Consider the following 56,431-nt stretch of genomic DNA (forward strand, 5'->3'; position numbering starts at 1 on the left):
GAGGCAATTGTGTAGAGGGTCCGAAAATGCCGGGTCGCGCCGATGCAAAGCGTTACGGCGTTGGTGCCCTGTGCCTGCAGGCGACCCATGAGCGGGCCAATTTCGGCACCGCGCCCCTCTGCCACGATATTGAGCATGTCATCGACTGCAGCTTCGGTGGATTGCGGCGCGATCGCCTGAATGTCTTCGAGCGTCAGCTGCGTGCTGTCCTCGTATTTGTAGAGTGCAAGTTTCTCAACCATGCGGGAGAAATCACCGGGTCCAATATCATTCGCGATATCGACCAGCGCAGACATACTGTCCACAGGGACGTCACGGATCCGGGCTTCGGTCAGGATACGTTCGATTTCGCTGCGTGATGGCGGATCATCATAGATCCCCGTGGCATAGGCGTTCCGGTGACTTTCAAAAGCCTTGCGCAGCTTGGACGTTGCCTTCAATTGTCCGGCCGTCACCACAATCTGCGCGTCGCCCGGCTGCCAGGCCTCAAGCGCTGCGATAATAGCTGGTGCTGCGGTGTCATTGGCTTCTTCGACAAATACCGCGCGGATGCCGGGAAAGAACCCTACTGCCTTGACCGCATCCATCAACAGGGCTGCGTCCTTGCGCAGATCCGCAGCGGACATCCGCGTCAGACGCATCTCTTCTTCTGCGGTTGGTCCCAGGAGTGCCGCCAGCATCTGCTGTCGCTTCAACGACACCCGCATGGCGTCGGGGCCGTAGATCAACAGGCCTGTCTTCGCCTGATCCGGTTTGGCGAAATATCCGTCCGCCTCGCGCGGGCTCAGTTTCATTTGGAAGCAGCCGGGGTCTGGCCCCCGCCGGTCTGGCCGAGATCAGCCGTGCTCAGCAGATCAGTCGTGATCTGATCCGCGAGGATCATCATGAGCCGCCGGTGAGCATCACGTTCACCGGCAAGAGTTTCAACAGTGGTTCCGGTTGCGGAATAGCCGGTGAAATTCTCGACGTCACCACTGGCGACGATGGTGCCATCTGACTGCCGGGTCAGCACATAGGCTGCCTGCCCGACGATGGAATAGCGGGTGATTTCATTGTCGGCAGTGATCGCCTGACCTTCGCTTCGGGTGCGCAGTTTCAGGTCCAGCGCATAATCTGCACCAGACCCGCGTCCCAACCGGCTTTCGAGGTTCTGGACCAGGAAATAGGCGTCGGTATCATCCGTAGCGCCCAGCGTTTCCGGGGCTTGCACCCTTACCGCGCCATAAAGCACGGATCCGCTGCCACCGGGCGCGTAAACCGGAGTGAAACCGCAGGCCGCCACCAACAAAGAAGCGGCCAATGCGATGAGGTATTTTGGCCTACGCCACGACATTCACAATCCGACCCGGCACGACAATCACCTTCTTAGGAGCGGCGCCATTCAGCGCCTTTTGCACAGCTTCATGCGCGAGTGCGATTTTTTCAACCTCATCCTTGCCGAGGTCCTTGGCAACGGTGATTTCACCGCGGCGTTTGCCGTTGACCTGAATCGGCAGGGTGACGCTGTCTTCCACCAGCATCGATTCATCCGCAACTGGCCAAGGGGCAGTTGCGCACAGGCCTTTGCCCCCCTGATGGTTCCAGATGTCCTCAGCCAGATGCGGCGTCATCGGAGACATCAGCTGGGCCAGTGTCATGATCGCCTGTTTCTGCGCGGCAGCCCCGGCCTTGGATTTGGCAAGGGTGTTGGTGAAGCTGTAGAGCTTCGCAATCGCCGCATTGAAACCAAAGGTTTCAATGCTGAGGGTAACATCGCGGATTGCCTTATGCATATCGCGCAGCAGCTCATCGTCGCCCTCACCGCCAGCGCTCGGGTCCATCTCGCCGATGCGATCGCAGAGATTCCAGACGCGGTTCAGGTGCTTATGCGCGGCTTCTGCGCCAGAGGCCGTCCATTCCACATCTCGTTCAGGCGGTGAGTCGGAGAGCACAAACCAGCGTGCCGTATCCGCCCCATAAGACGAGATGATGTGCAGCGGATCGACGACGTTGTTTTTGGATTTCGACATCTTGGCCGAGGGGATGACCTTGACCGTTTCGCCGGTTTCCTTGACCACAACCGCACCGTCGCGCTCCTCGACCTCTTCCGGGTAGTGGTAGATCGGGCGGTCATTCTCAGTGCGGCGTTCCGCGTTTTCATAGATTGCATGTGTCACCATGCCTTGAGTGAACAGCGCGTCAAAGGGTTCCTTGGCCTTCTCGGGCAGGTGACCGCAGATCTGCATGGCACGGGCAAAGAAGCGCGAATAAAGCAGATGCAGAATCGCGTGCTCGACGCCGCCGATATACTGATCGACGTTCATCCAGTAGTTGGCATCCTCCATCCGAGTCGGTGTTTCGGCGTCGGGCGCGGTGAAACGGGCGAAATACCACGACGAATCAACGAAGGTATCCATTGTGTCGGTTTCGCGCTGCGCAGGCTTGCCACAGGCAGGGCAGGCACAGTTGCGCCAGCTGGGATGACGATCCAGCGGGTTGCCGGGGATCGAGAAGTCAATCGCCTTGCCGTCTTCGTCATAGGGCAGCGCGATGGGCAGGTTTTCCTTCTTCTCCGGTACCACGCCGCAGTCCGGGCAATGCACCACGGGAATCGGGCAACCCCAGTAGCGCTGGCGCGACAGACCCCAGTCGCGCAGGCGGAATTTGGTGACACCTGCACCCCAGCCTTCGCGTTCGGCCTTGTCGACGGCTGCATTTACGGCCTCTTCACCAGTTTGCTCATCCGCACCGGCGAAGCCTTTGACATAGCGAACCTTCTCGGCCTTGGTCGGGACATAGGCCTCGGTCAAGGGGCTGTCATCTTCAGGGTTCTGGAACACCGGAATGATGGGCAGGCTGTATTTGGTCGCGAATTCGAAATCGCGCTGGTCATGTGCAGGGCAGGCAAAGATCGCGCCGGTGCCGTAGTCCATCAGAATGAAGTTCGCGATCCAGACCGGCAGCTCCCAGTTCGGATCCAGCGGATGCTTCACGCGGATACCGGTGTCATAGCCCAGCTTCTCGGCGGTCTCGATGGCCTCTTCGGTCGTGCCCCCCTTGCGGCATTCGGCGACAAAGGCGGCGACTTCTTCCGAGTCGGCTTCCAGCGCCTTGGCAATCGGGTGATCGGGAGAGATGCCCACGAAAGATGCGCCGTTCAGCGTATCGGGGCGGGTTGTGTAAACCTCGATCGGATCGCCGCCATCGCTGCGGGTAAAGCTGAACTGAAGGCCGCGGGATTTTCCGATCCAGTTCTCCTGCATCAGACGCACCTTGGCGGGCCAGTTCTCCAAAGTGTCCAGCGCGGTCAGCAGCTCATCCGAATAATCGGAGATCTTGAAGAACCACTGCGTCAGCTCGCGGCGCTCGACCAAGGCGCCGGAGCGCCAGCCTCGGCCGCCTTCGACCTGCTCGTTCGCCAATACGGTCATGTCGACCGGATCCCAGTTCACCACGGCATTTTTGCGGTAGACCAAACCTTTTTCGAGGAAATCGAGGAACAGAGCCTGCTGCTGGCCATAGTAGGATTCGTCGCAAGTGGCGAACATCCGCGACCAATCCAGCGAAAGGCCCAGCGGTTTCATCTGTTCGACCATCGTGTCGATATTCGCGTAGGTCCAGTCCTTGGGGTGACCGCCGCTGGCCATCGCGGCGTTTTCAGCGGGCATACCAAAGGCATCAAACCCCATCGGGTGCAGTACGTTATGGCCGGTCGACAGTTTGTAGCGCGCGATCACATCGCCCATGGTGTAATTGCGCACGTGCCCCATGTGCAGTTTGCCCGATGGATAGGGGAACATCTCCAAGACGTAATACTTCGGTTTGTCAGCGGAGCGTTTCGCCTGAAAGATCCCGGCTTTTTCCCATGCGTCCTGCCAACGCGCTTCGATTTCCGGGGCAACATAACGGGGCATCAGAGCTGTCCTTCGTAGATAAAAACGCCAGGTTTGGGGCCTGGCGCTTGTGATAGTGATGTTTGCCCGCCTGTTCCAGAGGGCTGAAGAGGGGGATGCGCCGGGTTAAAGCTTGCGGTCGGCGATGCGCAGCTGGCGGGCCCGAGAGAGAATCGCATCCTCGATCGCGCGTGCTGTACTGGCGCTGACCGGGCCGTTGCGGGTCTGAAGCGACACGTTCAGCGAGCGGGCATCCAGTGCGGGATCCTTGATATGAACCGTTGCGCGATAGGCGCGCCCGCCACCCGGGGGAGTACCGTAACCTGTGACGATCACACCGGTGTAGGGTTCGACGGTTTGCAGCGGCAGGAAGTCCAGCACATCCAGCGTTGCGGTCCAGAGGTAACGGTTTACCTGAACAATCTGTTCGGCCTTCGTGGGTTTGAAGGCATCCCAGATTGTCGTGCCTTCTATGTTCTCCGGGTTCCGCGGGTTGCCGCCAATGACGTTTTCATTATAGGCCGACGGGCCGCCGCGGTTCTTGCCGCCGAATGCGCCACAGCTGGCGGTGACAGCCAGAAGCGAGATGAGTCCAAGTTTCGTGAGCCAGCGCATGATGGGCAAGATCCGTTGCTATTCCGGTTGCGGACTAGTCCTAGCCAAGCGATAGGGCGGCAACAAGCCTATTCTTTAATAGACTCTCTCTGTGCGAAGCCGTTGATGCCGCTCGGGTTAAGATACTGTGACATGGTTGCATCAACTTCGGGCCGAAAGGATTTGCCGCCTGCGCCCAAGCTTGCGTAACGACCCCAAAAAGAGCGAAACGGAGGGCGTACTCAGACTTGTGCCACTCAGCGCCTGTTTGAGCTTGGACATTTAAACCCGAGGGAAAAACATGAAAAAGATTCTCTTCGCTTCGACTGCGCTGGTCGCCACCGCTGGTGTTGCAGCAGCAGACGTTTCGTTCGGTGGCTACGGCCGCTTTGGTATCGGCTACGTTGAAGATCGTACCGTTGGTGGCACTTCCGACACCGTGATCGTCAGCCGTTTCCGCATGAACATCGATGGCTCCGCTGAAACCGACGCAGGCGTGAAGTTCTCCGCTCGCGTTCGTATGCAGGCTGACGAAGATGCAGCTTCCGGCGAAGCAAACGCAGCTGGCCTGAACGGCGCGCGTTTCTCGGTTGAGTACGGCGGTCTGCGTGTTGACGTAGGTAACGTTGCTGGCGCAATCGACAACCTGCCCAACTACTACGGCAACGAGCCGGGCCTGGAAAACTTCGTTGGTCAGTACTCCGGCGTTAACTACGACTTCGTTGGTTACTCCTCCGGTGGCGCAGGCGTGAACGGCGTTTACGCTCGTTACGCAGTTGGTGACTTCGCTGTTGCTGCGTCCTACGACCAGGCGGCAAACGGTGGCGACGGCGACCGTTTCGACATCCACGCTGCTTACACCTTCGGCAACATCACTGCCGCTCTGGCATACGGTGAAACCGACAACGGCGCAGCAGACGACGACGACATCGTTGTTCTGTCGCTGGGCGGCACCTGGGGCGCATTCTCCGGCACCCTGCTGGTTGGTGATGAATCCATCGCGGGCAACGTTGCTCAGTCCGACACCTTCTACGGTATCTCTGCTGCTTACGACGTAAGCTCCGCAACTACCCTGACCTTCGCTTACGGCGACGGTTCCGGCGACGGCGACACCCGCAACGTTGGTCTGGGCGTGATCCACGACCTGGGCGGCGGTGTCTCCCTGCGCGGTGGTATCGGCGAGAGCAAAGTGGGCAGCGCCGACGGCCAGATGCGTGCCGACTTCGGTGCTCAGTTCAGCTTCTAAGCTGACCTGAACCACTACGGTTCTTGGGGCGGGCTCTTACGAGCTCGCCCTTTTCTTTTGTGCAGAAACCGTGTTTGTCTGCGGCAACATCTGACCATAGTGAGACTGCCCCATGTCGCTTCAGGAGATCCAATCCCGCATTCATACCGCCGAAGAAAAAGCTGGCCGCCCTCGAGGGTCGGTGCAGCTGATCGCGGTATCCAAGGTTCAACCCAACGACAGGGTCGCGGCGGTTCTGGAAGAGGGGCATCGCTGTTTTGGCGAGAATCGTGTGCAGGAAGCCGCCGGAAAATGGCCGGACTTCTCGACGCGCTACTCGGAACTGGATCTGCACCTGATTGGCCCGCTGCAGACCAACAAGGCGCGGCAGGCGATGGATCTGTTTCAGAACATTCATACTGTTGACCGCGCGAAACTGGCCAAGACCATCGCGCGGCTGGCGCAGGAACTGGGCCATTGTCCAAAGCTGTTCGTACAGGTCAACACCGGCGAGGAGCCGCAGAAAGCCGGGATCCCTCCGGGTGAGGCAGATGCCTTCATCCGCGAATGTCAGGATATGGATCTGCCCCTCGAAGGTCTGATGTGTATTCCGCCCGCAGCTGAGGAACCGAGCCTGCATTTTGCTCTTCTCCGCAAGATCGCAGAGAGGAATGGCCTAACGGGCCTGTCGATGGGCATGAGTGGTGATTTTGAAACTGCTGTTGCGTTAGGCGCGACCCATGTGCGTGTTGGATCGGCCATCTTCGGTGCGCGCGCTTACGAGCTCTGATAGCCTGCGCGGCAACGTCTCAGCGCGCCAGCGGTGGCACCACAAGGCGTGTACCGGGCAGAACAAGTTTGGCCAGCCAGTGTAAATCCTGACGCGAAAAAGCGATGCAGCCCTCGGTCGGGAAGCCGGGGCGCCGCCACTGATGCAGGAAGATTGCCGACCCACGGCCGGGCTCGGCAACCGGCCAGTTCCAATCCGTGACCAGGACCAGATCATACAACGGGTCAGCACGTCTGAGGGCTTCATGGCTGTCGGAGTATGGCGCGCGGACGTGTTGGTTGTAATCCTCGGCGTCGGAAGCGTCGGACCACAGGTCGCCGGGCCCGATCGGCTCAGCCCAATCGGTTGGTGGTGCCATTCGGTCCGGTCGATAGAGCATACCGACGACAAGATGGCAGCCGATTGGCGTTGCACCATCGCCCTCGACCTTGTTCGGACTCAGCCCACCGCGCCCGATTGAACAGGGCAGGGTGCGTCCAGCAAAGCGCAGGCCCCTTGGGGTGAGCAGCATATCGGTTGACCGCAGGTCACGCGGGACGGCTGATATCATAGCATGTGGCCGGATTTGGCGGCTTTTGTTGCGAGATATTCGCGGTTGAATGCGGTCTCCCCGACCTTCAGCGGTACCCGTTCGGTGACTGTGATACCGGTTTTTTCCATCATGGAAATCTTGTTGGGGTTGTTGGTCAGCAGTCTCACCGAAGAAAAGCCCAGCTCCTTCAGGATTGCGGAGCCTAGGCGGAAATCTCTCTCATCATCTTCGAACCCAAGGCGATGATTGGCCTCAACCGTGTCAAACCCCTGATCTTGCAGGGAATATGCGCGCATTTTATTAGCAAGGCCAATGCCGCGCCCCTCTTGGTTGAGGTAGAGCAGTACGCCCTGTCCTTCGGCGCCCATCTGGTTCAGCGCTCCATGCAGCTGGGGGCCGCAATCGCATTTGAGCGAGCCAAGAACATCGCCTGTGAAACACGCGGAATGCAGTCGGGCAAGGACTGGAAGGCTACGGTCAGGTTTGCCGATTTCGATGGCATAATGTTCTTCCGCGCCATCTTCCGGGCGAAAGATGTGCAGCCGCCCGGCTTCGGCTGCAGCGATTGGAAGACGAGCTGCGGCGACGGGATGAAGCGGCGAACTTTCGACCATCAGCGGTGCAACTGCGGCGAGCGGCAGGGTTGTCAGCCCATGGCTCTGGGCGAATTGTGCGGGATGTTGCAGGGGGCAAACCACCGCGGCAGGCAACAGGCGGGCCGATTTGGCCAAGGCAATGGCCAACCGGTGCAGCTCTGCATTGCCTTCGCGACCGCTTTGCAGCGGGCCCTTCATCGGTGTGCTCAGGTCGTCAGCGGGGTCGGCAACGGCCTGAAGCCAAGACAGATCCGCTGAATTTGGAACGCTGATGCGGGCAACATCGCCATCATAGGCACGGGCCTTCAGAGTACTCGCCCGCCGGGCTGTCACGGCCAATGTCAGCGGGCCAAGCGTGCGCAGGCTCGCCAGTCGGGTGCTCTCCAATGGTTCGACCGCGACGGCCAATACCGCCTGATCGGGCGTGGTCAGGACGACCGGCAATCCCATACGCAGGTCCACCCGCGCGCGGGCCAGTAGGTCGATCATCGTGGGCATCAGACTCATGCGGAAATCCTGTGGGTCATTGACGTCTTGGGGCGCGGCACCGCTGCGGTGAACAGTATTTAAGTAGTCATAAACTGTGGGAAAGTGAAACAATTCCCGCCCCATGGACACGTCGGCGTGAAACTCTTGCAGCATAACTTGTGATCGGGCGGCGGACTGCGCATCTGTTGTGCACGGCACAGGAGGACAAGGTTATGGCCCAACTGAAGAAAATTCTGCTTGTAGACGATGATGAAGATCTGCGCGAAGCCCTGAGCGAGCAGCTGGTTATGACCGAAGACTTCGACGTGTTCGAAGCCGAGAACGGTCAGACAGCTATGGAGCGCGCAAAAGAGGCGCTTTATGACCTGATCATCCTGGATGTTGGCCTCCCCGATACCGATGGCCGCGAACTCTGCCGCCTGATGCGCAAACAAGGTGTGAAAGCACCGATTCTGATGCTGACCGGGCATGACAGCGATGCGGATACGATCCTCGGGCTGGATGCCGGGGCGAATGACTATGTTACCAAACCGTTCAAGTTCCCGGTCCTGCTGGCCCGGATCCGCGCGCAGCTGCGCCAGCATGAACAATCCGAAGATGCCGTATTTGCACTTGGTCCTTATACGTTCAAACCGGCGATGAAACTGCTTCTGACCGAGGACGATCGCAAGATCCGCCTTACCGAGAAGGAAACCAACATCCTGAAATTCCTGTACCGCTCTAACGAGGGGGTTGTGCAACGCGATGTGCTGCTGCACGAGGTCTGGGGCTACAATGCCGGGGTTACAACCCATACGCTGGAAACCCATATCTACCGACTTCGCCAAAAAATTGAACCAGATCCGTCAAATGCACGTATACTAGTCACAGAGTCAGGTGGCTACAAACTGGCCATCTGACACCTCAGCGCCACAGAATCGCCCGGTCTGGGAGGTACGGTGGTCATTGAGACAAGTGCGACGGCACTGACGAGAGATCCCGTGCATGTCCGGGTAATGACATGTTCCTCCCTGTTGGACTGCCGGGCCTAGTGCCCGGCTTTTTTTCGTTCATAGCAGCGCGAATGATGAAGATACGGCGATGATTTCGCCGTTTTCCCGATGCCATTTGTGCACTGGTATCACCGCGCCAGAGCGGGCAGTATCCGGCCAACAGCACAGACATTTGAGAAAGAGGCGCGCGATGTCGTTTACCCTAGCCACCTGGAATATCAATTCGGTTCGCCTGCGGGAGCCGATTGTCTGCAAGCTGTTGGCAGAGGAGGGGCCGGATGTACTCTGCCTGCAGGAGTGTAAGAGCCCGGTCGACAAGATTCCCTTGGAGCAATTTGCCGATCTGGGCTACGGCCATATGATCGCCCGCGGCCAGAAGGGTTACAACGGCGTCGCAATTCTCTCCCGGCTGCCGATCGAGGATGTCGGTGACAAGGATTTTGCCGGTCTTGGCCATGCCCGCCACATCGCGGGCCGTCTCGAAAATGGCGTTACCATCCATAACTTTTATGTCCCCGCTGGCGGCGATGTGCCTGACCGCGAGGTCAATGAGAAATTCGGCCAGAAGCTCGACTATCTTACTGATATGCGGGATTGGTTTCACTCTGAGCGGCCGGAGAAATCCATCCTTGTCGGAGACCTCAATATCGCGCCGCGCGAAGATGACGTCTGGGATCACAAGAAGCTGCTGAAAGTGGTGAGCCACACTCCGATTGAGGTCGAACATTTCGCCGATGTCATGGAGGCGGGTGGCTGGTCGGATGTCACCCGCAATGATATCCCGGATGGGCGGCTCTACAGCTGGTGGAGCTACCGTGCCAAGGATTGGGATGCGGCGGACAAGGGGCGCCGACTGGACCATGTCTGGGCCAGCTCCGACATCAAAAACTCCTCCCATTCCAGTCGGGTAATGCGGGATGCGCGTGGATGGGAGAAACCAAGTGACCATGCGCCTGTCTTCGCGACATTTGACCTCTGACCGCCGATGATCGGTGGCGCTGGTCCGGGACAGGTTGCCGGCGCCACGGAATAGTGATTTTCACGCCGCTCGTGATTAGCTACACTGCCGCCAAAATACGCCCAGTGATTTACAAGAGGCAGAGGCAATGAGCAGAATCATAGGCGCCATGATCCTATTGCTGATCGTGGCATCCTGCGGAGGTGGCGGTGGCTCACCGCCGCGCAATCTCGACAATGCGTGCAGCATCATCAAGCAACGGCCCGAGTATCTGAAGGCGTTCCGCGCCACAGAGAAGCGCTGGGGTGTTCCCATGCATGTGCAGATGGCCATCATCCATCAGGAAAGCCGTTTCCGGTCCGACGCGCGCACACCGCACCGCTTTGCGCTAGGGGTGATCCCGATGGGGCGGCAGTCCAGCGCTTATGGCTACAGTCAGGCGCTCGATGGCACTTGGGACGATTATCGCAAATCTGCCGGCCGCCGCGGCGCCAAGCGCAACCGGATCAAGGACGCCACCGATTTCATGGGCTGGTATATGAACCAGACGCGGGACCGCAACGGTGTGTCGCTCTATGATGCGCGCAACCAGTACCTAGCCTACCATGATGGCCATACCGGTTTCGCCCGCGGAACCTACCGATCCAAACCATGGCTGCTGCGGGTTGCTGCCAAGGTACAGGCGCGGGCTGAGATGTATCAGACACAGCTTGCCACCTGTCGCCGCGCACGCTGACTGTTGCGATCATTACGACAAGAGCCCCCCGTCCGATTGTTCGGGCGGGGCGTCTCATGTCTGACGTCGCCACTCATTAGCGTGACGGGGCTGAACTGGTGTTGAACAGTTTGGAGGACAGCTTGACCCCGGTTTGCAGCCCGCCAAGGATCACCGTGGTCTTGCCGCCGGAACCATCGTGGATCACCCATTTCCGCAGCTCAACCGGGTTGTCGGTGAACATCATTTCGATACTGCCATATTCCGGGTTTTTAGGATCCTGCGCGCGGATAATCGTGGAGGTGCCATCGAAGCCGTGACCCACCACCATATTGGCGCGGCCCAGGTTCACATTGCGGGCCAGGATCAGCGAAAGTGGCGTCCGGTTGAGTGGATAGGTCTCGGGCGGCTGGTTTGACTTCGGATCCTGAATCAGAACAGCGCCCGCGCCTGCAACCACAACCCCCTTGTTGGGTGGATCATATTCGAACCGCATCCGTCCGGGCCGGTGCATATAAAGCTTGCCGGTAGAGAGGCTACCATCGTCATTAATCTGGCTGAACGGGGCTGTCGCAGTAGAGATCCCGTTCAGATATTGCGAAACGTCGTTCAGGCTCAGTTTCTCGGCTGCCCATGCAGCCGGGGCACAGAGCGTCAGCGCTAGGGCGTAGGCAAGTTGTTTCATGGTTTCTAAATAGGGAGACATTGGCAAATGTGAAGAGGCGGGACCAATTGGCCCCGCCGTGAAACGACTACTGCTCGGGAACCAGAATTTCCCTTTTTCCGACGTGGTTTGCAGGAGAGACGAGCCCTTCTTCCTCCATCTGCTCAACAAGACGTGCTGCCTTGTTGTAGCCGATGGCCAGTTTTCGCTGGATATAGGAAGTCGAGCATTTGCGATCCTTGATGACGATCTGTACCGCCGTATCGTATAGCGCGTCCTCGGTATCGGTATTGCCACCGGTAGAGAGACCCAGCACCGCATCAATATTGTCGGCCTTATCGTCATCCGGGCCGTCAAGCACATTGCCGATATATTCGGGCGGTCCGAATTGCTTGAGGTGGTTGACCACCTCTTCGACTTCTTCATCTGACACAAACGGGCCGTGGCAGCGGGTTATCTTCGCGCCGCCCGCCATATAGAGCATGTCGCCCATACCCAGCAGCTGCTCGGCGCCCATTTCGCCGAGAATGGTCCGGCTGTCGACCTTGGAGGTCACCTGGAACGAAATCCGCGTAGGGAAATTCGCCTTGATCGTACCGGTGATCACGTCGACCGAGGGCCGTTGCGTGGCCATGATCAGGTGAATGCCCGATGCCCGGGCCATCTGCGCCAGACGCTGGATGCAGGCCTCGATCTCCTTGCCCGCAACCATCATCAGGTCGGCCATCTCATCGACGATGACCACAATATAGGGCAACGCCTCGGGCGCGAATTCTTCGGTTTCAAAGACCGGTTCGCCCGTGTCGTCGTCAAATCCGGTTTGCACGGTGCGGCTGAACATCTCGCCTTTGTTAAGCGCTTCTTTCACCCGGCCATTGTAGCCCGCAATATTCCGCACGCCCATTTTCGACATCTTGCGATAGCGATCTTCCATTTCGCCGACTACCCATTTCAGGGCGACGACGGCCTTTTTCGGATCTGTCACCACAGGCGAGAGAAGATGCGGAATGCCATCATATACGGAGAGTTCCAGCATCTTAGGGTCGATCATGATCAGACGGCATTCTTCGGGCGTCAGCTTGTACAGCAGCGACAGGATCATGGTGTTGATCGCCACCGATTTACCCGAGCCGGTGGTCCCTGCGATCAGTAGGTGAGGCATTTTCGCAAGATTGGCGACCATGCTGTCACCGCCAATATCCTTGCCAAGCGCCAGTGGCAGCGCATGGGTGCCATCGCCAAAATCGCGTGACGCAAGAATTTCGCGAAGGACAACTTTTTCACGCTTGTCGTTGGGCAGTTCGATACCGATCACGGTGCGACCCGGCACGGTAGAGACCCGCGCGGATAGTGCGGACATGGAGCGTGCGATGTCATCGGCCAGACCGATCACGCGGCTGGCCTTGAGACCCGGTGCCGGCTCCAGTTCATACATGGTGACAACAGGACCGGGGCGCACCGAGACGATGTCACCCTTGACGCCATAGTCATCCAATACCGATTCCAGCATTCGCGCGTTTTCTTCCAGCGCCTCGTCACTCAGGTGGTGGCGTTCGATCTGTGCCGGGCTGGTCAGCAGCGAGAGCGGCGGCAATTCGAAATCACTGCTGGCATCTTCAAAGGCCAAGGGAGGCTGTGCTTCGGCCTTTGCGCGGGCCGATGGCTGCGGCGGCTTGCGGACTGGCTGCTCCACGACAGCCCGACGTGGCTCTGCCACCGGAAGTGTCACAGGGGGCGTTACGGGCGGGGCGACCGTCGCCGCTGCCGCATGAGATGCGGCGGCGCTTTCTGCGGTACGGCGCAGAACCTGCGCACCGCTGGCGTCTGGGGTCGGAGCGCTTGGCAGCCCTTCGGAGGCGACATGGTCGACGAACCCAGCGGACGCCGGATGCTCATATGCAGCACTATCGTACCCCTGGTGCGGCTCAGCATCGGGGGAATATCCGACCTCTGGTGCGGGTGGAACAGGCGGTACCGTTCTCATCGCCGCCTCAATAGCGTCCATCGACGCACCGGTCAGCGGTGGTTCGGGCGGCAGACCTTCGACGTTGTGATTAGGGTTAAAAATCAGGGGTTCCGGTCGACGTCCACGGCCCTTGGTCAGCGGGAAATCCACTTCGGGTGCCACATCAGCAGCGCGGCGCACGCGTACGGCACTGGCAATTTTTTCGGCGATCCGCTCATCGCCGGGAAGGGTGTCCAGATCCGCTGCCCTGCTCGCCTCACTCAGGACGGGTTCAACAAGTTCCGGTTCGGGCATCACTGGTTCGGCCCGGCGGATGAGGTTCGGCACACGGGCAAACAGGCCAGTCTTTTCCTTGACCGGTTCGGGCTCATCTTCGTGGCGCATGTCAAATGCCGGTTCTACCCGGCCATAAGGGGCGGCTGCCGGCCCAAGCACCGGAGCACCAAGCGGCGGCGCTGCTGTGGGTCCGTCGTCGAACTCCAACGGCTCGAACATCTGCGGGTCGGTTTCGGTGCTGTCGACGACATCTGCCATCGCGACCGCTGCTGCTGTACGTTCGGCGCGGCGGCTTCGATAGTTGAGCGCTGCCTGCATGCCGCTTGCTGCGCCCCGGCCAAGGACACCGGCGATCGCACCGTAGATCAGAATGAGACCCACCAATACGAACCGCAGACCACGGGTGACTTCAGCGCGGGTAAAGCCGAGGACAGTGGCGCCCAGGCCCAACATTCCAAGCGCGGTGAGGAGTGAGAGGAATTTGACCAGAAAGATCAGCCCAACTGGCAGCAGGGCCAACAGCATCCCCAGAAAGGTATATCCGATCATACCGCCGAGACCGAAGGTATGCGCCGATTTCCAGGCGTCGGATGGGACCAGCGTTTCCAGATGCAAGGAGACCAGCAGCAGCCAGGGCAGCGACAATAGCAGCGGCCACAGGAACCGGTCTTCGCCGCGATGCAAGATGCAGCGTCCACCCCAGACGGTCAGGAAGAGCGCGATCGCCCAGCTGGCCTTGCCAAAGAGCGTGATCAGAATGAAGGCCAGCGATGCCCCGGTGCGACCCAGCATATTCTGCACCGGGGCGTCAGTCGACACCATCCAGTTCGGATCATCTGCCGAATAGCTGCCGATCATCAGGGCAACCATCAGGCCGAGGCCAATCAGCAGTGCGCCAATCAGTTCCTTGCCACGCTTCTCGATGGCCGCCTGCATGTTACTGTCCAGCAATGGATCGCGGCTGCGCGTCTGAAATGCCATGCCTACCTCGTTTCATCTTGTCCGTCGGGGCGTCCCGCTTCTTATGCGCGGGTTTGGGCCCCATGACTTTTTTATTTTGGCGCCGCTCGTTGAAAGGGGCGCATCGAATGGGTCATCAGTAGAGGCAGTTGCGCAATTTGCGCAGGGCTACCTCGGTCTGATCTGCGGGGGCGACCAGTGCCACCCGAATATAACCGGCGCCCGGGTTCTTGGTGCCGTTGCCCTGGGCCAGATAAGATCCGGGCAGCACCCGTACGCCGGTGTCCAGCCACAGTTTCAGTGCCGCCGCCTCTCCGTCCTCGACCGGTAGCCAGAGGAAAAATCCTGCCTCAGGTGCCATGTAACCGTCCAGCCCGTCAAAAACCTGATCCGCAATCCGGTATTTTGCCTGATAAAGCGCGCGGTTCTCCACGACATGCGCTTCATCCGCCCAAACTCGGGCTGCAGCGGCCTGTAGCGGTGCGGGCAGCGGGGCGCCGGAATAGGCGCGCAGCTGATGCACCCGCTTTAGCGTTTCCGGTCCGCCGACGATGAGGCCCGAGCGGAGACCAGCAAGATTGGAGCGCTTCGAGAGCGAATTGAACAGCACCACCCGTTCTGGGTCCGCACCCATTTCTTGTGCGACGCTCAGGGCACCGACCGGTGCGCTATCCCGGTAGATTTCAGAATAGCATTCATCGGCAAAGATGCGGAAATCATACTGCTCGGCCAGTTGGATAAGCCGGGTCCAGTAGTCCCGGCTGGCTACGGCACCCTGCGGATTGGCGGGCGAACAGATATAGGCGACAGCAGTGCGGTTTAGCACCTCGGGCGGCAGGCTGCTATAATCGGGCAGATGACCCGTCGCAGCCGTCGCGGGTACAAAAACCGGCTCTGCTGCAACCGAGATCGAGGCAACCATATAGACCTGATAGAAGGGGTTCGGGATCAGCACGACTGGTTTCTGGCCGTTTTTCTGTTCCGGGCAGAGCGCCATCGCTGCATTGTAGAGCCCTTCTCGGGTGCCGTTCAGCGCCATGACCTGTGTCATTGGGTCGACGCTGACATCATAGCGGCGCTTGATCCAGTCGCTGATGGCGCCGCGCAGCTCGGTGCTACCCTCGTTGGGAGGGTAGCTCTGAAAGCCGGCGGCTTTTTCGACGATCACATCCGTCACCCAGGCCGGGAAATCATGTTTGGGTTCGCCAATGGTCATATGCACCACATCGCCGCCCGGCGTGTGATGGTCCAACAGGGCCCGCAGTCGCGGGAACGCGTATGGCGGCAGGTTTGAAAACCGCTCCGGAAAATTCATGTGTTTGGCCTCAGGTCCGGGATCGTTAATGCCCCGTTCACAAACAAACTACAGAGCGGATCCCTCTGCGTCCAGCCGCGCGAAGGTGGGCTTGGCAAAATGTGGCTTTCACGCCAATGCCCGCTCCACAGCTGCGCCGACGCGCAAGAGGGCCTCTTCGCAGTCAGGTTGCCCCAGGATCTGCAAGCCACATGAGGGGACGCCAGTGGGCAGTGACAGGCCACACAGTCCCATCAGATTGCCAATCCGGGTGTTGCGCAAGGCCATCAGATTTGAATGGATGTAGTAGTCGTGATCGTTCTGAAGCCGTTCGACATCAGGTGGCAGGATCGGAGAGGTCGGGCAGAGCACGCCGTCAAACCCTGCGGTGGCCAGATCCCAGTCCATTCGATACTGCTCCAGCTTGGCCCAGGCGGCGACATAGTCCGGACCGCTGAAACCGGCCCCGGAGCGGAACCGCTCCAGAATCTCGGGAAACATCAGATGTGGTGCTGCCTCGATCACATCTTTCCACAGGCCGTAGGCCTCCGCTGTAAAGAGGATCGCACTGAGCGACATGGCCTCCTTCAGCACAGGAACCTCCAGCGGGACAATATCTGCTCCGGCTGCGCGTAGTTTATCCAGGGCGTCGCTGTGGGCCTCGGCAATCTCAGGGGCCAGATCCTCCTGCGCCACGGTCCGCAGGTCGGCAAAGCGGCGTCCCTCCAAGGTGGTTCCGCGCAGATCGGGGCCATGGGTGCCCTCCAGCATACCTAGATAAAGCGCGGCGTCCTCGACCGATCGTGCCAGAGGGCCGACGGTATCAAACCTGAGGCAAAGCGGGACAACCCCTTCCAGGCTGATCCGGCCGGAGGTCGTCTTTAGTCCGACAAGATCATTCCAGGCCGAGGGAATTCGTACAGATCCCCCCGTATCAGAGCCTATTCCACAGGCCGCCAGACCAAAGGCGACGGAAGCTGCCGCACCGGAGGACGATCCGCCAGGGGCTGCCTGATCGTCATGGATGCAAGGCGGTGTTGCCTTCACCGGATTGAGACCGAGCCCGGAGAAGGCCAGCTCGCTCATATGTGTTTTGCCGAGGCAGACAGCGCCCATTGATGTTGCCGTCTGCAGAACCAGCGCATCGCGTTCGGGGACCCGCTCGGCCAGCAGATTGGACCCGGCTTCGGTTGTGATATCAGCGCTGTCAAAAAGATCCTTCCAGCTGATCGGAACCCCGTCGAGCAGCGACAACCGCTGTCCCTGCGCCGCGCGCAGCTTTGCCGCCTCGGCCTCGGCAAGGGCGCGGTCATGGGTGACGATGGTGTAGATCCGGTCGCGCTTGGGATGGGCGTCAATGGCCTCCAAATAGGTTCTGGTCAAGGCAACCGGGCAGATTTCACCTGCCTCAATGCCACGGCCCAGATTCGCTGCGGTCTGCGTCAGCCATTCTTGCATGTGCGCCTCTCCAAATTGCTCGGGATGAGGCGACGGTAGCGGCACCGCGCCCCATGGACAATCCCAATCGCAGGCGCATATTGCGGGGCATGAAAAACACAACCGACATCCTGATTGTGGGCGGTGGCCTGAATGGTCCGGCCCTGGCATTGGCGCTGGCCCAGACAGGCCACACAGTGACGCTGATCGACGCGCTGCCGCGGGATCTGCGCGACGATGACGGCTTTGATGGGCGCAGCTATGCGCTGGCGCTCGCATCACAGCGGTTGCTGGAGCAGATTGGCGTCTGGTCGCAGGTCGCGGACAAGGCCCAGCCGATGCTGGACATCAAGGTCACCGATGGTCGCGCGGGTCAGGGACCATCGCCGTTCTTCATGCATTTCGATCATGCCGAGATCGAAGATGGTCCTATGGGATACATGATTGAGGATCGCTATCTGCGTCGTGCCCTGCGCCGCGCGATGGAGGCGGATTCGGCAATCACGCTGGTGGATGAGCAAACAGTCGTCGCGCAACATGTCGACGCCACTGGTGTGACCCTTACGCTGGGCTCTGGTGACGCGCTGCGTGGGGGAATGATCGTCGGGGCGGATGGTCGGCGCAGTGGCACCGCAGCACGCGCAGGTATCAAACGAACCGGCTGGGATTATGGTCAGACGGCGCTGGTTTGCGCCATTCAACACGAGGCGCCGCATAACGGCGTCGCCCATCAATTTTTCATGCCCGCTGGCCCATTGGCGATTCTGCCGTTGCCGGGCAATCGGTCTTCCATCGTTTGGAGTGAACGGAGCCGGGTTGCTGAAGCGATCCAGGCCCTGGACAAGGCGGACTACCTTGCGGTGCTGCGCCCCCGATTTGGCGATTTTCTGGGCGAGATCAGCTTGGCCGGTGACCGTTTCACCTACCCTTTGAACCTGACCCTCGCCAATGCGTTTGTGGCTGACCGGCTGGCGCTGGTTGGCGATGCCGCCCATGGGGTCCACCCGATTGCAGGGCAGGGGCTGAATGCAGGGCTTCGCGATGTCGGCGCATTGGCGGAGGTGCTGACGGAGGCAAAGCGCCGGGGCGAAGATATTGCCTCTCCGCTTGTGTTTGCGCGTTATCAACAGTGGCGTCGCTTCGATACCGCCAGTCTGGCGGCAGCTACCGATGCGTTCAACCGACTGTTTTCCAACGACAACCCGCTACTGCGCTTGGGGCGCGACGTTGGGATGGGCGTGGTTGGCGCCTTTCCGGGGCTGCGCCGCACCTTTATTCGTGAGGCAGCCGGGCTGACCGGGGATCTGCCGAGATTGCTTCAAGGGCTGCCGATCTGAAGCTGGCCATGGTGCGGGTGCAAATCAAATTGGCCGGACAAAACTTGCCCGGCCACATCAAGATTTCAGCTTCGATCGCATTGCGGCAGGTGTCGGCCTAGTCCAGAACGCGCGCCTCGCCCTCAAGCATGACAGGAATGCCATTGCGGATCGGAAAGGCCAGATTGGCCGCGCGCGATATCAGCTCCTGCGCTGAGGCATCGTATTCAAGGACCGTCTGCGTGCGCGGGCAGACCAGTGCCTCAAGCATCCGGCGGTCAAAGGGCGCCTCACTGGCTCCGGTGGAAGACGGTTCAATGCTCATTGCAGAATTTCCTCATGCGAGCCGCCGCGAAGGGCGAATTCGATCAATGTGACCAGGGTCTCGCGCCTTGTGGCAAGGCAGGGCGCTTCGAGCAAGGCCTGTTTGTCTTCGGGATCGAAATCGAGCATCATCGACAAGGAGTTGATCAGTAGCTCGTCCTCGGCGTCCTTCAGGGCATCCCAATCTGTCGAAAGGTTGCGCGATTCAAAGAAACGTTCGAGCAGCTCTAGAAAGCGGGCGCGGTTGAAATCGTCGTCCGCCTCAACCCGGCCCAGATCGCGATGAAACCCGTCCCAGTCGACATCGCACCGCCGATATGGCGTGAACCCATTGATCTCGGTCTTGATCCGAAACCGTGAGACGCCGGACAAGGTAATCAGATAGCGGCCATCTTCGGTTTCCGAAAACTGCGTCACCCGTCCGGCGCAGCCGATGCTGTGCAGGCTACTGTCGCCGGTTTTCGACGGGAACGGCTGTATCATGCCGATCATCCGGTGTGGCGTCTTGAGCGCATCCTCCAGCATTTGCAGGTAGCGCGGTTCGAATATGTGCAACGGCAATCGCGCCCGGGGCAAGAGCAACGCCCCGGGCAGCGGAAACACCGGCAGAGTGTCGGGCAGATCAGCAACCTGTATCATGCTAGGGACTGTAGCGCTGGCGCCGCCCTAGGCAAATATGATGGAGCTGAGTTTGCGCCGACCATTGAGGACAATCGGATCGTTTGGCTTCAGAGCGTCGAAAATTGTGAACAACTGTGCTTTGGCCGCGCCGTCGTTCCACTCTTGGTCCTTGCGGAACAATGTCAGGAGTTCATCCACTGCGGCTTGGGTGTCGCCAGCTGCGTGCAGGGCCTGTGCCAGATCAAACCGGGCCTGATGGTCCTCGGGGTAGGCGTCCACGGTTGCGCGCAGTTCCGTCACGGGACCTGCATTCTCGGCCTGACGAGCCAGGGCGATCTGGGCATGAGCGGCCTCGATTTCTGCGGCATCGGAGATATCGGCAGGTGCGCCATTGAGCACCGCCTCCGCCTGGTCGAGATCTCCCATGGCGACATGGGCGCGTGCCAGCCCCCCGTAGGCGGCGGCGCTGTGATCATCTTCGCCAAGCACGGCGGCGAAGGTCTGCGCCGCATCCGCGAAATCACCATCGGCCAGCATCTGCTCGGCCGCTTCGACAGCTTCGCCCAGCCCGCCGTCCGCGCTGCCACCGGCTGCTTCGATTGCACGTTTGATGAATGCGTCGATTTCAGACGGCGCTACCGCGCCCTGAAACATGTCAATGGGCCGCCCCTGAACAAAGGCGACAACCGTCGGGATTGACTGCAAAGGAAGTCCTTGCTGCGAGAGGGCCTGAACCAGACGTTGGTTCTGATCCACGTCGATCTTCGCCATGGTGACGGCGCCTTTTGCCTTGGTCACGGCAGCTTCCAGCGCGGGTCCAAGTGTTTTGCAGGGGCCGCACCAAGGAGCCCAGAAATCGACGATCACCGGCGCGTGCATCGACGCATCGACAATGTCCTGCATGAATGTTGCCTCGGTCACGTCTTTGACCAGATCACCTGCGGGGGCCATATCTCCCGCGCCGCCAAGAATATCGATCATGCGCTTGCTCTCCATTTCCAACTTGCCCCCTATATGAAAGCTGGCTGACCAGAAACCAAGGGTTCATCTGCGCAAAGCCCTGCACCCGAGCGCTATCTCGGCTGTTTGCTGAGGGCTCAGAAGGCGCAGGTATACGGCGACAGCATTGTTCTATCGTGAATGACACAGTGTTTCCGGCGAAACCGGGCCGTGGATTCGACATTTTCCCTTGTCGCAGAGTATCATGAGGCGATAGGAACAGCATTCATGCTTAGAACGCGCGCAAAATATAATCTGGGACAGGTTGTCCGCCACCGCAAACATCCCTTTCGCGGAGTTGTGTTCGACGTCGATCCAGAGTTTGCCAATACCGAGGAATGGTACGAGGCCATTCCCGAAGACAGCCGCCCGGTGAAGGACCAGCCGTATTACCATCTGCTGGCGGAAAACGATCAGACCTACTACGTGGCCTATGTGTCGGAACAGAACCTGATCGCCGACTATTCCGGCGAACCTGTGGGGCACCCCGATATTCCAGAGATGTTCGGCAGTTTTGACGAAGGCAGCTATGAGCTGCATTATCAACTGAACTGATATAAGCGGCAGGCCTCTGGACCTCAGCCTTATAAACTCCGCACTGGCGCGGCCAAAGTGCGAAGATCCATTTCTCTCAATCGCCGTCTTGTCGTGCGGTTTAATACCCCAGAGCGCAGCCATCTTTCCGAGGGTCGCTGGCACCTTCCAGCACACCTGAGCGATGAATCTGGATCGCTTGTGCTCCGCCAATTGCGGTCTCCGGTATCGTGATGTTGTGGCCCATATCCGCGAGCTCTTGCCTCACCACATCGCTGTAGCCGCGTTCGACCTTCAGGGTGGCGCCATCGGCAAAGGCGCGGGGCAAATCGATCGCCGCCTGGGGATCCATGCGAAAATCCGTCATGTTAGAGACGAATCGCGCGTGACCATTGGGCTGATAGGCACCACCCATCACGCCAAAGGGCATGGTGACCGCGCCTTCCTTGCACAGCATTCCCGGAATGATAGTGTGCATTGGCCGCTTGCCGCCTGCCAGCATGTTGGGGTGGCCCTCTTCCAAGGTGAAACCTGCGCCGCGGTTTTGCAACAGAATGCCAAACTTGTCGGAGGCGATCCCCGATCCGAAACCGTGGAAGATCGAATAGATCAGCGAAACGGCCATGCGGTCCTTGTCGACGACGGTGATATAGATCGTGTCTTTATGCACTGCCTCACTGATCGGAGCAGGTGCAGCCATCGCGCGCTTCGGATTGATCAACTCGGCCAGGCGCACCGCCGTTTCCGGCGCCAGCATATGGTCCAAACGGACCGTGTGATCTGGATCCGCAATGAACCGGTTGCGCGCATCATAGGCGAGCTTTGCGGCTTCGGCTTCGATGTGAATACGTTCTGCGCCAACTGGGTTCATGCCTGCCATATCGAAATGCTTCAGGATATTCAGCATCAGAATAGCGGTGGCCCCCTGACCATTTGGCGGGTGTTCGACCAGCTCGATATCCTTGTAGCTGCCGACAACTGGTATGGTGACGTCAGCCTGTGTAGCGGCAAAATCCTTGCTGCTTTGCAACCCGCCGCGGGCTTGCAACGCAGCAATCATATCTTCGGCGACCTCGCCCGTATAAAACGCATCACGCCCGTCTTTGGCGACGCGCCGCAATACCTCGGCTTGACCTGGAGCGCGAAATATCTGCCCGATCCGCGGTGGCTCACCATCAAAAAGATACTGGTCGCGGGCGCTGCCCTGAAGCGTGTCGGCATCGTTCTGCCAGTCAAAGGCCACTCGCGGAGCCACCGGAACCCCAACTTCGGCATAGTGGATAGCAGGGGCAAGTATGGCATCCAGCCCCAACCGCCCTTCGGTATCGGAGAGTTTGCAGAAGGCATCGATTGCACCGGGTATGGTCACTGCATGTGCGCTGGTTAGGGGAACCGCGCTCAACCCATCCGCCCGCAGCCCGTCCGCGTTGGCGGCCGCGGCGGCACGCCCCGATCCGTTCAGGGCCATAACCGGCGAGCCGGGGCGGGAGTAAAGAACAAAACAATCGCCACCAATCCCGGTCATTTGCGGTTCACAGATGCCAAGCAGCACCGCGCCAGCGATTGCGGCATCCATCGCGTTGCCGCCGCGTTTCAGAATGTCTATGGCCGCGCCCGCCGCCAGCGGATGAGATGTGGCGCAAAGACCATTTTCGGCAAAGACCGCCGACCGTCCGGGGAAGTGAAAATCGCGCATGGTGCCTCCTGTAACTGGAAGGCAGCTTAGGTCGCACGGACGCAAAGGCAACGATAAAGGAGGATGAATGAGTCGCCGCTGTCGCTACGGCGCAATGCGGAATGGCGCCGTTCCGGCGCAGATCATCTGCACTGGCGCCGCCTGTAGCCCGATGAACCGAGCGATAAAGAGGAGAGAGGAGGTCTGGTGTTCGCCGCCGGGTGGCCAATGTGCCGTCCGCATGGTGGCGCTGGATGCCGGAACTCGGGCGCTAGACGTCACGCGCTATTGGCGTTGCGCATCTGAATTTCGAAACACAGGGAAAGGTTGTTGCCGCTGTCATCCCGCTTGTATTGCACATCTGAGGTGAGTTCGCGGATCAGCAGCCAGCCAAAGCCGCCTTCTGGCAGCTGGTCGGTCTCAACAGTCAAGTCATGCGCGGTCGCGATCGGCAATTCGCCATCCTTGAACGGAGCGCCGCCATCGCCAATCGAGATCCACAGCTGGTCAGGGTGCAGATTGCACCGTATGCGGACATCCCCGATGTCCATGCCGGCATAGGCATGTTCGACAACGTTGTTCACCGCCTCAGTCAAGGCGATCTGCACCTCATCCGCCCGGGCTTCCGGGATGCCCATTTTGCGCAGCCGCGCCACAACATCCTGTACACCGGATCTGGCATCCAGTTCCGTTGCCGTGAACGTGCAGGAAAAGGTTTCTACCATAGTCTTTTCGCTCCGCGTTACAAACACGCGTGGGGTCAAGAATCGATGCGGGTGGCAGTCGTTGCGTCGCTCAGTGACGCATACAAATCAAAAACAGTATCCATTCGCGTCAGTCGAAACACCTTGTCGACCATCGGCGTCAGCCCGGCGAGATCCAGTTTTCGGCCCTGTCCGAGCTGCTTCATAGCAGCTACAATAGCACCAAGACCGCTGGAATCGATGAATTTTACTTCGGACAGATCAAGAATGACGCGATCAGGGCCATTTTCGGTGGTCGCGCGCATGTCTTCTTTGAATTGGATGGCCATCGCTGCATCAATGCGTTCGGCATTGACGGTCACGATCTGTGTACCATCTGCTGTTGTGCTCGTCAGGCTCATGAGTGTCCCCGCGTCAATATGTGTTGACGATCAAACTAGACGTCAATCCTTACGATTTTGTATGCACTATTTCGAGATTAGGAGGAATATTAGATGAAAAATGTAGTGATCGCAGGCGCGGCCCGAACCCCGATGGGAGGTTTTCAGGGCATGTACGACGGCGTCGCGGCCGCCGACCTCGGCGGCGCTGCAATCCGCGCAGCTCTTGAGGGGGCAGGCGCCAGCACTGTGGATGAGGTCCTGATGGGCTGCGTCCTTCCGGCGGGCCAGGGCCAGGCGCCCGCGCGACAGGCCGGGTTTGCGGCTGGCCTCGGAGAAGAGGTGCCTGCAACGACGCTGAACAAGATGTGTGGCTCCGGGATGAAGGCCGCGATGATTGCTTATAATCAGATCGCGCTTGGGCAGACCGATACCATGGTTGCGGGCGGTATGGAGAGCATGACCAATGCGCCTTATCTTCTGCCGAAGATGCGCAATGGCGCGCGGATCGGGCACGGGCAGGTGGTTGATCATATGTTTCTCGACGGCCTCGAGGACGCCTATGACAAGGGCCGCCTGATGGGGAGCTTTGCCGAGGATTGCGCTGAGACCTATCAATTCACCCGTGAAGCGCAGGACGAATACGCGCTGACATCGCTATCCAATGCGCTGGCCGCACAGGAAAGCGGTGCGTTTGACGGTGAAATCGCAGCTGTCACCGTAAAAACTCGAAAAGGCGAGGTCGTGACGGATGCCGATGAGCAGCCGAAATCGGCGCGCCCCGACAAGATCCCGACGCTCAAACCGGCCTTCCGCAAGGATGGCACCGTAACGGCAGCAAATGCCTCCTCGATCTCCGATGGCGCGGCGGCCTTGGTTCTGGCCTCGCAGGAGGCTGCCGAGGCGCAAGGCTTGACCATACGCGCCCGGATCATGGGGCATGCAAGCCACGCACAGGCGCCGGGTCTGTTCACAACTGCTCCAGTCCCAGCAGCGAAGAAGCTGATGGAGAAGATCGGCTGGACCACCGATGATGTCGACCTGTGGGAGGTGAATGAAGCCTTCGCAGTTGTGCCAATGGCCTTCATGCGTGAAATGGGGCTGCCGCGCGACAAGGTGAACGTGAACGGCGGTGCCTGCGCGTTGGGGCATCCGATTGGGGCCTCTGGTGCGCGGATTATTGTGACCTTGCTCAACGCGCTGGAAAAACGCGGTCTCAAACGGGGGATCGCTGCCATCTGTATCGGCGGCGGCGAGGGAACGGCAATCGCGATCGAGCGGGTGTGAATGTCACCTTTACCAAAATACTCTCGGGGGTGAATTGACCTGGAGGTCAAGAGGGGGCAGACAGCCCCCTCTGCTACACTTGAGGAGGGCTGCTCTTGCAGGTCGAGTACGAAACACTTGCCAAGACTATCGCTGCACTGACTGAGGGCGAGACTGACGAAGTTGCGCTGATGGCAACCGTGACCTGTGAGGTCCACCACAGCGATGATCGGTTCAACTGGACTGGGTTTTATCGGGTAGTGGCGCCGCAATTGCTGAAGATTGGCCCCTATCAGGGTGGGCATGGATGTTTGCAGATCCCGTTTTCACGCGGCGTCTGCGGAGCAGCGGCGCGCAGCGGTGAGGTGCAGCTGGTCGCTGATGTTGACGCCTTTCCGGGCCATATCGCCTGTGCGTCATCGACACGGTCCGAGCTGGTGCTGCCGGTCTGGAACCACGACGGAGCGCTGATCGGCGTGTTTGATATCGACAGCGATCAGCCGGATGCCTTCACGCAAGAAGACGCAGAGCAGCTGACGCTCATATTGAAGCAGGTCTTCAGCCGCGCCGATTGATTCGGTGATCAAGGGGCGTTGCCCCTCGGCCTGACGGCCTCACCCCAAAGTATTTATGGAAAGATGACGAAGCCGGGCGCCTTTATGGCCCCGGTTTTTGTTTGTCAGGGCCGTTCATGAAAAAAGGCTTTGAAATTTCACGAAGCCAGTGCATCGTGAAAAAATGACCCGCTTTTTCATGGAGTCCCTGTGACAGATCAATCACCATATCACGCAACACTCGGTGCGGATCTGCGCGCCTTGCGTAAGGCGCGTGGCGTGACGCTTGCCGATCTTGCGGGGCGTCTTTGTCGGTCTGTTGGCTGGTTGAGCCAGGTCGAGCGGGATATGTCGGAACCGTCGATTTCTGATCTTAGAGCGATTGCCAGCTCGTTGGATGTGCCGATGTCGATGTTGTTTGCCCATTCGGCGGCGCCGGTTCCAGAACAGGGATACATTGTCCGCGCAGGCGCGCGCCGTCCGATGGGGTCCGGCGACGAAGGTCTGATCGAAGAGCTGCTGTCGCCCGATCTGACCGATGACTTCGAGATGGTGCACTCCACCTTTCGTCCGCATTCGCGGATGCAAACCCCCGCCGACCGCCCGACGCAGGAGGTTGGCTACATGATTTCAGGCCGGTTGGACCTGCTGATCGGGGGGCGCAGTTTCACCGTGGGGCCCGGCGACAGTTTCCGGATCAAGGAAGAGCCGTACCAATGGGCCAACCCCTATGACACGCCGGCCGTCGCGGTCTGGGTTATTGCTCCGCCGGTGTACTGATGAGTATTGATGCCTGGATCATATTTGCGTTGTTCTGGGCTGTCTTCGTGACCACACCCGGGCCGAATGCGGTGAATTGTATCTCCAACGGAATGGCCTTGGGGTTTGGGCGTGCAATGGTCGGTGTTCTGGCGATCCTGACGCAAGCGACGTTGTTCCTATTGCTGTCGGCCCTGGGGGTGACGACTCTGATCGCAGCCTCGCCCACCGGATTTCTGGTGGCCAAGCTGATTGGCGCCGGGTTTCTGATTTATCTGGGTTGGCGTGGTTGGCGCAACGCGACACGCCCGGTTCCGGCCACTGTCCGGCCCGCCCGTCACATCTACCTGCACGCCTTGGCGGTGGCCGTGATCAATCCGAAGAGCGTGGCGGGTTATCTCGCCGCGTTCTCGCAGTTCATCCAGCCGGACGTGCCGGTCTGGGACCAGATGCTGGTGATCGTGCCCACTGCCTTGGGCCTGACCACTCTGAGTTACACCGGTTTCACCCTGCTGGGTGCCAGCCTGGGAAAAGCTGCAATGAAAGCCGTCTTCAGCGTCTGGATCCGTCGCCTGCTGGCAATTTGTTTCATTGTTTACGGCGTTCTGCTCGGCGCGAGCAGCGCTCCCAACCTGGAGGTTGCAAGATGATCAAGGGGTCCTGTCTTTGCGGGGGTATTCATTATGAGACATCCGCCCAACCGCAGGGCGCCTCGATGTGTCACTGCGGCCAATGCCGTCGGCAATCCGGGGGTCTATGGTCGTCGGCTCGCGTGCCGGAGGCAGAGCTGATGATCTCCGGCGAGGTGAGCTGGTACGCGGCCAGTCCGGTGGCGAAACGGGGTTTCTGCGCCCGTTGCGGATCGTTTCTGTTCTGGAAAGCTGAAGATGGGGACGCGATCTGTTTTTCGCTTGGCTCGGTCGAGGCACCTACCGGTGTCTCCCTGGAGAAGCATATCTTTGTTGCGGACAAGGGCGACTACTACGACATCGCGGACGGCGTGCCGCAAGAGGACTGACATCAGGGAGCAATCATGTCCGATTTTCCATCCAAGGCCCGTGTGGTCATCATCGGCGGCGGCGTCGTCGGCTGTTCGGCACTCTATCACCTGGCCAAGAAGGGCTGGACCGACTGCGTGCTCCTGGAGAAGAACGAACTGACAGCCGGTTCGACATGGCATGCGGCGGGCAATGTTCCGACATTCTCGACCTCTTGGGCGATCATGAACATGCAGCGCTACTCGACCGAGCTGTATGCCCGCCTCGGTGAAGAGGTCGACTATCCGATGAATTACCACCAGACCGGCTCGATCCGTCTTGCCCATACCAAGGAGCGAATGCAGGAGTTTGAACGCGCCTGCTCCATGGGCCGCTATCAGGGCATCGGGATGGAGATATGGACGCCTGAGCAGGCCAAGGAGCGTTATCCGTTCCTGGAGACCCACGACCTGAAAGGTGTGCTGTGGGATCCGTCAGACGGCGACATCGACCCGGCGCAGGTGACGCAGGCGCTGGCCAAGGGCGCCCGCGACATGGGCGCGAGGATCATCCGCTTCTGCCCGGCAACCGGTGTCAGCCAGAAGGAAGACAAGACCTGGATCGTGCATACCGGGAAGGGCGATATTGCCTGTGATTATGTGGTGAACGCCGCCGGTTATTATGCCCAGCGTGTCGGAGAGTGGTTCAGGCCCTATGGCGGGCGCACCGTGCCGATGATGGTGATGAGCCACCAGTATCTGCTGACCGAGCAGATCCCCGAGATCGAAGAGCACACCAAGAAGACCGGCAAGAAGCTGCCGCTGATCCGCGATGTGGATGTGTCCTACTACCTGCGTCAGGAGAAGAACGGCTACAACCTTGGCCCCTACGAGCCGAATTGCAAAGGCCATTGGATGTCTGAGGACGACCGGATGCCGGACGATTTTTCGTTCCAGCTGTGGTCGGACGATCTGGACCGGATCGAGGATATTGTCACCGACGCGATGGAGCGGGTGCCGCTGATGGCGTCCACCGGCGTCTCCAGCGTGATCAATGGCCCGATTCCCTATGCCCCCGACGGTCTGCCGCTGCTGGGCCCGATGCCGGGCGTGGACAACGCGTTCGAGGCTTGCGTCTTTACCTTTGGCATCGCCCAGGGCGGCGGTGCCGGCAAGGTGCTGGCGGAGTGGATCGCCGACGGCCAGACCGAGTGGGACATGTGGTCCTGCGATCCGCGCCGCTACACCGACTACACCGACCAGGATTACTGCGACAAGAAAGGCATGGAAGTCTACGGCAACGAATACGCCATGCACTTTCCGCATCACGAATGGCCGGCAGCGCGCGACAAGAAAGTCAGCCAGGTGCATTGCCGCATCAAGGAGCTCGGCGGCCAGATGGGCGCCTACAACGGCTGGGAGCGCGCCAACTGGTTTGCAAAGGATGGTGACGACACCTCCGAGGAGGCCACCCATACCTGGGGCCGCTCCGGCCCGTGGCAGCAGCGGATCAAGGAAGAATGCGAAGCGGTCCGCGACGATGTTGGCGTGCTGGACCTGCCGGGTTTCTCCCGTTTCAACCTGGACGGTGAGGGCGCAGCCGAGTTTCTGCGCGGGATGATCACCGGGGGTCTGCCCAAGGCGGGCCGGATGAACCTGGTCTACTTCGCAGATAACCGCGGCCGTATCCTGACGGAGATGTCCTGCATCCGTCATGGCGAGGACCACTTCACCCTGATCACCGCGGGCTCGGCCCAGTGGCACGACTTCGAGATCCTGAAGAAGGCGCTGCCCGAGGGCCTGACCCTGACCGACCGCACCACCGAATTTGCAACCATGATCGTCACCGGCCCGAAATCGCGGGAGCTGCTGGCGGGCATCTCGGATGCCGATCTGTCGCTGGGCTGGCTGACCCATCAGGAAGCCACGGTCGCGGGCAAGCCCGCCTTCCTGGCGCGGGTGTCCTTTGCTGGCGAACTGGGCTGGGAGGTCCATTGCGCCAACGCGCATCAACCGGAGATTTACGAGGCCCTGCTGGCGGGCGGCGCCAAGCCGTTTGGCATGTACGCGCTGAACGCCCTGCGCATCGAAAAGGGCTACCGCACCTGGAAGGGTGACCTGTCCACCGACTACTCGCTGCTTGAAGGCGGGCTGGAGCGGTTCGTCAAGCTGGACAAACCGCAGGATTTCCCGGGCAAGGCCGCGATCCAGGCCGAAAAGCAGCGCGGGGTGAAGAAATCCTTTGTCACCCTGATTGTCGATGCCGGGGAGGCGGACGCGCCCTATATGTCCTGCATCTGGAAGGATGACGAGATCGTGGGCGAAACCACCTCTGGCGACTGGGGCTACCGTGTGAACGCCTCCATCGCGCTGGGCATGGTGCGACCTGAGTTGGCGATGCCCGGAACCGAACTGGAGATCGAAATCTACGGTGAGAAATACCGTGCGGTGGTTCAAAAAGACGAACCACTGTGGGATCCGGGCAATGACCGGCTCCGGGCCTGACCCTCGCGCGACCTCCGGGGGCCCCGCCCCTGGGGAACGTCGGTGGCAGGTTGATATCCTGCTGAGCGAAGGTTTCGTCTTGACGGAATTTTCCGCCGTGGTGGAGCCGTTGCGCCTGGCCAATCGGGTGTTGGCGCAGCCACCGTTCTCCTGGACCCTTCGCTCCGCAGCGGGTGGTCAGATCGGCTGCCGGGCGGGTGCCTTTGTCGAGACGGAGCCTTTTGCAAGCCGCGCCGAGGCGGATTGTGTTTTTGTTCTTGGCAACACGGATCCCGATTGCCCTGCGCTGTCGATGGGGCCGCTGATCAGCAAATACCGCGCGCGCGGAGCCAAAGTCTATCTGCTGGCTGAGGCGGCAAGCCGGTACATCCGCGACAGCGGAAAGCAGGGGGGGCTCCACACGACACATTGGGAAAACGCCACTTTGATGCGCGAACGTATTGGATTGTTTGACGCCAACTTCGCGCTTGCAAGCGAGGATGGTCAGGTTGTGACCTGTGCCGGAATGGGGTCGACGGTGGATATCGTTCTTGCCTTGATTGGACAGCTGACAACGGCCGCCGCCCAGGTGACGGTTGCCAATATCCTGCTGCATGACAAGATACGCGATTACGCATCGCTGCAACCCTTCTCAGGTGTGAAGCCAACGGTTACCGGTGATGCTGACCTTGATCAGGCCATTCGCGTGATGCAGGAGCACATCGAAGACCCGTTGCCGATCAACGAGATCGTGGATCAACTGGGGATTTCGACCCGATCGCTGGAGCGCAAGTTCAATACTTTTCTGGGCACCACTCCAAACGGGTTTTACCGCGAAATGCGGCTGAACAAGGCGAATAATCTGCTGCTCAACACCACTATGAGCGTGCGGGAAATCGGATTGGCCTGCGGATTCTCCAACGGGTTTTCGACCCTGTATAAGGCTTTTTTCGGCATTACCCCATTTGCCCTGCGAAAGTCACGACGCGCTTCCCAGTCCATGGAGCGACGTCGGAAACCCGCCCATTAGCGGCGGAGAATACAGCGGCAAGATTGGCGTTTTTCATACATTTCCTGTCGCCTATCTGTGGCAGGGTCTGATCAAACGAGATCAGGAGACACAAGATGAGCGATCTTCCCAACAAGGCCCGTGTGGTCATTATCGGCGGCGGTGTGATCGGCTGCTCGGTGGCCTATCACCTGACCAAGCTCGGCTGGAAGGATGTGGTGCTGCTGGAGCGCAAGCAGCTGACCTCCGGCACCACATGGCATGCCGCGGGGCTGATCGGCCAGCTGCGCGCGTCCTCCAACATGACCAAGCTCGCCCGCTATTCGGCCGAGCTCTATTTGGGGCTTGAGGCAGAAACCGGAGTCGCGACGGGTATGCGTCAGGTGGGGTCGGTGTCCGCTGCCCTGACCCATGAGCGGCTTGAGGAGCTCTACCGCAACGCCGCCATGGCGCGCGCCTTTGGCGTGCCGGTGGAGGAGCTGTCGCCCAAGGAGGTGAAGGAGCGCTACGAGCACATCAATCTGGACGGCGTGACCGGCGGCGTCTGGCTGCCGACCGACGGGCAGGCGGATCCGGCCAACATCGCGCTGGCCCTGGCCAAGGGCGCCCGCCAGCGCGGCGCGCTGGTCAAGGAGCGCATCAGGGTCACCGGCATCTCCAAACAGGGCCGCCGCGTCACCGGTGTGGACTGGGTTAGCGACGATGGCGGGGCGCAGGGCCATATTGAATGCGACATGGTGGTGAACTGCGCCGGCATGTGGGGGCATGAGGTTGGCCGCATGGCAGGCGTCAACGTGCCGCTGCATGCCTGCGAGCACTTCTACATCGTCACCGAAGGTATCGCAGGCCTGACCCAGATGCCGGTGCTGCGGGTGCCGGACGAATGCGCCTACTACAAAGAAGATGCAGGAAAGATCCTGCTGGGAGCGTTTGAACCGAACGCCAAGCCCTGGGCGATGAACGGCATACCCGACAGCTTTGAGTTCGACCAACTGCCCGAGGATTTCGACCACTTCGAGCCGATCCTGGAAGCCGCCTGCAACCGGATGCCGCTGCTGGCGGAGGCGGGCATCCACACGTTCTTCAACGGACCGGAATCCTTCACCCCGGATGATGCCTACCATCTGGGCCTGGCGCCGGAGATGGACAATTTCTGGGTCGCCGCAGGCTTCAACTCGATCGGCATCCAGTCTGCAGGCGGTGCCGGCATGGCGCTGGCGCAGTGGATGGAAGACGGCCAGAAGCCGTTTGACCTCGGCGATGTGGACATCTCCCGCATGCACCCGTTCCAGGGTAATAAACACTATCTGTTCGAGCGTTCAAAAGAGACTCTGGGCCTCCTGTATGCGGACCATTTCCCCTACCGCCAGAAGGCCACGGCCCGCGGCGTGCGCCGCACCCCGTTCCACTACCACCTCAAGGAGCAGGGCGCCGTATTCGGCGAAATCGGTGGCTGGGAACGCGCCAACTGGTTCGCGAACGAAGGCCAGGAGCGCGAGTACCAGTACAGCTGGAAACGCCAGAACTGGTTCGAAAATTCTGCAGCTGAACACCGCGCTGTCCGTGAAAACGTCGGCATGTACGACATGTCCTCCTTTGGCAAGATCCGCGTCGAAGGCCCGGATGTGGAGAAGTTCCTGAACTACATCTGCGGTGCCAATGTCTCGGTTCCGGCGGGCAAGATCGTCTACACCCAGTTCCTGAACAGCCGCGGCGGGATAGAGGCGGATGTGACCGTCACCCGTCTGAGCGAGACCGTCTATCTGGTGGTGACCCCGGCGGTGACCCGCCTCGCCGATCAGACTTGGATGATGCGCAACAAGGGCGGTTTCAACGTCGTACTGACAGACGTCACTGCTGGAGAGGGCGTTCTGGCCGTCATGGGCCCGAACTCCCGCGAACTGCTGCAGAAAGTGTCGCCCAATGATTTCTCCAATGAGGTGAACCCCTTCGGCACCGCGCAAGAGATCGAACTTGGCATGGGGCTCGCCCGTGTGCACCGGGTGACCTACGTGGGTGAACTTGGCTGGGAAATCTACATCCCGGCGGAAATGTCCGGCCATGCCTTCGAAACCCTCTGGGAGGCGGGCCAGGACATGGGGCTCAAGCCCTGCGGCATGCACATGATGGACAGCTGCCGGATCGAGAAGGGGTTCCGCCACTTCGGCCACGACATCACTTGCGAAGACAATGTGATCGATGCAGGGCTTGGCTTTGCGGTTGCCGTCGGCAAGGACGACTTTATCGGCAAGGCCGCGGTGCTGGAGCGCAAGGAGAGCGGTCCTAAGAACCGCATGGTTCAGTTCAAACTGACCGATCCCGAGCCGCTGCTGTTCCACAACGAGCCGATCATCCGCGACGGCAAATACGTGGGCTATCTCAGCTCCGGTAACTACGGCCACACGCTGGGTGCCGCCATCGGCATGGGCTATGTGCCCTGCGAGGGGGAAAGCGCAGCGGATGTGCTGGGTTCGGTCTATGAGATCGACGTCTGCGGCATGAAAGTGAAAGCCGAAGCTTCCCTGAAGCCGATGTATGATCCGAAATCGGAGCGGGTGAAGGCATAGGTCACCTCTAAGGATCCTATGGGGGCGAGATCAGCGGGAGAAAATGTGCGCAGTTCGCGCACTCTTTCCCCGCCGATCCGATAAGGCCGTCTACCATCGCCGACAGCAGTGCTTTTTGTGCTTCCGCTCTGTCAATTGCGCGCTGAGCTGTCATAAACGCGGCTCAGGGAGATTCCACGATGACCTCATCAGTTGAGAACAAAGACACGCCGCAGGGCCTTGCCTTTGCAGTTTCCGCCTATCTGATGTGGGGATTTCTGCCGATCTATATGAAAGCGCTGGCACATATGCCCGCCGCCGAAGTTGTCGCGCATCGGGTAATCTGGTCGGTGCCCGTGGCGGGTGTTCTACTCATTATCCTGCGTCGAACCCGTGATCTGCGCGCGGCGCTGACCTCGCCCAAGGTCTTGATGATGGGGGCGGTGACAGCGGCGCTGATCTCAGTGAATTGGGGCATCTATGTATGGTCGATTGCAACCGGGCATGCGCTTGATGCGGCGCTGGGATATTATATCAACCCGCTGTTCAGCGTCATGTTGGGTGCACTTTTGCTAGGAGAGAGATTGTTGCCGGCACAGCTGGTCGCAATCGGTCTGGCGGCACTGGCGGTGCTGGTGCTTGCCGTTGACGCCGGGCGCCTGCCGTGGGCTGCCATTGGTCTTACTCTCAGCTGGGGGTTCTATGCGTTCTTCAAGAAATCCCTGCCGGTCGGCCCCAATCAGGGTTTCATGCTGGAAGTGCTGATCCTGACCCCTCCGGCGCTGGGATATCTGCTCTATCTTACGGCCTCCGGTGACGCGCATTTCGCGGGAGCGTTCAGTGACACCGCGTTGCTGCTGGGCTGTGGTTTGGTCACAGCGGTGCCGCTGATCACCTACGCCAATGGCGCCAAACTGCTGCGGCTCTCCACCATCGGTATCCTGCAATATATTGCTCCGACGATGATATTTCTGGCAGCGGTGTTCATTTTTGGCGAAGACTTCGGTCGCGCGCGCATGATCGCCTTTCCGATGATCTGGCTGGCGCTGGTGATCTACTCGGTCTCATTGGTGCGGCAGATGCGCCGGGCCTGAGGGGCGGGCCGGGATGTGCAGGACAGTTCCGCGTTGATGGTCTCTGCCAAGGTTTCAGCCCAAAGAGAATAGGCGGCTGCCGACGGATGATAGCCGTCCTGCGCTGCCAGCGCTGGGTCGGGCGCCATCGTGAACGGCAGGTGGATGACATCGTGATTTCCTGCGGCCAAGTTGGATAGAACCCGGTCCAGCCGCGCCGCGTGGCGACCCAGGACCCAAGCCAGCGGTTGGGGAAGGGCTGGAAAATCTGCCATTGGTGGCACTCCTGACAAGACCACGAGCCTGACACCAAACCGGTCCCGCAGGAGCTTGATCAGCGCGCACTGTTCCATGTGAAACCGTCGCCGCCGCGCAAGCCGGGTCACATCATTGACCCCCAATGCCAGAACCGCAACGTCAAAGGTCTGCGGCGGCAGCGCACGCACCCGCGCCAGAGCATCTGCGCTGCGATGCCCGGTTGTGGCCTCCAGCCGCCAGGTTAGATGCCGACCTTGCGTCAGGCGCGATGTCAGTTGACCGGAGAGCGCATCGTTCTGGCGACCGACACCGACACCAGCAGCTGAGCTGTCGCCGACAATCAACAGCCGTAGCGGCGTGCCCTGTCCCTGTTGGCCGAACCGAGGCCCCGAGGGTTCCGGCAGGTTCAGCGCCCTGCGCCGGACGTTAACTGCCTGCACCACCAGAAGCGGCAGCAGGACAATGCGGGCGATATGATCGATGCCGATCAGCTGAGCGCCTTTTGATATTGCAGAAATCGTGGGTCGGTGGTGACCCGTTCCATGATTGCGGCGCGCAGCACGCCGACGCTTTTATAGGGACGCATGACCACCTCGAAATGGCTGATCAGGCCGTCCGATTTCAACGTGATCAGGTCAACGCCAACGGCATCGAACTCGCCGATCTTGCACTGGAACTCCAATGCCCAGTCGTTTCCGTTCCCCATGATCCGACGATAGCGAAAGTCACTGAATACCTGACCGACATGACCCAGAATCGCCGCCACTGGTGCGCGACCGGTCCATGTTTTCCAATAGGTCGGGGGCAGGAACTGCACATCCTCCGCCAGGAGATCTGCAATCTGGCTGTCGTCGCCTTTGGCAACAACCTCTTGCAGCCTGTTAATGGTCGGATGTGTCATGCTGCACCTCTCAGAACAGGGAGCCCGCGGTGAGGCAGGGGTTACCGCCACCCTGACGCTCCGCCAGATCCCGGGCAAGCACGACGTAGCGATACCTTGCCCTGCGGGCGCCGGATCGCTAGGGACGCGGGCATGACTGTTTCTAGCGATTATACCCCGCCGACGGATCCATTGGATATCCTGCATCATGACGCGCAGCTATTGGTGGTGAACAAGCCCCATGGTCTGCTGAGCGTACCGGGGCGCGGAGAACACCTTGCGGACTGTCTGCTCACCCGCTTGCAGGCAGTGATTCCCGAGGCGTTGCTGGTCCATCGACTGGATCGCGATACCTCCGGCGTAATGGTGTTTGCGGTCACTCCGTACGCCCAACGCCATCTCTCGATGCAGTTTGAAAAACGTACCGCAAAGAAAGCCTATATCGCGCGCATCGGTGGCAGGCTAGAGCCGCGCAGCGGGACCGTCGATTTGCCGCTGATCGTCGATTGGCCAAACCGCCCGCGCCAGATGGTCTGCCATGACACTGGCAAGGAGGCGGTGACCGATTGGCGGGTGATAAAATATGAAGAGGCCGCGACACGTGTGCGTCTGACGCCAAAGACAGGTCGCTCGCATCAGTTGCGTGTGCATATGCTCTCGCTCGGACACGCCATTCTGGGCGATCCGCTTTACGCTCAGGGGGCTGCACTGGATCATCCACGCATGATGCTGCACGCAGAAGAGCTGCGTATCAAACATCCCGACAGCGGCGAATCGATGAAGTTCCGCGTCAAGGCACCGTTCTGATCGCAGCAGTTGCTAGACGCTGATCCGCAGCCAGTCCGGTGGCAGGATATCGGGGTTGTTCAGCTTGGGGTCGCCGAACCATTTTGCCGGTCCCGCAACCCGGCGCTTCGCGTTCTGGTTCAACCAGGCGGCCCACCAGGAGAAGGAGCTGTTGCCGATGATGTTATGCCTGCACAGGCTCATCAGGCGCATGTCCTCGTAGTCGGTTTCCGCGCCATTGAAATCCACCACCACCTTGTCACAGGGGAGGGGGAGGTTGTCCTTGGCCCACTGCGGATCGTCCGAAAATACATAGACCGTTGGCTGTCCCTCCAGCCCGTCCAGCACCTGTTGCAGCGCGGCTTCGTAATAAGACTGATCGCAAAGCACATGCGCCGCGAGCGTCAGATAATCGCCCCGCCGAACATGCAGCGAGATCGCGTTGCTCTCACTGATCCTGGCCGCCATCTCGGCGTTCTGCTGATTTGAGAAGTCAGGGAAGGTGAAGTCGCGCCTGATCCGTTCGGCGCACCCATTGAAATAGTGCTCGCTCTGCCAATAGCCGTGCAGATAGCTGTCGTCGCCCCAGTGTTCGAAATCTGCATTGTAGCCAAGGCCAGCTTCTCGCCGGAGTTTCGGTCCTGCACCCAACCCCTGCCCGAGGCTGCGCCATACCGCATAGCGCAGTGGTTCGGTCTGGCGCAGCGGAGGCAATTTGTCCGGCGCCGCCAAATCAAGGTCGAAGACACGTGTCAGGACACCTTCGCCGCGCAGCTCCGCGCCACGGCTGTCCAGCGCCAGCGAGACCCCAAGCCGATCCGCCAGCGCGCGCCCGGCGGCATATTGGAACATCTGGTTGCCCAGTCGGCCGTGCAGTCGGGTGATAATCATCGTCGGTCCCTCGAAGAGCTACAGGGGCGTTCATATGCGTGAAGCAGTGTCGTGACCAGTCCCGCCCTCGCTCATCCGCCGTATCGCGCCTGCCAGTCACCAAGGGCTGCGATGCCGAAATCGGGATCCGGCTGATCCGGCATTGGTGCGAGGATCTCGATTGAATGCCCGTCAGGATCCTTGAAGTAGATCGAGAGCGCCGGCATCCAGCCCAGCACCACCGGCTCATCGGTTGGGCTGCCGTGAAAATCGAGCGGTATGATTCCCGCATCCGTCAACCGGTCACAGATGCCATCCATCGCCGCTACGGTACTGCGAAACGCCATGTGCAGCCGCAGTCCCATCGGTGCGGATCCACCGGCCCAGAGTCCCAGCATTCCCTGAGACTGACCGCCCACCCAGTAGAATGCGACCTGTCGTTCCGGCAGATGGTGGGCCAGCTGCAAACCCATGGTCCCTCCGTAGAATGTCATCGCACGGTCTAGGTCTTTAACCGTCAGATGCGTCTCATAGATTCCGGTCAGTTCCGTTTCGATATGTGTTTTGCCGGTAGCGTTATCCTGTACATGGATCATCTTAAGGCTCCGCTGAATGGTCAGGTAGCGACAGCCTGCAATCTCAAGTCAGGTTTAGATCAAGCGAAAAATCACAGCCGCGTGGCTTCGCCAGACGGATATCTGATGTCATCTGCTGATGGGGCCGGGGCGTGACAATCAGGTCAGCACCTGTTGTGCAGGCTGGCTTGGGTCTTGACCTCGGCCGATTGAACGGCCTAAGGCTGACGTAAGGGTCGGGGCCCTGCCGCTCGCGGTTGAGAAGACCATGGTGAACCCCCGCGCTGAAACTCCTGTCTTTCGCCCATCCATGTGATGCGCCAATGGCAATGCGGGCCCCATTTATCCGGCGCATCTTGTTGATTGGACAAGAGGCAAGAATGACAAATAGCCAGACAGATCTCCCGCCCATTGGGAGCCTCAAGCAGCAGGCCCGCAATCTGCGCGCTCAGTTGCAGGCACGTAACCACACACTCTCGCATAGCGCCGCGCTTGAGATGGTGGCCCGGCAATATGGCTACAAGGATTGGAACACGATCAGCGCCAAGGCTGACAGGCCACGCCCGGATGTTGCGCAGCAGGCGTTGCAGATCGGGCAGATCCTGAGGGGCAGCTACCTTGGCCAGGCCTTCACAGCCGAGCTGCGAGGGTTGCAGGTGTTTGCTGGCGGCGCCCGACGACGCGTTACCCTGCATCTGGAACAACCGGTCGATGTTGTGAAATTCGACAGTTTCTCAGCGCTGCGCCAGCGGATCACCGGAACCATCGGCTGGGATGGCCGCTCAGCTGAGTGTACCTCCGACGGCCTGCCCCAACTGGTGCTTGAACTGCCCAATTAGAGCCTGTTTTGCACCAGCATGAGGCGCCAGCAAAGCCCTGGTCCCAGCAAAGCCCTGATGCAGGAAAGCAAGGAGCCGCCCTCTGGGGGCGGCTCCTGTTGTTCTGGACCCTGAAAAATAGGCCTATTCTGCGGCCCAGCCGCCGACGGCTTTGACTTCCAGGAAGTCCTCGATGCCCCAGCTGCCGCCTTCACGGCCGTTGCCAGATTGCTTCATCCCGCCAAAGGGAGATCCGGCGGAGCGGGATTTGCCGTTCATCTCGATCATGCCGGCGCGCAGTTTGCGAGCCATGCGATTGGCACGGGCCGCATCCTGTGTCTGCACATAGTTGGTCAGCCCGTAGGGGGTATCGTTGGCGATTTCGATCGCTTCTTCTTCGGTCTCGAAGGGGATAATCGACAGCACCGGGCCAAAGATCTCTTCGCGGGCGATGGTCATCTGGTTGTTCACATCGGCAAAGACGGTGGGCTTGACATAAAAACCCTGGTTCAGCCCATCAGGACGGCCGGTTCCACCTGCGACAAGGCGGGCGCCTTCGTCGATGCCTTTCTGGATCAGATCCTGGATCTTAGTCCATTGCAGTTCGTTCACAACCGGCCCGATGTGGCGGCCTTCGCTGGAGGCGGGGCCAACCTCCACCTTGCTGGCAACAGCAGCAGCTTCTTCGACAGCTTTGTCATAGATGCTTTTCTGAACCAGCATCCGGCTTGGGGCGTTACAGCTCTGGCCGGTGTTGTTCATCATATGCAGGACACCGCGCTTGACGGCCTTGTCATCGGCATCTTCAAAGATGACGTTGGCGCCTTTGCCACCCAGCTCCAGATGAACTTTTTTCAGCGTGTCGGCTGCGGCCTTGGAAATCGCCGTGCCTGCGCGGGTCGACCCGGTAAAGGACACCATATCCACGTCCGGGTGGCTGGACAGCTGAGTGCCGACACCGGCGCCGTCGCCATTGACCAGATTGAATACGCCCGCAGGGAAACCGGCCGCATCCATCATTTCGGCAAAGATCATTGCATTGAGCGGGCTCTGCTCGGAGGGTTTCAGAACCATGGTGCACCCGGCAATGGCCGCCGCGCCAACTTTCAGCGTGACCTGATTCATCGGCCAGTTCCACGGCGTGATCAGCGCAGCGACACCAACCGCCTCGTGGATGATACGATCATTCGGGGCATGGTCGCCCAACGGCGCTTCGAAGGAGAACGCCTTGGCCGCCTTGATGAAATTGCGCAGATGCCAGCTGCCAGCGCCTGCCTGCTGGGTGCGGGCCATATCAATTGGCGCCCCCATTTCGATGCTCATTGCCTGCGCCAGATCTTCAGTGCGGCTCTCATAGATCTCGATCAGCTTTTCGACCAGCGCGATGCGCTCTTCTACCGGAGTGGCCATCCAGCCCGGCAGTGCCGCCTTTGCAGCCGCGACGGCAGCATCTGTATCCGCCGCACTGCCAAGCGAGATGACCGCGCAAGGCGCTTCGGTCGATGGGTCGATCACTTCGAAATCATTCGGGGCAGCCGGGGCGACCCATTGGCCGTTGATGTAAAAATCACGTTTCTCGATCATCTGTCGATCTCCCGATTGTCAGGGTGTGACGGGGCGGTGCCCGCGATTGGCGGACACTCTGTCACTGGCGTTTCGGATGAGCAAGGGGGGGATTTCATAATTTGATCAAATTTTGCAGCGGAATAATTTTCGCCACTTTGACCCTATATGGAACGGCGGTATGATGCCCGGCACCAATCCGTGCAGATGTTCCGATAGGGGCAGATTGACGCGTGGGGCGATCTTTTCGTCTGCCTTTCGCCCATCAAGGGTTTAACCTGCGCGCCGAGTGGTTAGGTTACTCACCAGATAGCATTCATTTGACAGCACAGGAGAGACCCATGGGTTTGCGTATCAATGATGTGGTTCCGGATTTCACCGCAGAAACCGATCAGGGCACCGTCTCGTTTCATGACTGGATCGGCGACAGCTGGGCGATCCTGTTTTCCCACCCCAAGGATTTTACACCGGTTTGCACCACAGAGTTTTCTGCCGTGGCGCAGCTGGCTGATGAATGGGCTGCACGCAACACGAAGGTGATCGGTGTGTCCGTAGATGGTGTTGAAGACCACAAGAAATGGAAAGGCGACATCGAAAGCTACGGCAAAGCTGCGGCAGGCTTTCCGATCATCGCGGATGAAGGTCTGGCTGTCTCCAAGGCCTTCGACATGCTGCCGGCAGAGGCCTATCTGCCTGATGGCCGCACACCCGCAGATAGCGCCACGGTGCGGTCGGTCTTCATCATCGGACCTGACAAGCAGCTGAAGCTGTCGATGACCTACCCGATGACCGTTGGGCGCAATTTTGCGGAGATTCTGCGCGCGCTGGATGGCCTTCAGATGTCCGGCAAAGGTGTAGCAACTCCGGCAAACTGGGTTCCGGGCGAAGATGTCATCATCCCCCCCAGCGTCTCGAACGAGGATGCGAAGGCTAAATTTGGCGAGTTCGAAACGATCTTCCCCTATCTGCGCAAGACCAAAGCGCCAGAGTGATCTGTAGGAAGGTGTAGCGGGCCACGTAAGCGGCCCTGCTGACATGTCGTCATGAACAGGGGCCGTCTGGCCCCTTTTCTATTGCGGGTCTAACCGGGCTTTTGCGATCGCAAGGCGACCTGTGTCCGGTAGAGCGCGCGTTTCAGCTCCCGCGCAAGCTTGCCACCTGCTGGACGGGATTGGATGGTTGATCCGCCCAGGGCCTCGGTCAGCTCAGATGCGCCGTTTGGCCATATGGTATGTACTGGCTGGCGGTGAACCCAGTGCATCTGAAGGAAGGTGTCAACCGGCCGGTCCAGCGTCTCGCTTGCTTCCAGCAATCGGGCGGCGGCGGTCTTGCCCACCACCTGTGCCACGGTTTGCAGTCCGATGCGCCTTGGCAGAAACATGCGCGCCGCGCCTGTTTGCGCAACGACCTGCCGCGCTGACTCGCGCTGTTTGGCAGGCAGGCGGATGAAGTGATCCTTGTCGGCATGGTTGCCGACAAGCGCCATCGCGTCGCGCCAGAGGTTGGGCTCAAACGCCAGATCGTCCTCAACGATCAGTCCGAAATCATCCATGCCTTCCGCGATTTTCTGCCAGCACTTGCGATGGGATAGAAAACATCCGACTTCGCCTGCCCGGAGCGCGAAGGGGTAATGTGGCCGGTGCAGATCCCCATCGCAGAGAGGCACAAGCCCCGCCTGAAGCGCCGCCCGGCCGTTGACCGCCTCGACCACTTCCGGCTGCGGCAGCTGCGCCATCAGACGCGCCACATTGGGCGCGCGTTTCTGATCGTCGGCCATATGAATGATGTAGGATCTCATGGTCCCAGAGGTAGCGATCTTGACCGGTGGTGAAAAGAGGCGAGCAGGAACCAGCTGCCACTGAAACAAAGAAACCCCGCCATCTCTGGCAGGGTTCCGGGTGCTTGGAAAGGGAAGGCAGATTACTCTGCGTCTTCTTTCTTCTCGGCTTTGATTTCTTCGCCGGTTTCCTGATCCACGATTTTCATGGACAGGCGGACCTTGCCGCGATCATCAAAGCCCAGCAGCTTTACTTTCACTTCCTGGCCTTCCTTCAGAACGTCCGAAGGGTGGTTCAGGCGGCGGTTTTCGATCTGGGACACATGCACCAGGCCGTCACGCTTGCCGAAGAAGTTCACGAAGGCGCCGAAGTCGACGATCTTCACAACCTTACCGGTGTAGATGGCGCCTTCTTCCGGCTCTGCCACGATCGAGTGGATCATGTCGTAGGCCTTCTGGATCGCGGTGCCGTCGGCCGATGCGATCTTGATCACGCCGTCGTCGTTGATGTCGACTTTCGCGCCGGAGGTTTCCACGATTTCGCGGATGACCTTACCGCCGGAGCCGATCACTTCACGGATCTTGTCGGTCGGGATCTGCATGGTCTCAATGCGGGGCGCATGGACGGAGAACGCGTTGGTTTCCGACAGTGCCTTGGCCATTTCGCCGAGGATGTGCAGACGGCCGTCTTTGGCCTGATCCAGTGCTTTTTCCATGATCTCAGGCGTGATGCCTGCAACCTTGATGTCCATCTGCAGCGAGGTGATACCGTTCGCAGTACCGGCCACCTTGAAATCCATGTCGCCCAGGTGGTCTTCGTCGCCCAGAATGTCCGACAGGATCGCGTAGGAGCCGTCGTCTTCCAGGATCAGACCCATCGCGACACCGGCAACCGGTGCCTTCAGCGGCACGCCGGCGTCCATCATGGACAGCGAACCACCACAGACCGACGCCATCGAGGAGGAGCCGTTCGATTCGGTGATCTCGGACACCACGCGGATGGTGTAGGGGAAATCGGTCGGAGCAGGCAGAACAGCCTGCAGCGCGCGCCATGCCAGTTTGCCGTGGCCGATTTCGCGGCGACCGGGCGAGCCGACACGACCAACTTCACCCACCGAATAGGGAGGGAAGTTATAGTGCAGCAGGAAGTTGGATTTGAAGTTGCCGTGCAGCGCGTCGATGAACTGCTCATCGTCGCCGGTGCCGAGGGTGGTCACGGCCAGGGCCTGGGTTTCACCACGGGTGAACAGGGCCGAACCATGGGTCCGCGGCAGCAGGCCGGTTTCCGATTCGATCGCGCGCACATCGGTGGTCGAGCGACCGTCGATCCGCTTGCCGGTTTTTACGACGTCGCCGCGCAGAATGGCTGCTTCCAGCTTCTTCATGGCGGAGCCGAGGTTGGCGTCTTCCAGCTGTTCTTCGGTCAGCGATGCCTTGATCGCCTCACGCGCGGCGGCAACAGCGGCGGTGCGCTCCTGCTTGTCGGTGATTGCAAATGCAGCGCGCATCTGCTCTTCGCCTGCAGCTTTCACTGCGGCGAACAGCTCCGAATAGTCAGCAGGCTGGAAATCGAACGGCTCTTTGGCCGCGTCTTCCGCCAAGGAGATGATCAGGTCGATCACCGGCTGGATCTGCTCGTGAGCGAATTTCACCGCACCCAGCATCTCTGCTTCGGTCAGTTCGTAGGCTTCGGATTCAACCATCATCACGGCGTCTTTGGTGCCGGCGACAACCAGATCCAGACGCTGATCAGGGTTCAGGCGCAGATCCTGCATGTCGTCAACGGTCGGGTTCAGGACGTACTCGCCGCCCTCAAAGCCAACGCGCGCAGCCGCAATCGGACCCATGAAGGGTGCGCCGGACAGGGTCAGCGCTGCGGAGGCCGCGATCATCGCAACCATGTCGGGATCGTTGACCAGATCGTGGCTCAGCACGGTGCACATCACCAGGACTTCATTTTTGAAGCCGGGGACGAACAACGGGCGGATCGGACGGTCGATCAGACGCGCGGTCAGGGTTTCTTTTTCGGTCGGGCGTGCTTCACGCTTGAAAAACCCGCCGGGGACCTTGCCCGCAGCGTAGTATTTTTCCTGATAGTGAACCGTCAGGGGGAAGAAGTCCTGACCCGGCTTCTGCTGGCGGGCAAAAGTGACGTTTGCCATGACCGAGGTTTCGCCCAGGGTGGCAATCACTGTGCCATCGGCCTGACGGGCAACCTTGCCGGTCTCCAGTGTGAGCGTCTCTTCGCCCCACTGCATTGATTTCTTTGTAACGTTAAACATTCAGCTTATCCTAGCTGGGAGCACTCCCGGGCGTATCCCGGGTCTCCCGTTTGATGTGGCGGCCCCATTGCCGCCGACCCCTCTCTATCTTTCTTTCGACTGCCGGGGTCTTGGCAGCACGTCTCAGATAGGCCGCCCTTACAGGATTTTTCCACAGATTGAAAGAGCAAGCGCCAGGAGCCGTCGCAGCCTGTGCCCCGTTTGTCGGCATCGTTGGTGTCGATCCTCCGCTATCTGGGCGTGATTGGTGAATTGCGGCCTGCGTTAACCGGATCCTCAGCGTTTTTATGGAAAATTTGCGCAATCCAGAAGGGTAAGACGACGTCGACCCCAACACTTAGAACAGGTGCTGAATGAACGATTGGACTTCCGGCTATGTCGCCGAACTCGACTATACGCACGACTTTTTTCACGAGATGACGCCCTCCCGCCTTGCCTTCAGCGCCGTGTCTCGGGGACATCGGCATGGGCTGGACAGCGATGAACTGACCTATTGTGAGCTGGGCTGTGGTCAGGGCTTCACAGCCAATCTTCTGGCCGCAGCCAATCCGCATGTCGATGTCCACGCGATGGACTTCAATCCGGCCCATATCGCCGGTGCCAATCGCCTGGCCGCGGAAGCAGGACTGGCAAACGTCCACTTCTACGAAAGATCCTTTGAGGATTTTGAAGAAGAGTCGGAGCTGCCAAATACCTTTGACGTCATTGCGCTTCACGGTGTCTACAGCTGGATTTCGCGAGAGAACCAACAACGGATCACCGGATTCATCTCCCGTCGTCTGAAACCCGGTGGGTTGGTCTATATCAGTTACAACACGCAGCCGGGCTGGGCGCCATCTATGCCGCTGCGCAGGATTCTGACCGATCGCGCCGCGCAGGGCAGCGGTCCGCTGGAGCAACGTATAGAAGACGCATTGAATTTTGCCGAGCGGTTGAAACAGGTCGGAGCCGAATTTTTTGTCTCAAACCCCGGCCAGTTGAGACGGCTGAGTGAAATGAAAACCATGTCGCGAAACTATCTGGCGCATGAGTTTTTCAACAAGGACTGGACGCCATTCCACTTTGCCGATGTGGCGGAGGATCTGGCGCAGGCCAAACTTGAGTTTCTCGGTGCTGCGAACCCGCTGGATCATGTCGATGACATCTGCTTGAGCAGTCCGCAACTTGCACTGCTGGCGGAGGAAAGCAATGCAAACAGGCGCGAGGGGCTGCGTGATGTTCTGCTGAATGAACAGTTCCGGGCCGATATCTTTTCGCGGGGGCATGTGCCGCATACGGAACGCGGCAGCGTTGGCGCATGGTTTCAGACTGGCTTTGCCCTTGCACGTCACTATGGATCCGGCCCGTTGAAGATCAGCTGGCGCAATGGGGATGTTGCGCTTGAGGCCGGTCAGTATGAACCGGTCCTGAGAGCTTTGGCCGAGGGGCATAGAACAGTTCGGGTCCTGCTGGAGCAGGGCGTGTTTGCCGATATGACCTGGGGCGAGATCACGCGGCTGCTGACGATCCTGACGGGGGCGGGTCATATCGTTCCCTGTCTGCCTTCAGAAGGCTATGCGGATCGCGCGGCGCAGTGCCAAGCATTTAACCTTGCAGTGTGCAAAAATGCTGAAGACAGCGAAAGACTGGGCTTCCTGGCCTCTCCTGTCACCGGCGGGGGTGTCGCGGTGGATCGCATGGAACAGCTGTTCCTCCTGGCCCAAAGCGAAGGGCAAACGGCGCCCAACGACTGGGCCGAATTTGCGTGGCAGATCCTTGGTCCGCAGGGGCAGCGGTTGGAGCAGGACGGGCGCGTTCTGACCCAGCCTGAGGAAAACCTGGCGGTCTTGCGCGCCCGGGCTCATGCCTTTGCCGCGCGCCGACTGGGCATTCTTACCGGGCTTGGCGTGAGCTTGATTGCCGCCGATCCGTTACTGTCTGACGCCGTTGCGCCAAAGGCTGCGCTATCAGGACGCAGCACGGCGGCCTAGTGACCGGGCAATTGCATAATCGGCCTGTGTCTCAAACACGAAAAACGCCCGCTTCCGATAGGAGCGGGCGTTGAATTTCAACCGTCTGGTCGTCGCTATTAGCGACGGATGCCCAGGCGTTTGATGAGGTCCTGATAGCGGGCCACGTCTTTGCCTTTGGTGTAGTCCAGCAGCTTACGGCGCTGAGCAACCATCTTCAGAAGGCCACGACGACCGTGGTTGTCCTTCTTGTGGGTTTTGAAGTGCTCGGTCAGGGTGTTGATGCGCGAGGTCAGGATTGCAACCTGGACTTCCGGGGAACCGGTGTCGCCTTCTTTGGTTGCGAATTCTTTCATCAGGCGGGCTTTTTCTTCAGCAGTGATCGACATCGGGGTCTCCTTTGAAGGTTTGTGTGAATGGCGCAGGCCGGGATGTCGTCCAGCACAGGCCCATGGAGGCGTCTCAGGCTCGGCCGCCTTCCGCAGAAAGCGGCATAACCATTGAACAGGTCGCGCCTATACGCAGATTCTCGGGAAATAGCAAAAGGTTTCGGTCGGGTGTGGGCCGGGGATGGGCGTCGGGGCTAAATGAATGGCACCTGATCAGCCGAGTGTCAGCCCGCTGCTGGCGCTGTTGGTGGCCAATACGCCAAACCGGAGCGCGGCATCCTGATCGACGACCAGAATGTCCGATGCCGACAATTGTTCTGGCCCGGTGACGCGCAGCGCCTCGATCCCGTCAATGGTCACGATATGCTCACCCGGTGCATCCGGGTTGCTGGTGACTTCCACGGTGGGCGCCTCCGGGCCGAATTGATCCCAGATCACAACCAGTTGATCCTCATCGACGTTGAAATCCGACATGTCGATGGCGGCAGTGGGATCAGCCTCGTTACCGTCGCCGACTGCGCTCGCGTGGAACTCACCTGCTGCAAAAATGAGGTGGTCGGCCCCATCCCCCGTCGAAACGATATCACCGGCGCCCGCCAAAATCGTGTCATCCCCGTCGCCACCGTTGAGATAATCCGTGGTCATGCCATCGTCGCTGCCGATCAGGCGATCATTGCCGGTGCCACCAAACAGCGTATCCTTGCCCAGGCCACCAGTCAGGTGATCGTCGCCATCGTTGCCATGTAGCGCGTCTCGCCCGTCCGCCCCGGTCAGCGTGTCATTGCCCTGGCCGCCATGGGCCACGTCATCGCCATCACCACCATCGAGCTGGTCATGACCGAAATGGCCAAACAGCGTGTCGTTGCCGCTGTCTCCGCTCAGACTGTCGTCCCCGCCCTCTCCGTGCAACAGATCGTCACCGTGATGCGCCTCAAGCGTGTCGTCACCCTCACCACCGTAAAGGCTGTCGTCGCCCTCACCGCCCTGGACGGTGTCATCTCCATCGCGGCCGTTCAGCTGATCGTTGCCGCCCAGCCCCTGCAGGTCGTCATCCTGATCGCTGCCGCCGAGCTGGTCGCTGTCCTCTGTGCCGGCCTTCACGAAATCATCAAGTGAAACCATATCGGTTGCTGTGTCATCGGTCACCCCGTCATTGTCTGCAGACCCTGTCTCAGAGGCGTCTGGATCATCGCCGCCCTCGTCAATCAACAAGATACCACCGACGGCGGCGACTCCCAAAATTGCAGCCAGCATCAACATTCCGGCGACCCCTCATGACAACACGCGGAACACCCGCATTATCAAAGTCGCACACGTATTGGTTGAACATCAAAGCAATTCAGAAGCGATGGTTAGCGAGGCCTTACCCGGTCAAGGGCAGCCAGCGTTCCGGCTGCTGGGTATAGCGGATGTAAAGCGGGTGCTTTGGGTGGCCGGCCTTGCTCAATCCCAGGTGAAACAGCGGTTTACCGGTTTCGGCGAGAGCACCAGCAACCCTGACCCCTTGCTGGCGAAACGCGCCATGGGTGCCCCAGGCGCAGATAACCTGATCCGCCCAGCCTGCGCCGTCCAGGATCATCGCCAGATTGTCAGGACCGACCGGGTCCGCCGCCCGTTTCATGTCACGCGGATCGGTGGCCCGAATGGCAAAGATATTGGTTGCGCGGAACCCGCCAAACCCAAGGGCTCGCGCGCGCCGCTCGCAGCGTTCGATAGTGGGGTCATTCTGCACTTCGGTCGCGGTTGACGGGTTGAGCATGACAAACATCACACGCGGTCCAGCCGGGTCCCAGACACGGCTGAGACTATAGCGGTATTGCTCACAGTCGGAATAGACCGCGCTGGAGGGGGCATCGCCCTTGGTGTGGCTACGGTGGATCATGCGGCTTGTGGTGGCGAGCGTCCGGGCCTGTGTCAACCGTGGTTCAGCGTACGAACACACGGCTGGGGTGCAGCTCGCCGGATTTGTAATGACCAACTGCGACCGCAAGCCCATCCAGCGAGGCCCAAGCCTCTTCCCCGTATTCCACGTCAGAGGCAAGCACCATTCCGGGATTGCCATTGCGCAGTTTCGCCGCGCCTTCGGGAGTACAGGTCAGCTGCGGCAGATCCGCGAGACCTTCCTCCAGCGGGCGCAGAAACCCATCCAGATCCGGGGATTTGGCCATTTCATCCAGAGTTTCCAGGCTGATGCCATCCTCGGCATCAAACGGCCCGGACCAGATACGGCGCAGACATTTCACATGGCCATGACATCCAAGTGCCGCGCCCAGATCCCGCGCGATCGACCGGACATAGCCGCCCTTGCCACAGGTCATCTCAAGCACGACATGGTCCGCATCCGGCCGGTCCACCAGGATCAGCTCCTCCACCCAGAGCGGGCGAGCTGCGAGCTCGATATCCTCGCCGTCGCGGGCGAGTTTGTAGGCGCGCTGGCCGTCCACCTTCACGGCTGAGAACTTCGGCGGCACCTGCATGATATCACCTAGGAACTGCGGCAGGGCCGCATTGATATCTTCGTCGCTCGGGCGGGTGTCGCTGCTGGCGATTACCTCGCCTTCGGCATCATCGGTATTGGTCGCCTGACCAAGCCGCACGGTAAAGGTATATGCCTTCAGTGCGTCGGTGATATAGGGCACGGTCTTGGTCGCTTCACCTAGGGCCACCGCCAGGACGCCGGTCGCCTCGGGATCGAGCGTGCCGGCATGGCCCGCCTTCTTGGCGTCAAAGGCCCAGCGGACCTTGTTCACAACCGCAGTGGACGTCAGCCCCGCAGGCTTGTCGACCACCAGCCAGCCGGAAATATCGCGCCCTTTGCGTTTGCGTCCCATGTCATACCCCAATGTCATCGTCGGTGAGAGAGGCGCGCGGGGTAGCCCAGCTGTCAGGGCCTGTCAATCGCGCGCAGCTCCGAAATCCACCCGCGTGGGGCCCGGTTTGCGTCGGCGCCCTGTACGGTCTCAGTTCGTGGTCGCGTCCGGCTGCGTCCTGTCGGCCACGACGCCAACCACCGGCCCCATCATGAAGCCGGCATCACTCCGGTTGATCTGGGGCGCGTGCAGCCGTGAAATATTGCCGTCGAAATACAGCGCGCTCGGCAGGCCCAGGTGGTCTCGGAACAGGCTGCCGAACTGGTGAAAGGTGACAGCGTTACGCGAAATCGCAAAAACCACCCGCTGCCCGTCGGCACTGGTCCCGACCCCATTGCGAATGAAATATGAGGTCGAGTCCGGTAGAAACCGCGGATGCAGCGCACCTTCAATCACCAGCATCGGGCCCGACTGCGTGGCATAGCGGCATTGCGGGCCGGTTTTGGCAAAGGTCAGCGTTTCGATCACATCCGTGCGGGTTTCGCCGATGCACAGCACGCCATTTGGCAGCAGGCCAAAATTTCCGGGGCCGGGCGTGGTGACCAGCCGCATCTCTTCGGCATCGCCGTCCTGATACAATCCAACCGGCGAGCGATCGCGGTGGTACATGCCTGCATTGGTTGCAAAGGGCAGCGTCTGCCCCTTGGCCTCCAGCTCGCTTTCGATTGTTGAGAAATGCCCGTAGATCTCGCCTGCATCATTCTTCAGAAACAGGCGTAGTTCGTCTTTCGTCACATCGACGTCGCAGATCGTGTAGCGGTTGCCCTCATAGGCGATGTCGCGGCAGTCCACTGCCGCAGCAGGCGCTGCCAAAAAGGCCAGCGCCACACCCATCGCCCAGCGAATCACTCGCCCGTGTCGCGGCGCACCGCGTCCTGCGACAGCATCCTGCGGGTGTCATCCATCCGGTCAAAGGTGTCGTCCAGCTGAAACCGCAGTTCCGGCGTGAACTTCAGCGCCAGCTTCTTGCCGATGATCCGGCGCAGTTCACCCTTGTTGCGGGCCATCAGCTTGAGCGTTTCCTCCTGCCCCTTGCCGCCCAGTGGCAGCACATAGGCGGTCGCAATACGAAGATCGGGTGAGGTGCGGACCTCGCCGACGGTGATCGACAGCCGGTTCAGTTCGGGATCATGCAGGTCGCCGCGCGCAAAAATCTCGGACAGGGCGCGGCGAATCAATTCGCCGACGCGGAGCTGACGTTGTGAGGGCCCGGTGCCCTCGTGGAGTTTGTTCTTAGCCATATATCCGATTTATGCCGAAAGCAGGGCTTTGCCAAGCGCAGCACAAGCGGTTAGGACAAAACCTGCACGAAACAGATCATCCGCGATCCAGCGCACAGACGAGGACCCCTGACATGGCAGATAGCAGCACGGACACACCCGGCATCGTGATCACCGGTGCCTCTGGTCGGATGGGCCAGATGCTGATCCGCACCATCATGGAGCACCCCGGCGCGCGTCTCGTTGGCGCGGTTGAGCGTGAGGGGCATGACTGGATCGGCCAGGACGTGGGCCTTGCCATGGGCGGGGCCGAGATCGGCGTCACGGTGACGGATGATGCGCTCGCAGCTTTTGCCAGGGCGCAGGCGGTGATTGATTTCACCAGCCCCGAGGCGACGATTGCCTTTGCCGAACTGGCGGCGCAGGCCCGAGCGGTCCATGTCATTGGCACCACCGGGATGAGCGATGCGCAGATTGCGCAGTTGGAACCGGCCTCGCGTCACTCGGTGCAGATGCGCGCCGGCAATATGAGCCTCGGTGTAAACCTGCTTGTACAGCTCACCAAGAAAGTCGCAGCCGCGCTCGACGAGGATTTCGATATCGAAGTGATCGAAGCCCACCATCACCATAAGGTCGACGCGCCATCGGGTACGGCCCTTATGCTGGGGGAGGCCGCCGCCGAGGGGCGCGGTGTGACGCTGGCGGATGTGACCGACAGCGGGCGCGACGGCATCACCGGTGCGCGCAAGCGCGGCGACATCGGCTTCAGCGCCATTCGGGGCGGCGATATCGTTGGCGAACACGACGTGCTGTTTGCCGGTCAGGGAGAGCGCATTGTTCTGCGCCATCTGGCAACCGATCGCGCGATCTTTGCCCGCGGCGCCATCAAAGCTGCGCTTTGGGGGCAGGACAAGCAGCCGGGCCAATATGACATGCTCGACGTTCTGGGTCTCTGAGCTTCAGCGCCGTCAGGGCGGATAACCCTAGAAACAGGCCCGACCTCGGTCTGTCAGGCGTCAGAAATCGATGGCGATGCCCTTCTTTTCCCAGTCGCCGTAGCGCGCGGGATCGGGGCCGTCCCGACCGCCAAGTTCAACCGGGCGCTTGGCGGCTTCGGCCTCAGCAGCTTTGCGCCGCTCCGCAGCCTCGGCCAGCGCGCGCTGCGCGGCGGGGGGCAGCGGCTGGGCTGCTACTTGGGTCTTGGATTTATTAGCGTCACTCATGCCGGCTTCCCTTGTTGTCGTTCTATGATATACGCCCGCGTCCGGCGTCGACAACCCATCGCGCCGCTGCCCCTATTGTCAGGAGACCCGCATGTCCAATGCAAGCCAAGCCCGCCGCCGTTCCATTCACCTGCTGGATCAGGTGCTGGGAGAGGGCAGGCTGTTGTCGGAATGCTACGCAGCGGGTGCGCTGGATAAACTGCCGGCAGAGGAACGCGCGCGCAGCCAGCGCCTGGCAACAGATACGTTGCGCAATCTCGAGCGTGCCGACCGCATCCTGCAGAAACACTTGAAAAAATCGACACCGCTCACCGTGCACAACGCGCTGCGCATTGGCACGGTTGAGTTATGCCAGGGCGGCGCGGCGCATGGGGTGGTGAATGATATGGTGGGGATCATTTCTGGCCATCGTCGCCACGGAAAACTGAAGGGGCTGGTCAACGCGGTATTGCGCAAGGTGGCAGAGCAGGGGCCGGCTGAATGGGTCAAACTGCGGGTGCCTCGCCTGCCGAAATGGCTGCGCAGCCCGCTGTCGCAGGCCTGGGGTGCTCCCGCGATGCTTGCGATCGAGGCTGCGCATCTGGCGGGCGCGCCGCTGGATCTGACCGCCAAACCGGGCGCCGACCTGTCTGCGCTGGACGCCACGAGGCTGCCGACAGGATCCTATCGCATCCACGGGTCTGTGCAGGTTTCTGGTCTGCCAGGGTTCGAGGGGGGCGACTGGTGGGTTCAGGATGCCGCCGCAGCGTTGCCCGCGCAGCTGCTGGCCGCCCAGCCCGGCGAATCGGTGCTTGATCTCTGCGCGGCGCCGGGTGGCAAGACCATGCAGATAGCCGCGGCTGGCGCCACGGTGACCGCCGTCGACCAATCCGCAGGCCGCATGGCACGGCTTTCGGAAAATCTCGCCCGGACCGGGCTGACCGCCACGGTGGTTGTCGGCGATGCCTTGGAGCAGACCGGTGAATATGATGCGGTATTGCTGGATGCACCTTGTTCGGCCACCGGTACGATCCGCCGCCATCCAGATCTGCCCCATGCCAAGGACGGCAGCAGCTTTGGTGCGCTGATTGAGTTGCAGGCACAGATGCTTGCCCATGCCTGGAGCCTCGTGAAACCCGGTGGACGGTTGATCTATTGCACCTGTTCGCTCCTGCCGGATGAGGGCGAATGCCAGGTAGAGGATGCCTTGGAAATGTTTCCCGACATGTCGGTTGGCACTCGACTGCAACAGCTGGACGGGATCGCCGCTGACTGGATCACCGAAGAAGGCGGCTTGCGCCTGCGCCCGGATTACTGGCCCGAGTTGGGCGGCATGGATGGGTTTTACATGGCGGAGCTGCGCAAGGCCGACTGAGACCGGCAACCCCTTGCCGATACTGCCCTGAGGTATCTGCCGCATTATCGGTGACTTGCCCGGTAACCGCCGCTATGCTCGGCGCAAAACGCCCCGGAAAATTTCTCTGGCGTGAGGCAAGAGAGCATGTCCCGATACGATAGAATGGCGCGGCGCGGCACCCGCCTTTTGAACCGCTATTATGCAAGGCGCGCCCGTCGGCAGCCCGGTGCCACGGCCTTTGTGTCGCAGCCTGAGCCGCGCACCATTGGCAGTTTTGCCCGTGGGCGTCAGCTGGTGGCGGGCAATCTTCTGTTTGCAGGCTATCTCGTCGAATCGCCCACGACCGGTCTTTGGGATGTTGTGGCACCTGACCTCGCCTTTGATGCGGAACGCCACGGGTTTGCCTGGCTGGATGATCTGGCCGCTGTCGGTGATTTTCGCGCCCGCGAAAAAGCGCAGCTCTGGGTCTGGGGCTGGATCGAGGCTCACGGCAATGGCACCGGACCGGGCTGGTCGCCGGATCTGACCGGCCGCCGCGTGATCCGCTGGATCAATCATGCACTGTTTCTGTTAGCTGCGCGTGATGCAAAACAATCCGAGGCATTCTTTGGCGCCCTGTCCCGCCAGACGTGGTTCCTGTCGCGGCGCTGGCAGGGGGCCTCACCTGGATTGCCACGTTTTGAGGCGTTGACCGGGCTGATCTATGCCGGTCTGGCACTCAAGGGGCACGAAGATCAGGTCGATCCGGCCCTGAAAGCCCTCGCCGAGGAATGTGCCAGCCAGATCGACGATCAGGGCGGGCTGCCGACCCGTAACCCGGAGGAACTGCTGGAAGTCTTCACCCTGCTTACCTGGGCTGCCGCGGCGCTGCAGGATGTCGGACGCGGGGTTCCACCAGCACAGGTCGCAGCAATTGAACGGATTGCACCGACCCTGCGTACTTTGCGCCACGCCGATGGCGGACTGGCGCGCTTTCACGGCGGCGGGCGCGGGCTTGAGGGACGGCTCGATCATGCGCTGGCAGCGAGCCATGTCACCAAGCGCCATGCCGACGGGCTTGCAATGGGCTATGCCCGGCTCTCCGGGCGGCGCACCTCTGTCATCATTGACGCCTCTGTGCCGCCCAAGGGGCGCGCCTCATGGAACGGTCATGCCTCCACGCTGGCATTCGAACTGACCTCAGGCCGTCGCCCGCTGATCGTGAACTGCGGCTCTGGCGAAACCTTTGGCGTAGAATGGCGCCGTGCCGGGCGTGCCACGCCGTCGCATTCGACGCTGTGCATCGAGGGCCACTCAAGCGCCCGTCTCTCCGCTCCGGAACGGGGGAGTGGACATGAGCTGATGACAGAAGCCCCGGATAACGTGCCGCTCGATGTATCGGATCTGGAAGATGGCTATCGGTTCCAGGGTGGGCACAACGGATATGAACGTCATTTCGGCCTGACCCACGCGCGCACATTGGAGCTCGCCATGGATGGCCGTGGCCTTGCGGGCGAGGACATGTTGCTGGCGCTGGACACGACGAACAAACGACGCTTTGACAAGGCGATGGATGCCCATTCCCTGAGCGGCATCGGCTTTGAGATCCGCCTGCATCTGCACCCCGATGTGGACGCAGCCCTTGACTTGGGGGGCGCAGCAGTATCCATGGCGCTCAAGAGCGGGGAGATCTGGGTGTTCCGTCATGATGGGACCTGCGAATTGAAGCTGGAGCCCAGCGTGTACCTGGAAAAAACCCGCTTGAAGCCGCGTGCGGCAAAACAGATCGTTCTCTCCGGGCGGGCAATGAATTATGCCACGCGCATCCGGTGGACGCTCAGTAAGGCGCAGGAGACTGCCGTTGCCGTGCGAGACCTGAACCGGGACGACCCCGCGTTAACCGACTGAGCCTGAAAAGGACCGCCCTGCCATGACCGACCTTCACCCCGTACGCCGTGCGCTGCTTTCCGTATCCGACAAGACCGGGTTGATCGACCTGGGTAAGGCCCTGGCGGCACGCGGCGTTGAGCTGCTCTCAACCGGCGGGACGGCCAAGGCGCTGCGCGAGGCAGGCCTGACCGTGAAAGACGTGTCCGAGATCACCGGTTTTCCTGAGATGATGGATGGTCGGGTGAAGACGCTGCACCCGATGGTGCACGGCGGTCTGCTGGCGCTGAGGGACAACGACACGCATGTGGCTGCGATGGAGGAACATGGCATCGGTGCCATCGACCTTCTGGTGGTGAACCTCTATCCATTTGAGGAAACCGTGGCCAAGGGCGGCGACTACGACAGCTGCATCGAGAACATCGACATCGGCGGTCCGGCAATGATCCGCGCCGCCTCCAAGAACCACCTGTTCGTGAACGTTGTGGTGGATGTCGAGGACTACGAACCGCTGCTGGCAGAGCTGGACAAAAACGACGGCCAGACCTCCTATGGCTTCCGTCAGTGGTTGGCGCAGAACGCCTATGCTCGCACAGCCGCATATGATGCTGCAGTTTCAAACTGGATGGCCGGCGCACTGAACCTTGAGGCGCCGCGCCGCCGCGCCGTTGCAGGGCAACTGGCCCAGACCCTGCGCTATGGTGAGAACCCGCATCAGCAGGCGGCGTTTTACCTGGATGGCTCCGCCCGCGCAGGTGTCGCCACCGCACAGCAGGTGCAGGGCAAGGAACTGTCCTATAACAACATCAATGACACCGATGCCGCCTTTGAGCTGGTCAGCGAGTTTGCCCCCGCTGATGGCCCCGCCGTGGCTATCATCAAACACGCCAACCCCTGTGGAGTGGCCCGTGGCGCAACACTGAAAGAGGCCTATCAGAAAGCCTTCGACTGTGACCGGACCTCGGCCTTTGGCGGTATTGTCGCGCTGAACCAGCCGCTGGACGGCGAAACCGCTCAAGAGATCGTCCAGATCTTCACCGAAGTCGTCATCGCCCCCGGTGCCTCGGAAGAGGCAAAGGCGATTTTCGCCGCCAAGAAAAACCTGCGTCTGCTGCTGACCGATGGTCTGCCCAACCCGCAGGATACAGGTCTGACCACCCGTCAGGTCTCCGGCGGTATGCTGGTGCAG

General features: G+C 60.3%; 54 protein-coding genes (2 of these 54 only partly in view). 24 read left to right on the top strand and 30 right to left on the bottom strand.

Features of this window, described 5'->3' with window-relative positions; all coding sequences use genetic code 11:
* The 4 genes from holA to VWY34_RS20295 form a co-directional block, all read right to left on the bottom strand.
* A protein-coding gene (gene holA, locus VWY34_RS20280) for a DNA polymerase III subunit delta (RefSeq protein ID WP_416546573.1) crosses the window boundary here: on the bottom strand, window positions 1-794 show its 5' portion. Its footprint begins 235 nt before the window's first position; only the first 794 of its 1,029 coding nucleotides appear in the window; it begins with the start codon at window positions 792-794; its stop codon lies off the left edge, out of view.
* Complete coding sequence (gene lptE, locus VWY34_RS20285) at window positions 791-1,333, bottom strand: LPS assembly lipoprotein LptE (protein ID WP_416546575.1); 543 nt, start codon at window positions 1,331-1,333, stop codon at window positions 791-793. Before lptE ends, holA begins: the two co-directional genes overlap by 4 nt.
* On the bottom strand, window positions 1,320-3,893 hold the full coding sequence (gene leuS / locus VWY34_RS20290; RefSeq protein ID WP_416546577.1) for a leucine--tRNA ligase: 2,574 nt from the start codon (window positions 3,891-3,893) through the stop codon (window positions 1,320-1,322). Before leuS ends, lptE begins: the two co-directional genes overlap by 14 nt.
* A gap of 105 nt (window positions 3,894-3,998) precedes the next feature.
* Entirely contained in the window at window positions 3,999-4,487 is a 489-nt protein-coding gene (locus tag VWY34_RS20295) for a DUF3576 domain-containing protein (RefSeq protein ID WP_340546938.1), read from the bottom strand.
* Window positions 4,488-4,767: 280 nt separating this feature from the next.
* Here VWY34_RS20295 and VWY34_RS20300 point away from each other — a divergent pair, with 280 nt between their 5' ends.
* Together VWY34_RS20300 and VWY34_RS20305 are read left to right on the top strand one after the other, a co-directional pair.
* Window positions 4,768-5,712 carry a porin gene (locus tag VWY34_RS20300; protein WP_340546937.1) on the top strand — a complete coding sequence of 315 codons (945 nt, stop codon included), beginning with the start codon at window positions 4,768-4,770 and terminating at the stop codon, window positions 5,710-5,712.
* Window positions 5,713-5,824: 112 nt separating this feature from the next.
* Window positions 5,825-6,481, top strand: a complete 657-nt coding sequence (locus VWY34_RS20305) for a YggS family pyridoxal phosphate-dependent enzyme (RefSeq protein ID WP_416542620.1) — start codon at window positions 5,825-5,827, stop codon at window positions 6,479-6,481.
* 19 nt (window positions 6,482-6,500) lie between these two features.
* On the opposite strand, the gene VWY34_RS20310 is transcribed toward VWY34_RS20305, so the two are convergent.
* Window positions 6,501-6,992 (bottom strand): L,D-transpeptidase family protein, encoded by a 492-nt coding sequence (locus VWY34_RS20310; protein WP_416534506.1) that lies wholly within the window; start codon window positions 6,990-6,992, stop codon window positions 6,501-6,503.
* A gap of 35 nt (window positions 6,993-7,027) precedes the next feature.
* A complete protein-coding gene (gene ribA, locus VWY34_RS20315; RefSeq protein ID WP_416546579.1) occupies window positions 7,028-8,116 on the bottom strand; it encodes a GTP cyclohydrolase II in 1,089 nt (362 codons plus the stop codon).
* 194 nt (window positions 8,117-8,310) lie between these two features.
* Between ribA and VWY34_RS20320 the strand changes: the two genes are divergently transcribed.
* The 3 genes from VWY34_RS20320 to VWY34_RS20330 all read left to right on the top strand — a co-directional run bounded on the left by VWY34_RS20320 (window position 8,311) and on the right by VWY34_RS20330 (window position 10,784).
* Window positions 8,311-8,997, top strand: coding sequence for a response regulator transcription factor (locus tag VWY34_RS20320; RefSeq protein ID WP_340546934.1), 687 nt, complete (start codon window positions 8,311-8,313; stop codon window positions 8,995-8,997).
* A gap of 283 nt (window positions 8,998-9,280) precedes the next feature.
* Window positions 9,281-10,069 carry an exodeoxyribonuclease III gene (locus VWY34_RS20325; RefSeq protein ID WP_416546581.1) on the top strand — a complete coding sequence of 263 codons (789 nt, stop codon included), beginning with the start codon at window positions 9,281-9,283 and terminating at the stop codon, window positions 10,067-10,069.
* 127 nt (window positions 10,070-10,196) lie between these two features.
* A complete protein-coding gene (locus VWY34_RS20330) occupies window positions 10,197-10,784 on the top strand; it encodes a transglycosylase SLT domain-containing protein (RefSeq protein ID WP_340546932.1) in 588 nt (195 codons plus the stop codon).
* Window positions 10,785-10,860: 76 nt separating this feature from the next.
* Here the strand turns inward: VWY34_RS20330 and VWY34_RS20335 are convergent, their stop codons facing one another.
* From VWY34_RS20335 to VWY34_RS20350, 4 genes are all read right to left on the bottom strand, one after another.
* A complete protein-coding gene (locus VWY34_RS20335) occupies window positions 10,861-11,448 on the bottom strand; it encodes a LolA family protein (RefSeq protein WP_340546931.1) in 588 nt (195 codons plus the stop codon).
* A 67-nt stretch (window positions 11,449-11,515) separates the two neighbouring features.
* Window positions 11,516-14,650, bottom strand: coding sequence for a DNA translocase FtsK (locus tag VWY34_RS20340; RefSeq protein WP_416546583.1), 3,135 nt, complete (start codon window positions 14,648-14,650; stop codon window positions 11,516-11,518).
* Window positions 14,651-14,765: 115 nt separating this feature from the next.
* Window positions 14,766-15,944: an aminotransferase class I/II-fold pyridoxal phosphate-dependent enzyme gene (locus VWY34_RS20345; RefSeq protein ID WP_416548989.1), complete on the bottom strand. Its 1,179-nt coding sequence runs from the start codon at window positions 15,942-15,944 to the stop codon at window positions 14,766-14,768.
* Between the two features lie 108 nt (window positions 15,945-16,052).
* Window positions 16,053-17,381: an amidase gene (locus tag VWY34_RS20350; RefSeq protein WP_416546585.1), complete on the bottom strand. Its 1,329-nt coding sequence runs from the start codon at window positions 17,379-17,381 to the stop codon at window positions 16,053-16,055.
* Between the two features lie 89 nt (window positions 17,382-17,470).
* Between VWY34_RS20350 and VWY34_RS20355 the strand changes: the two genes are divergently transcribed.
* Window positions 17,471-18,697, top strand: a complete 1,227-nt coding sequence (locus tag VWY34_RS20355) for an FAD-dependent monooxygenase (protein WP_416546587.1) — start codon at window positions 17,471-17,473, stop codon at window positions 18,695-18,697.
* A gap of 97 nt (window positions 18,698-18,794) precedes the next feature.
* Here the strand turns inward: VWY34_RS20355 and VWY34_RS20360 are convergent, their stop codons facing one another.
* From VWY34_RS20360 to VWY34_RS20370, 3 genes are read right to left on the bottom strand one after another with little or no spacing between them, the layout of a single operon-like run.
* The gene (locus VWY34_RS20360) at window positions 18,795-19,001 is read right to left on the bottom strand and encodes a Trm112 family protein (protein ID WP_340546926.1); all 207 of its coding nucleotides are present in this window, start codon (window positions 18,999-19,001) and stop codon (window positions 18,795-18,797) included.
* Entirely contained in the window at window positions 18,998-19,639 is a 642-nt protein-coding gene (locus VWY34_RS20365; protein WP_416537663.1) for an LON peptidase substrate-binding domain-containing protein, read from the bottom strand. Before VWY34_RS20365 ends, VWY34_RS20360 begins: the two co-directional genes overlap by 4 nt.
* Window positions 19,640-19,666: 27 nt before the next feature.
* Window positions 19,667-20,602 carry a tetratricopeptide repeat protein gene (locus VWY34_RS20370; RefSeq protein WP_416542613.1) on the bottom strand — a complete coding sequence of 312 codons (936 nt, stop codon included), beginning with the start codon at window positions 20,600-20,602 and terminating at the stop codon, window positions 19,667-19,669.
* Window positions 20,603-20,848: 246 nt separating this feature from the next.
* Here VWY34_RS20370 and hspQ point away from each other — a divergent pair, with 246 nt between their 5' ends.
* On the top strand, window positions 20,849-21,175 hold the full coding sequence (gene hspQ, locus VWY34_RS20375; RefSeq protein WP_340546923.1) for a heat shock protein HspQ: 327 nt from the start codon (window positions 20,849-20,851) through the stop codon (window positions 21,173-21,175).
* 100 nt (window positions 21,176-21,275) lie between these two features.
* Here hspQ and VWY34_RS20380 read toward each other — a convergent pair whose 3' ends face one another.
* The 3 genes from VWY34_RS20380 to VWY34_RS20390 form a co-directional block, all read right to left on the bottom strand.
* Complete coding sequence (locus VWY34_RS20380; RefSeq protein WP_416546589.1) at window positions 21,276-22,850, bottom strand: gamma-glutamyltransferase family protein; 1,575 nt, start codon at window positions 22,848-22,850, stop codon at window positions 21,276-21,278.
* A gap of 257 nt (window positions 22,851-23,107) precedes the next feature.
* Window positions 23,108-23,554, bottom strand: a complete 447-nt coding sequence (locus VWY34_RS20385) for an ATP-binding protein (RefSeq protein ID WP_340546921.1) — start codon at window positions 23,552-23,554, stop codon at window positions 23,108-23,110.
* Window positions 23,555-23,589: 35 nt separating this feature from the next.
* The gene (locus VWY34_RS20390) at window positions 23,590-23,934 is read right to left on the bottom strand and encodes an STAS domain-containing protein (protein ID WP_340546920.1); all 345 of its coding nucleotides are present in this window, start codon (window positions 23,932-23,934) and stop codon (window positions 23,590-23,592) included.
* A gap of 93 nt (window positions 23,935-24,027) precedes the next feature.
* Between VWY34_RS20390 and VWY34_RS20395 the strand changes: the two genes are divergently transcribed.
* The 9 genes from VWY34_RS20395 to rarD all read left to right on the top strand — a co-directional run bounded on the left by VWY34_RS20395 (window position 24,028) and on the right by rarD (window position 34,601).
* Window positions 24,028-25,200 carry a thiolase family protein gene (locus VWY34_RS20395; protein WP_416546591.1) on the top strand — a complete coding sequence of 391 codons (1,173 nt, stop codon included), beginning with the start codon at window positions 24,028-24,030 and terminating at the stop codon, window positions 25,198-25,200.
* A gap of 95 nt (window positions 25,201-25,295) precedes the next feature.
* Entirely contained in the window at window positions 25,296-25,754 is a 459-nt protein-coding gene (locus VWY34_RS20400) for a GAF domain-containing protein (protein ID WP_416546593.1), read from the top strand.
* 189 nt (window positions 25,755-25,943) lie between these two features.
* A complete protein-coding gene (locus VWY34_RS20405) occupies window positions 25,944-26,513 on the top strand; it encodes a helix-turn-helix domain-containing protein (RefSeq protein WP_416546595.1) in 570 nt (189 codons plus the stop codon).
* Entirely contained in the window at window positions 26,513-27,142 is a 630-nt protein-coding gene (locus VWY34_RS20410) for a LysE family translocator (protein WP_416546597.1), read from the top strand. Before VWY34_RS20405 ends, VWY34_RS20410 begins: the two co-directional genes overlap by 1 nt.
* Window positions 27,139-27,510, top strand: a complete 372-nt coding sequence (locus tag VWY34_RS20415) for a GFA family protein (protein ID WP_416546599.1) — start codon at window positions 27,139-27,141, stop codon at window positions 27,508-27,510. Before VWY34_RS20410 ends, VWY34_RS20415 begins: the two co-directional genes overlap by 4 nt.
* A gap of 15 nt (window positions 27,511-27,525) precedes the next feature.
* Window positions 27,526-29,973: a GcvT family protein gene (locus tag VWY34_RS20420; protein ID WP_416546601.1), complete on the top strand. Its 2,448-nt coding sequence runs from the start codon at window positions 27,526-27,528 to the stop codon at window positions 29,971-29,973.
* On the top strand, window positions 29,954-30,982 hold the full coding sequence (locus tag VWY34_RS20425; protein ID WP_416546603.1) for a GlxA family transcriptional regulator: 1,029 nt from the start codon (window positions 29,954-29,956) through the stop codon (window positions 30,980-30,982). Before VWY34_RS20420 ends, VWY34_RS20425 begins: the two co-directional genes overlap by 20 nt.
* Window positions 30,983-31,077: 95 nt before the next feature.
* Window positions 31,078-33,528 (top strand): GcvT family protein, encoded by a 2,451-nt coding sequence (locus VWY34_RS20430; RefSeq protein ID WP_416546605.1) that lies wholly within the window; start codon window positions 31,078-31,080, stop codon window positions 33,526-33,528.
* 179 nt (window positions 33,529-33,707) lie between these two features.
* Window positions 33,708-34,601, top strand: coding sequence for an EamA family transporter RarD (rarD, locus tag VWY34_RS20435; protein WP_340546911.1), 894 nt, complete (start codon window positions 33,708-33,710; stop codon window positions 34,599-34,601).
* Here rarD and VWY34_RS20440 read toward each other — a convergent pair.
* Together VWY34_RS20440 and VWY34_RS20445 are read right to left on the bottom strand one after the other, a co-directional pair.
* Window positions 34,562-35,281 (bottom strand): SGNH/GDSL hydrolase family protein, encoded by a 720-nt coding sequence (locus VWY34_RS20440; RefSeq protein WP_416534480.1) that lies wholly within the window; start codon window positions 35,279-35,281, stop codon window positions 34,562-34,564. The two genes, rarD and VWY34_RS20440, sit on opposite strands and share 40 nt — an antisense overlap.
* A 44-nt stretch (window positions 35,282-35,325) precedes the next feature.
* Window positions 35,326-35,739, bottom strand: coding sequence for a nuclear transport factor 2 family protein (locus VWY34_RS20445; protein WP_416546607.1), 414 nt, complete (start codon window positions 35,737-35,739; stop codon window positions 35,326-35,328).
* A gap of 132 nt (window positions 35,740-35,871) precedes the next feature.
* Between VWY34_RS20445 and VWY34_RS20450 the strand changes: the two genes are divergently transcribed.
* Window positions 35,872-36,525 (top strand): RluA family pseudouridine synthase, encoded by a 654-nt coding sequence (locus VWY34_RS20450; RefSeq protein WP_416546609.1) that lies wholly within the window; start codon window positions 35,872-35,874, stop codon window positions 36,523-36,525.
* Window positions 36,526-36,537: 12 nt separating this feature from the next.
* Here the strand turns inward: VWY34_RS20450 and VWY34_RS20455 are convergent, their stop codons facing one another.
* The gene (locus VWY34_RS20455) at window positions 36,538-37,395 is read right to left on the bottom strand and encodes an alpha-1,2-fucosyltransferase (protein ID WP_416546611.1); all 858 of its coding nucleotides are present in this window, start codon (window positions 37,393-37,395) and stop codon (window positions 36,538-36,540) included.
* A 71-nt stretch (window positions 37,396-37,466) separates the two neighbouring features.
* Complete coding sequence (locus tag VWY34_RS20460; protein ID WP_416542602.1) at window positions 37,467-37,970, bottom strand: VOC family protein; 504 nt, start codon at window positions 37,968-37,970, stop codon at window positions 37,467-37,469.
* Between the two features lie 359 nt (window positions 37,971-38,329).
* On the opposite strand from VWY34_RS20460, the gene VWY34_RS20465 reads away from it, so the two are divergent.
* On the top strand, window positions 38,330-38,788 hold the full coding sequence (locus VWY34_RS20465; protein ID WP_416534485.1) for a glyoxalase superfamily protein: 459 nt from the start codon (window positions 38,330-38,332) through the stop codon (window positions 38,786-38,788).
* A 123-nt stretch (window positions 38,789-38,911) separates the two neighbouring features.
* Here the strand turns inward: VWY34_RS20465 and VWY34_RS20470 are convergent, their stop codons facing one another.
* The gene (locus VWY34_RS20470) at window positions 38,912-40,351 is read right to left on the bottom strand and encodes an aldehyde dehydrogenase family protein (protein WP_416534486.1); all 1,440 of its coding nucleotides are present in this window, start codon (window positions 40,349-40,351) and stop codon (window positions 38,912-38,914) included.
* 320 nt (window positions 40,352-40,671) lie between these two features.
* Between VWY34_RS20470 and VWY34_RS20475 the strand changes: the two genes are divergently transcribed.
* On the top strand, window positions 40,672-41,322 hold the full coding sequence (locus VWY34_RS20475; RefSeq protein WP_340546903.1) for a peroxiredoxin: 651 nt from the start codon (window positions 40,672-40,674) through the stop codon (window positions 41,320-41,322).
* Window positions 41,323-41,411: 89 nt separating this feature from the next.
* Here VWY34_RS20475 and VWY34_RS20480 read toward each other — a convergent pair whose 3' ends face one another.
* Both VWY34_RS20480 and pnp read right to left on the bottom strand, forming a co-directional pair.
* The gene (locus tag VWY34_RS20480) at window positions 41,412-42,128 is read right to left on the bottom strand and encodes a glycosyltransferase family 25 protein (protein WP_340546902.1); all 717 of its coding nucleotides are present in this window, start codon (window positions 42,126-42,128) and stop codon (window positions 41,412-41,414) included.
* A gap of 122 nt (window positions 42,129-42,250) precedes the next feature.
* The gene (gene pnp, locus VWY34_RS20485; protein WP_340546901.1) at window positions 42,251-44,389 is read right to left on the bottom strand and encodes a polyribonucleotide nucleotidyltransferase; all 2,139 of its coding nucleotides are present in this window, start codon (window positions 44,387-44,389) and stop codon (window positions 42,251-42,253) included.
* Window positions 44,390-44,742: 353 nt separating this feature from the next.
* On the opposite strand from pnp, the gene VWY34_RS20490 reads away from it, so the two are divergent.
* A complete protein-coding gene (locus VWY34_RS20490; protein ID WP_416546613.1) occupies window positions 44,743-46,359 on the top strand; it encodes a class I SAM-dependent methyltransferase in 1,617 nt (538 codons plus the stop codon).
* 98 nt (window positions 46,360-46,457) lie between these two features.
* Here the strand turns inward: VWY34_RS20490 and rpsO are convergent, their stop codons facing one another.
* From rpsO to rbfA, 6 genes are all read right to left on the bottom strand, one after another.
* Window positions 46,458-46,727, bottom strand: coding sequence for a 30S ribosomal protein S15 (gene rpsO / locus VWY34_RS20495; protein WP_340546899.1), 270 nt, complete (start codon window positions 46,725-46,727; stop codon window positions 46,458-46,460).
* Window positions 46,728-46,940: 213 nt separating this feature from the next.
* Window positions 46,941-47,981 carry a calcium-binding protein gene (locus VWY34_RS20500; protein WP_416534489.1) on the bottom strand — a complete coding sequence of 347 codons (1,041 nt, stop codon included), beginning with the start codon at window positions 47,979-47,981 and terminating at the stop codon, window positions 46,941-46,943.
* Between the two features lie 109 nt (window positions 47,982-48,090).
* Window positions 48,091-48,609, bottom strand: a complete 519-nt coding sequence (locus VWY34_RS20505; RefSeq protein WP_416537646.1) for a DUF1643 domain-containing protein — start codon at window positions 48,607-48,609, stop codon at window positions 48,091-48,093.
* Between the two features lie 43 nt (window positions 48,610-48,652).
* Window positions 48,653-49,558 carry a tRNA pseudouridine(55) synthase TruB gene (gene truB, locus VWY34_RS20510; protein ID WP_416546615.1) on the bottom strand — a complete coding sequence of 302 codons (906 nt, stop codon included), beginning with the start codon at window positions 49,556-49,558 and terminating at the stop codon, window positions 48,653-48,655.
* A gap of 129 nt (window positions 49,559-49,687) precedes the next feature.
* Window positions 49,688-50,431, bottom strand: a complete 744-nt coding sequence (locus VWY34_RS20515; protein ID WP_416534507.1) for a phosphodiester glycosidase family protein — start codon at window positions 50,429-50,431, stop codon at window positions 49,688-49,690.
* Window positions 50,432-50,442: 11 nt separating this feature from the next.
* Window positions 50,443-50,838, bottom strand: a complete 396-nt coding sequence (gene rbfA / locus VWY34_RS20520; protein WP_340546895.1) for a 30S ribosome-binding factor RbfA — start codon at window positions 50,836-50,838, stop codon at window positions 50,443-50,445.
* A 113-nt stretch (window positions 50,839-50,951) separates the two neighbouring features.
* Between rbfA and dapB the strand changes: the two genes are divergently transcribed.
* Window positions 50,952-51,773: a 4-hydroxy-tetrahydrodipicolinate reductase gene (gene dapB / locus VWY34_RS20525; protein ID WP_340546894.1), complete on the top strand. Its 822-nt coding sequence runs from the start codon at window positions 50,952-50,954 to the stop codon at window positions 51,771-51,773.
* 60 nt (window positions 51,774-51,833) lie between these two features.
* Here dapB and VWY34_RS20530 read toward each other — a convergent pair whose 3' ends face one another.
* On the bottom strand, window positions 51,834-52,040 hold the full coding sequence (locus VWY34_RS20530; protein ID WP_340546893.1) for a DUF1674 domain-containing protein: 207 nt from the start codon (window positions 52,038-52,040) through the stop codon (window positions 51,834-51,836).
* A 91-nt stretch (window positions 52,041-52,131) separates the two neighbouring features.
* Here VWY34_RS20530 and VWY34_RS20535 point away from each other — a divergent pair, with 91 nt between their 5' ends.
* The 3 genes from VWY34_RS20535 to purH all read left to right on the top strand — a co-directional run.
* The gene (locus VWY34_RS20535) at window positions 52,132-53,394 is read left to right on the top strand and encodes an RsmB/NOP family class I SAM-dependent RNA methyltransferase (RefSeq protein WP_416546617.1); all 1,263 of its coding nucleotides are present in this window, start codon (window positions 52,132-52,134) and stop codon (window positions 53,392-53,394) included.
* A gap of 126 nt (window positions 53,395-53,520) precedes the next feature.
* On the top strand, window positions 53,521-55,263 hold the full coding sequence (locus VWY34_RS20540) for a heparinase II/III family protein (protein ID WP_416537641.1): 1,743 nt from the start codon (window positions 53,521-53,523) through the stop codon (window positions 55,261-55,263).
* A gap of 22 nt (window positions 55,264-55,285) precedes the next feature.
* Window positions 55,286-56,431 carry the 5' portion of a bifunctional phosphoribosylaminoimidazolecarboxamide formyltransferase/IMP cyclohydrolase gene (purH, locus tag VWY34_RS20545; protein ID WP_416546619.1) on the top strand. 444 nt of this gene lie beyond the right edge of the window, so only the first 1,146 of its 1,590 coding nucleotides appear in the window; its start codon is at window positions 55,286-55,288; its stop codon lies beyond the right edge, outside the window.

It is taken from the genome of Phaeobacter sp. JH20_02 (assembly GCF_048056915.1).
Lineage (GTDB): Bacteria > Pseudomonadota > Alphaproteobacteria > Rhodobacterales > Rhodobacteraceae > Phaeobacter > Phaeobacter bryozoorum.

Coding starts and splice junctions, on each gene's coding strand:
- VWY34_RS20530 (WP_340546893.1), bottom strand. CDS start 52,040: ATGAGTGACGCTAATAAATCCAAGACCCAAGTAGCAGCCCAGCCGCTG.
- VWY34_RS20325 (WP_416546581.1), top strand. CDS start 9,281: ATGTCGTTTACCCTAGCCACCTGGAATATCAATTCGGTTCGCCTGCGG.
- leuS (WP_416546577.1), bottom strand. CDS start 3,893: ATGCCCCGTTATGTTGCCCCGGAAATCGAAGCGCGTTGGCAGGACGCA.
- rarD (WP_340546911.1), top strand. CDS start 33,708: ATGACCTCATCAGTTGAGAACAAAGACACGCCGCAGGGCCTTGCCTTT.
- VWY34_RS20455 (WP_416546611.1), bottom strand. CDS start 37,395: ATGATTATCACCCGACTGCACGGCCGACTGGGCAACCAGATGTTCCAA.
- hspQ (WP_340546923.1), top strand. CDS start 20,849: ATGCTTAGAACGCGCGCAAAATATAATCTGGGACAGGTTGTCCGCCAC.
- VWY34_RS20310 (WP_416534506.1), bottom strand. CDS start 6,992: ATGCTGCTCACCCCAAGGGGCCTGCGCTTTGCTGGACGCACCCTGCCC.
- VWY34_RS20460 (WP_416542602.1), bottom strand. CDS start 37,970: ATGATCCATGTACAGGATAACGCTACCGGCAAAACACATATCGAAACG.
- VWY34_RS20540 (WP_416537641.1), top strand. CDS start 53,521: ATGTCCCGATACGATAGAATGGCGCGGCGCGGCACCCGCCTTTTGAAC.
- VWY34_RS20410 (WP_416546597.1), top strand. CDS start 26,513: ATGAGTATTGATGCCTGGATCATATTTGCGTTGTTCTGGGCTGTCTTC.
- VWY34_RS20345 (WP_416548989.1), bottom strand. CDS start 15,944: ATGAATTTTCCGGAGCGGTTTTCAAACCTGCCGCCATACGCGTTCCCG.
- truB (WP_416546615.1), bottom strand. CDS start 49,558: ATGGGACGCAAACGCAAAGGGCGCGATATTTCCGGCTGGCTGGTGGTC.
- VWY34_RS20385 (WP_340546921.1), bottom strand. CDS start 23,554: ATGGTAGAAACCTTTTCCTGCACGTTCACGGCAACGGAACTGGATGCC.
- VWY34_RS20480 (WP_340546902.1), bottom strand. CDS start 42,128: ATGAGATCCTACATCATTCATATGGCCGACGATCAGAAACGCGCGCCC.
- VWY34_RS20295 (WP_340546938.1), bottom strand. CDS start 4,487: ATGCGCTGGCTCACGAAACTTGGACTCATCTCGCTTCTGGCTGTCACC.
- VWY34_RS20305 (WP_416542620.1), top strand. CDS start 5,825: ATGTCGCTTCAGGAGATCCAATCCCGCATTCATACCGCCGAAGAAAAA.
- VWY34_RS20505 (WP_416537646.1), bottom strand. CDS start 48,609: ATGATCCACCGTAGCCACACCAAGGGCGATGCCCCCTCCAGCGCGGTC.
- VWY34_RS20475 (WP_340546903.1), top strand. CDS start 40,672: ATGGGTTTGCGTATCAATGATGTGGTTCCGGATTTCACCGCAGAAACC.
- VWY34_RS20335 (WP_340546931.1), bottom strand. CDS start 11,448: ATGAAACAACTTGCCTACGCCCTAGCGCTGACGCTCTGTGCCCCGGCT.
- VWY34_RS20535 (WP_416546617.1), top strand. CDS start 52,132: ATGTCCAATGCAAGCCAAGCCCGCCGCCGTTCCATTCACCTGCTGGAT.
- VWY34_RS20515 (WP_416534507.1), bottom strand. CDS start 50,431: ATGGGTGTGGCGCTGGCCTTTTTGGCAGCGCCTGCTGCGGCAGTGGAC.
- VWY34_RS20465 (WP_416534485.1), top strand. CDS start 38,330: ATGACAAATAGCCAGACAGATCTCCCGCCCATTGGGAGCCTCAAGCAG.
- VWY34_RS20445 (WP_416546607.1), bottom strand. CDS start 35,739: ATGACACATCCGACCATTAACAGGCTGCAAGAGGTTGTTGCCAAAGGC.
- VWY34_RS20490 (WP_416546613.1), top strand. CDS start 44,743: ATGAACGATTGGACTTCCGGCTATGTCGCCGAACTCGACTATACGCAC.
- VWY34_RS20300 (WP_340546937.1), top strand. CDS start 4,768: ATGAAAAAGATTCTCTTCGCTTCGACTGCGCTGGTCGCCACCGCTGGT.
- ribA (WP_416546579.1), bottom strand. CDS start 8,116: ATGAGTCTGATGCCCACGATGATCGACCTACTGGCCCGCGCGCGGGTG.
- VWY34_RS20360 (WP_340546926.1), bottom strand. CDS start 19,001: ATGAGCATTGAACCGTCTTCCACCGGAGCCAGTGAGGCGCCCTTTGAC.
- VWY34_RS20425 (WP_416546603.1), top strand. CDS start 29,954: ATGACCGGCTCCGGGCCTGACCCTCGCGCGACCTCCGGGGGCCCCGCC.
- pnp (WP_340546901.1), bottom strand. CDS start 44,389: ATGTTTAACGTTACAAAGAAATCAATGCAGTGGGGCGAAGAGACGCTC.
- lptE (WP_416546575.1), bottom strand. CDS start 1,333: ATGTCGTGGCGTAGGCCAAAATACCTCATCGCATTGGCCGCTTCTTTG.
- VWY34_RS20415 (WP_416546599.1), top strand. CDS start 27,139: ATGATCAAGGGGTCCTGTCTTTGCGGGGGTATTCATTATGAGACATCC.
- rpsO (WP_340546899.1), bottom strand. CDS start 46,727: ATGTCGATCACTGCTGAAGAAAAAGCCCGCCTGATGAAAGAATTCGCA.
- VWY34_RS20500 (WP_416534489.1), bottom strand. CDS start 47,981: ATGCTGGCTGCAATTTTGGGAGTCGCCGCCGTCGGTGGTATCTTGTTG.
- VWY34_RS20330 (WP_340546932.1), top strand. CDS start 10,197: ATGAGCAGAATCATAGGCGCCATGATCCTATTGCTGATCGTGGCATCC.
- VWY34_RS20390 (WP_340546920.1), bottom strand. CDS start 23,934: ATGAGCCTGACGAGCACAACAGCAGATGGTACACAGATCGTGACCGTC.
- VWY34_RS20370 (WP_416542613.1), bottom strand. CDS start 20,602: ATGATCGATATTCTTGGCGGCGCGGGAGATATGGCCCCCGCAGGTGAT.
- rbfA (WP_340546895.1), bottom strand. CDS start 50,838: ATGGCTAAGAACAAACTCCACGAGGGCACCGGGCCCTCACAACGTCAG.
- VWY34_RS20430 (WP_416546605.1), top strand. CDS start 31,078: ATGAGCGATCTTCCCAACAAGGCCCGTGTGGTCATTATCGGCGGCGGT.
- VWY34_RS20355 (WP_416546587.1), top strand. CDS start 17,471: ATGAAAAACACAACCGACATCCTGATTGTGGGCGGTGGCCTGAATGGT.
- VWY34_RS20320 (WP_340546934.1), top strand. CDS start 8,311: ATGGCCCAACTGAAGAAAATTCTGCTTGTAGACGATGATGAAGATCTG.
- VWY34_RS20350 (WP_416546585.1), bottom strand. CDS start 17,381: ATGCAAGAATGGCTGACGCAGACCGCAGCGAATCTGGGCCGTGGCATT.
- VWY34_RS20365 (WP_416537663.1), bottom strand. CDS start 19,639: ATGATACAGGTTGCTGATCTGCCCGACACTCTGCCGGTGTTTCCGCTG.
- VWY34_RS20470 (WP_416534486.1), bottom strand. CDS start 40,351: ATGATCGAGAAACGTGATTTTTACATCAACGGCCAATGGGTCGCCCCG.
- VWY34_RS20420 (WP_416546601.1), top strand. CDS start 27,526: ATGTCCGATTTTCCATCCAAGGCCCGTGTGGTCATCATCGGCGGCGGC.
- VWY34_RS20340 (WP_416546583.1), bottom strand. CDS start 14,650: ATGGCATTTCAGACGCGCAGCCGCGATCCATTGCTGGACAGTAACATG.
- VWY34_RS20380 (WP_416546589.1), bottom strand. CDS start 22,850: ATGCGCGATTTTCACTTCCCCGGACGGTCGGCGGTCTTTGCCGAAAAT.
- VWY34_RS20450 (WP_416546609.1), top strand. CDS start 35,872: ATGACTGTTTCTAGCGATTATACCCCGCCGACGGATCCATTGGATATC.
- dapB (WP_340546894.1), top strand. CDS start 50,952: ATGGCAGATAGCAGCACGGACACACCCGGCATCGTGATCACCGGTGCC.
- VWY34_RS20395 (WP_416546591.1), top strand. CDS start 24,028: ATGAAAAATGTAGTGATCGCAGGCGCGGCCCGAACCCCGATGGGAGGT.